45 protein-coding genes and 2 riboswitches (1 of these 47 running past the window's edge) are annotated in these 44,060 nt (G+C 59.3%); of the genes, 12 read left to right on the plus strand and 33 right to left on the minus strand.

All coding sequences use genetic code 11. The features are described 5' to 3' along the window. Window positions 1–846: the 3' portion of a tartrate dehydrogenase gene (locus KU43P_RS26715; protein WP_317660455.1), read on the plus strand. Its footprint begins 219 nt before the window's first position; the window shows 846 of its 1,065 coding nt (coding positions 220–1,065); its start codon lies beyond the left edge, outside the window; its stop codon occupies window positions 844–846. A 63-nt stretch (window positions 847–909) separates the two neighbouring features. Here the strand turns inward: KU43P_RS26715 and KU43P_RS26720 are convergent, their stop codons facing one another. The 6 genes from KU43P_RS26720 to nikR form a co-directional block, all read right to left on the minus strand. Then, window positions 910–1,617, minus strand: a complete 708-nt coding sequence (locus tag KU43P_RS26720) for a PAS domain-containing protein (protein ID WP_317660456.1) — start codon at window positions 1,615–1,617, stop codon at window positions 910–912. A 144-nt stretch (window positions 1,618–1,761) separates the two neighbouring features. Continuing rightward, entirely contained in the window at window positions 1,762–2,721 is a 960-nt protein-coding gene (locus KU43P_RS26725) for a PDR/VanB family oxidoreductase (protein WP_317660457.1), read from the minus strand. 123 nt (window positions 2,722–2,844) lie between these two features. Continuing rightward, a complete protein-coding gene (locus KU43P_RS26730; protein ID WP_317660458.1) occupies window positions 2,845–3,963 on the minus strand; it encodes an aromatic ring-hydroxylating oxygenase subunit alpha in 1,119 nt (372 codons plus the stop codon). A 130-nt stretch (window positions 3,964–4,093) separates the two neighbouring features. After that, window positions 4,094–5,713, minus strand: a complete 1,620-nt coding sequence (locus tag KU43P_RS26735; protein ID WP_317660459.1) for a BCCT family transporter — start codon at window positions 5,711–5,713, stop codon at window positions 4,094–4,096. Window positions 5,714–6,005: 292 nt separating this feature from the next. Beyond that, window positions 6,006–6,575 (minus strand): TetR/AcrR family transcriptional regulator, encoded by a 570-nt coding sequence (locus KU43P_RS26740; RefSeq protein ID WP_317660460.1) that lies wholly within the window; start codon window positions 6,573–6,575, stop codon window positions 6,006–6,008. A 726-nt stretch (window positions 6,576–7,301) separates the two neighbouring features. Next, complete coding sequence (gene nikR, locus KU43P_RS26745; RefSeq protein WP_317660461.1) at window positions 7,302–7,727, minus strand: nickel-responsive transcriptional regulator NikR; 426 nt, start codon at window positions 7,725–7,727, stop codon at window positions 7,302–7,304. Window positions 7,728–7,814: 87 nt separating this feature from the next. On the opposite strand from nikR, the gene nikA reads away from it, so the two are divergent. From nikA to KU43P_RS26785, 8 genes are all read left to right on the plus strand, one after another. After that, window positions 7,815–9,389 carry a nickel ABC transporter substrate-binding protein gene (gene nikA, locus KU43P_RS26750; protein ID WP_317660462.1) on the plus strand — a complete coding sequence of 525 codons (1,575 nt, stop codon included), beginning with the start codon at window positions 7,815–7,817 and terminating at the stop codon, window positions 9,387–9,389. Window position 9,390: 1 nt separating this feature from the next. Continuing rightward, the gene (gene nikB / locus KU43P_RS26755) at window positions 9,391–10,332 is read left to right on the plus strand and encodes a nickel ABC transporter permease subunit NikB (protein ID WP_317660463.1); all 942 of its coding nucleotides are present in this window, start codon (window positions 9,391–9,393) and stop codon (window positions 10,330–10,332) included. Beyond that, window positions 10,329–11,174, plus strand: a complete 846-nt coding sequence (nikC, locus tag KU43P_RS26760; RefSeq protein WP_317660464.1) for a nickel ABC transporter permease subunit NikC — start codon at window positions 10,329–10,331, stop codon at window positions 11,172–11,174. The genes nikB and nikC overlap by 4 nt, the downstream gene beginning before the upstream one ends. Continuing rightward, entirely contained in the window at window positions 11,175–11,945 is a 771-nt protein-coding gene (nikD, locus tag KU43P_RS26765) for a nickel import ATP-binding protein NikD (RefSeq protein WP_317660465.1), read from the plus strand. Then, window positions 11,942–12,757, plus strand: coding sequence for a nickel import ATP-binding protein NikE (gene nikE / locus KU43P_RS26770; protein ID WP_317660466.1), 816 nt, complete (start codon window positions 11,942–11,944; stop codon window positions 12,755–12,757). The genes nikD and nikE overlap by 4 nt, the downstream gene beginning before the upstream one ends. Window positions 12,758–12,832: 75 nt before the next feature. Further along, window positions 12,833–13,029, plus strand: a riboswitch (cobalamin riboswitch). 119 nt (window positions 13,030–13,148) lie between these two features. Next, entirely contained in the window at window positions 13,149–14,159 is a 1,011-nt protein-coding gene (locus KU43P_RS26775) for an ABC transporter substrate-binding protein (RefSeq protein ID WP_317660467.1), read from the plus strand. A gap of 125 nt (window positions 14,160–14,284) precedes the next feature. Continuing rightward, window positions 14,285–14,725 (plus strand): pseudoazurin, encoded by a 441-nt coding sequence (locus tag KU43P_RS26780; RefSeq protein WP_317660468.1) that lies wholly within the window; start codon window positions 14,285–14,287, stop codon window positions 14,723–14,725. After that, window positions 14,722–16,068, plus strand: a complete 1,347-nt coding sequence (locus tag KU43P_RS26785; RefSeq protein WP_317660469.1) for an OprD family porin — start codon at window positions 14,722–14,724, stop codon at window positions 16,066–16,068. The genes KU43P_RS26780 and KU43P_RS26785 overlap by 4 nt, the downstream gene beginning before the upstream one ends. Window positions 16,069–16,119: 51 nt before the next feature. Here the strand turns inward: KU43P_RS26785 and KU43P_RS26790 are convergent, their stop codons facing one another. Then, entirely contained in the window at window positions 16,120–16,668 is a 549-nt protein-coding gene (locus KU43P_RS26790) for a histidine phosphatase family protein (RefSeq protein WP_317660470.1), read from the minus strand. Window positions 16,669–16,679: 11 nt separating this feature from the next. Further along, window positions 16,680–16,807: riboswitch (cobalamin riboswitch) on the plus strand. 35 nt (window positions 16,808–16,842) lie between these two features. On the opposite strand from KU43P_RS26790, the gene KU43P_RS26795 reads away from it, so the two are divergent. Both KU43P_RS26795 and KU43P_RS26800 read left to right on the plus strand, forming a co-directional pair. Next, window positions 16,843–17,061, plus strand: a complete 219-nt coding sequence (locus KU43P_RS26795; RefSeq protein WP_317660471.1) for a CbtB domain-containing protein — start codon at window positions 16,843–16,845, stop codon at window positions 17,059–17,061. Between the two features lie 14 nt (window positions 17,062–17,075). Further along, entirely contained in the window at window positions 17,076–17,837 is a 762-nt protein-coding gene (locus tag KU43P_RS26800) for a CbtA family protein (RefSeq protein WP_317660472.1), read from the plus strand. A 73-nt stretch (window positions 17,838–17,910) separates the two neighbouring features. Here KU43P_RS26800 and KU43P_RS26805 read toward each other — a convergent pair whose 3' ends face one another. The 4 genes from KU43P_RS26805 to KU43P_RS26820 form a co-directional block, all read right to left on the minus strand. Further along, window positions 17,911–18,420 (minus strand): flavin reductase family protein, encoded by a 510-nt coding sequence (locus tag KU43P_RS26805; RefSeq protein WP_317660473.1) that lies wholly within the window; start codon window positions 18,418–18,420, stop codon window positions 17,911–17,913. 91 nt (window positions 18,421–18,511) lie between these two features. After that, window positions 18,512–19,540: a methionine synthase gene (locus KU43P_RS26810; protein WP_317660474.1), complete on the minus strand. Its 1,029-nt coding sequence runs from the start codon at window positions 19,538–19,540 to the stop codon at window positions 18,512–18,514. A 27-nt stretch (window positions 19,541–19,567) separates the two neighbouring features. Then, window positions 19,568–20,551: a DUF1852 domain-containing protein gene (locus KU43P_RS26815; protein ID WP_317660475.1), complete on the minus strand. Its 984-nt coding sequence runs from the start codon at window positions 20,549–20,551 to the stop codon at window positions 19,568–19,570. 575 nt (window positions 20,552–21,126) lie between these two features. Beyond that, the gene (locus KU43P_RS26820; RefSeq protein ID WP_317660476.1) at window positions 21,127–21,798 is read right to left on the minus strand and encodes an epoxyqueuosine reductase QueH; all 672 of its coding nucleotides are present in this window, start codon (window positions 21,796–21,798) and stop codon (window positions 21,127–21,129) included. 167 nt (window positions 21,799–21,965) lie between these two features. Here KU43P_RS26820 and KU43P_RS26825 point away from each other — a divergent pair, with 167 nt between their 5' ends. After that, window positions 21,966–22,880 (plus strand): LysR family transcriptional regulator, encoded by a 915-nt coding sequence (locus KU43P_RS26825; protein WP_317660477.1) that lies wholly within the window; start codon window positions 21,966–21,968, stop codon window positions 22,878–22,880. Between the two features lie 59 nt (window positions 22,881–22,939). Here KU43P_RS26825 and KU43P_RS26830 read toward each other — a convergent pair whose 3' ends face one another. From KU43P_RS26830 to rpmH, 22 genes are all read right to left on the minus strand, one after another. Further along, window positions 22,940–23,188, minus strand: a complete 249-nt coding sequence (locus KU43P_RS26830) for a hypothetical protein (protein ID WP_317660478.1) — start codon at window positions 23,186–23,188, stop codon at window positions 22,940–22,942. A gap of 151 nt (window positions 23,189–23,339) precedes the next feature. Beyond that, window positions 23,340–25,175, minus strand: coding sequence for a glutamine--fructose-6-phosphate transaminase (isomerizing) (glmS, locus tag KU43P_RS26835; RefSeq protein WP_317660479.1), 1,836 nt, complete (start codon window positions 25,173–25,175; stop codon window positions 23,340–23,342). Window positions 25,176–25,177: 2 nt separating this feature from the next. Next, window positions 25,178–25,954: a DeoR/GlpR family DNA-binding transcription regulator gene (locus KU43P_RS26840; protein ID WP_317660480.1), complete on the minus strand. Its 777-nt coding sequence runs from the start codon at window positions 25,952–25,954 to the stop codon at window positions 25,178–25,180. Between the two features lie 265 nt (window positions 25,955–26,219). Then, entirely contained in the window at window positions 26,220–27,587 is a 1,368-nt protein-coding gene (gene glmU, locus KU43P_RS26845; protein WP_317660481.1) for a bifunctional UDP-N-acetylglucosamine diphosphorylase/glucosamine-1-phosphate N-acetyltransferase GlmU, read from the minus strand. Window positions 27,588–27,709: 122 nt separating this feature from the next. Further along, complete coding sequence (locus KU43P_RS26850; RefSeq protein WP_003260039.1) at window positions 27,710–28,129, minus strand: F0F1 ATP synthase subunit epsilon; 420 nt, start codon at window positions 28,127–28,129, stop codon at window positions 27,710–27,712. Window positions 28,130–28,172: 43 nt separating this feature from the next. After that, window positions 28,173–29,549 (minus strand): F0F1 ATP synthase subunit beta, encoded by a 1,377-nt coding sequence (gene atpD / locus KU43P_RS26855; protein ID WP_008092236.1) that lies wholly within the window; start codon window positions 29,547–29,549, stop codon window positions 28,173–28,175. Window positions 29,550–29,576: 27 nt separating this feature from the next. Then, window positions 29,577–30,437, minus strand: a complete 861-nt coding sequence (atpG, locus tag KU43P_RS26860) for a F0F1 ATP synthase subunit gamma (RefSeq protein ID WP_317660482.1) — start codon at window positions 30,435–30,437, stop codon at window positions 29,577–29,579. A 48-nt stretch (window positions 30,438–30,485) separates the two neighbouring features. After that, window positions 30,486–32,030, minus strand: coding sequence for a F0F1 ATP synthase subunit alpha (gene atpA / locus KU43P_RS26865; RefSeq protein WP_012274911.1), 1,545 nt, complete (start codon window positions 32,028–32,030; stop codon window positions 30,486–30,488). A gap of 21 nt (window positions 32,031–32,051) precedes the next feature. Further along, entirely contained in the window at window positions 32,052–32,588 is a 537-nt protein-coding gene (locus tag KU43P_RS26870; protein ID WP_003253191.1) for a F0F1 ATP synthase subunit delta, read from the minus strand. Window positions 32,589–32,600: 12 nt separating this feature from the next. Beyond that, a complete protein-coding gene (locus tag KU43P_RS26875) occupies window positions 32,601–33,071 on the minus strand; it encodes a F0F1 ATP synthase subunit B (RefSeq protein WP_008092228.1) in 471 nt (156 codons plus the stop codon). A gap of 56 nt (window positions 33,072–33,127) precedes the next feature. Continuing rightward, window positions 33,128–33,385, minus strand: a complete 258-nt coding sequence (atpE, locus tag KU43P_RS26880) for a F0F1 ATP synthase subunit C (RefSeq protein ID WP_003097235.1) — start codon at window positions 33,383–33,385, stop codon at window positions 33,128–33,130. Between the two features lie 143 nt (window positions 33,386–33,528). Then, window positions 33,529–34,398, minus strand: coding sequence for a F0F1 ATP synthase subunit A (atpB, locus tag KU43P_RS26885; RefSeq protein WP_016394319.1), 870 nt, complete (start codon window positions 34,396–34,398; stop codon window positions 33,529–33,531). A gap of 16 nt (window positions 34,399–34,414) precedes the next feature. After that, the gene (locus tag KU43P_RS26890; RefSeq protein WP_317660483.1) at window positions 34,415–34,822 is read right to left on the minus strand and encodes a F0F1 ATP synthase subunit I; all 408 of its coding nucleotides are present in this window, start codon (window positions 34,820–34,822) and stop codon (window positions 34,415–34,417) included. A gap of 149 nt (window positions 34,823–34,971) precedes the next feature. Next, window positions 34,972–35,844, minus strand: a complete 873-nt coding sequence (locus tag KU43P_RS26895; RefSeq protein ID WP_317660484.1) for a ParB/RepB/Spo0J family partition protein — start codon at window positions 35,842–35,844, stop codon at window positions 34,972–34,974. A gap of 9 nt (window positions 35,845–35,853) precedes the next feature. Then, window positions 35,854–36,645 carry a ParA family protein gene (locus KU43P_RS26900; protein ID WP_016394317.1) on the minus strand — a complete coding sequence of 264 codons (792 nt, stop codon included), beginning with the start codon at window positions 36,643–36,645 and terminating at the stop codon, window positions 35,854–35,856. Window positions 36,646–36,663: 18 nt separating this feature from the next. Next, the gene (gene rsmG / locus KU43P_RS26905; protein ID WP_317660485.1) at window positions 36,664–37,314 is read right to left on the minus strand and encodes a 16S rRNA (guanine(527)-N(7))-methyltransferase RsmG; all 651 of its coding nucleotides are present in this window, start codon (window positions 37,312–37,314) and stop codon (window positions 36,664–36,666) included. After that, a complete protein-coding gene (mnmG, locus tag KU43P_RS26910; RefSeq protein ID WP_317660486.1) occupies window positions 37,311–39,203 on the minus strand; it encodes a tRNA uridine-5-carboxymethylaminomethyl(34) synthesis enzyme MnmG in 1,893 nt (630 codons plus the stop codon). The genes rsmG and mnmG overlap by 4 nt, the downstream gene beginning before the upstream one ends. A gap of 440 nt (window positions 39,204–39,643) precedes the next feature. Then, the gene (gene mnmE / locus KU43P_RS26915) at window positions 39,644–41,014 is read right to left on the minus strand and encodes a tRNA uridine-5-carboxymethylaminomethyl(34) synthesis GTPase MnmE (protein WP_317660487.1); all 1,371 of its coding nucleotides are present in this window, start codon (window positions 41,012–41,014) and stop codon (window positions 39,644–39,646) included. Window positions 41,015–41,100: 86 nt separating this feature from the next. Next, window positions 41,101–42,783: a membrane protein insertase YidC gene (gene yidC, locus KU43P_RS26920; RefSeq protein ID WP_317660488.1), complete on the minus strand. Its 1,683-nt coding sequence runs from the start codon at window positions 42,781–42,783 to the stop codon at window positions 41,101–41,103. 2 nt (window positions 42,784–42,785) lie between these two features. Then, the gene (gene yidD, locus KU43P_RS26925; RefSeq protein ID WP_078477749.1) at window positions 42,786–43,031 is read right to left on the minus strand and encodes a membrane protein insertion efficiency factor YidD; all 246 of its coding nucleotides are present in this window, start codon (window positions 43,029–43,031) and stop codon (window positions 42,786–42,788) included. After that, a complete protein-coding gene (gene rnpA, locus KU43P_RS26930; RefSeq protein ID WP_176511810.1) occupies window positions 43,024–43,428 on the minus strand; it encodes a ribonuclease P protein component in 405 nt (134 codons plus the stop codon). The genes yidD and rnpA overlap by 8 nt, the downstream gene beginning before the upstream one ends. A gap of 13 nt (window positions 43,429–43,441) precedes the next feature. Further along, window positions 43,442–43,576 carry a 50S ribosomal protein L34 gene (rpmH, locus tag KU43P_RS26935; protein ID WP_003253163.1) on the minus strand — a complete coding sequence of 45 codons (135 nt, stop codon included), beginning with the start codon at window positions 43,574–43,576 and terminating at the stop codon, window positions 43,442–43,444. Window positions 43,577–44,060 lie beyond the last annotated feature (484 nt).

Raw genomic sequence — 44,060 nt, forward strand, 5'->3', positions numbered from 1 at the left:
TTCGGCGCGGTCGGCTGGCCCGATACCGTACCCGACCACATCTCGCTGTGGGGGTCGTTGCTCAAATTCCGACGTGAGTTCGATCAGTACATCAACCTTCGTCCGGTTCGGCTGTTCGAAGGCGTGCCTTGCCCGTTGGCCAATCGCAAACCCGGCGACATCGACTACTACGTCGTGCGTGAGAACACCGAGGGGGAGTACACATCGCTTGGCGGCATCATGTACGAAAACACCGAACGCGAGATTGTCATCCAGGAGTCGGTCTATTCGCGTCACGGCGCCAATCGGCTGTTGAAGTACGCGTTCGACCTGGCACAAAGCCGCCCACGCAAGCATGTAACGCTGGCGACCAAGAGCAATGGCGTGGCGATCAGCATGCCGTGGTGGGATGCTCGTGCCGATGACGTGGCCAAGGATTACCCCGAGATCACCCTGGACAAGCAGCACATCGATATCCTGGCTGCCCGTTTCGTCCTGCAGCCCGGCCGGTTCGACGTGGTCGCTGCCACTAATCTATTTGGCGACATCCTGTCCGACCTGGGGCCTGCAACGACCGGCACCATTGGTATCGCACCGTCCGCGAACCTCAACCCCGAGCGCGTCTTCCCGAGCCTTTTCGAACCCGTGCACGGCTCCGCGCCGGACATCTACGGGCAAAACATTGCCAACCCCATCGCGATGATCTGGTCGGGCGCTCTGATGCTGGACTTCCTGGGGCAGCGTGAAGCGCACGATGCCATTCTGCGGGCAATCGAACAGGTGCTCAAAGAGGGCCCACGCACGCGGGATCTGGGGGGTGTTGCATCGACGACGGAAGTCGGTGAGGCTGTCGCCGCGCTGGTCTGATCGTACTGAAAGCCCCGCAACGCGGGGCTTTCCCATCCATGAGGGGCGCCGCAGCCCTGTTTGCTAGGCGTCGCTAGCCGCAGTCAGCTTCGCTTCCAGCTCTCTGATCCTCAGCAGCAGTGCCTGCTGTTCGACCTTTGCGGCGGTGTTATCCATGCTGATACCGACAACCTTGATGGGGCGATCGGCAGCGTCGTGTATCACGGTCGAGCGAGACGAGATCCACCGCACACTGTCATCGGGCTGGTACATCCGGTACTCGTAATCGCAGTGCTCACCACTGCTGATCATCCGCTCGTACATTGCCTGCATCGCCTGAACGTCCTCGGCGGGCAAATGGCTCCAGAAGTCCTCGTTCGAACTGATGGTCCAGCCGTACACGTCCTTGACGTTCGAGGAATAGGTCACCTCGTCACTGATCAGATTCCATTCCCAAGTCACGATACGAGCGCCTTCCTGGGCGAGCTTCATCCGCGCTTCGCTTTCCATGATTTCGGCCGCGTAGCGCCGGCGCAGGTCGGTCATCGGCAGCTCGACAGGCTCTGCTTGCTGGACGCTGCTCAGTGCCTCCTGACCATAACGTAGCCAGAGCCAGTTCACCCGAAGAAAGTCGGCAAGCTTGCGCAGGTTGTCGTAGTCGATCTCACCGCCCTTGGTCCATTTGTGGACAGCGGTGCGGGATATGCCAAGTGCGGTACCGACCGCCTGGAGGGTCAACTTGTTGTGTTCAAGCAGTTCCTTGAGGCGGAAGGCGAAGCTGTTTTCCTGCATAGGGGAACGGTCCGAGAAGGGCTTGGCTGCCAGTATACACATCTGTAAACCCATGGATTACAGACGAGAGCGGCAAGCCCTTGGCAAGGCTCGGAGAACGGCGGCGCGCATCATGGATGCGCTAACGCTTGAAGCGACGGGCGTTCAGAGGTCGATGACCAACCTTGAGCCACGTGCGCGGGAGACGCAGATCATCATGGTTTGCTGGGAGGCTTTTTCTTCATCGGAAAGGTATTGGTCAACGTGCTCGGCTTCGCCTTCGAGGATGCGAGTCTCACAGGTACCGCAAACGCCTTCACGGCAAAGGCATTCCACCTGGGCGGCTTTGACGTTCTCAATGGCCTGGATGATAGTCATGCCCTCCTCGACCTGAAGCTCCCGACCGGACCTCCCGAGTACAAGGGTAAATGCACCGCCGGCAGCCGGAGCGGCGGCGAACTGCTCGAAATGCACCCGGGCGTCGGCGATGCCAGCAGCCTTGGCGCCTTCGACGACCGCGTCGATCAAGGGCTTCGGGCCGCACACATAAACGTGCGCATCATCGCTCAGCCCTGCATACAACGCCGGGAGGTCAAGGCGACGTCCAAGGCTGTCGACGTACAAGCTGATATTTCCGGCATGCGGGCCGTCGACCAATTGCCCTTGGAACGCACCATGATCGGGGCTGCGAAACGCATAATGAAGTTCGTAGGGAACATCACCCCCTTCCAACTCGTGAAGTTGCGACAGGAAAGGTGTGATCCCGATTCCGCCGGCGATCATCACATGCTTGCCGGCAGCGGTGTCGAGGCCGAACAGGTTGTTCGGCGTCGAGATGGTGAGCTCGGTGCCGACCTCGACCTTCTCATGCATGAAGGCAGAGCCACCCTTGGATTGCTCCTCCAAACGTACCCCGATCTGGTACCGGGACAGGTCCCTGGGATCACTCATCAAGGAATACGCGTTGCTGAGGCCTTCCGCCATCTTCACGATCACGTGGCTACCCCCCGTGAAGGCCGGCATGGGTTGACCATCGGCACGCGCAAGCGTGAAACGCTTGATTTGCGCAGTCGCCTGTTCAACTTCGGTCACTCGCACACTAAACATCTCGTAAGCACTGGCCATCTTGCACCTCAACTCCGCGCAGGGCGGCGGCCCCGCCGCCCTGGCACTACTTCTTCGGATCGTGGGGTCCGGAATAAACGACAGGAATGGATTGCCCCGGCTTTTACGGCCGGGGGCTCATGCTTAGTCCAAATGAGCAACCGCGATGAGATTGTGGAAGTGAGCGATACCGTGCTCACTGATGCCGGAGCGTTCCTTGTCGACCATGATGCGGCCTTGGCCACGGTAACCCCGCGACTTGAGCCCCTTCTGCACGCTCTCGACCAACCGCAGGTCTTCAGGGCGGAACACTTCGCGATACCAGTCGATCAGCACTTGCTGCTCCGGCGTGATTTCCTTGTTCAGGAAGTAGATGTCGTAGTGCTGCAGCGTGGTTTCTGCATCGACCGGGAATTCATAGATGACGGTCATGAAGTTGGCTCCCGGCGGCACGTTGAACATCGTGCACGGCCAGGCCCAGTAGCCTGCGAAGGACGGATCCTTGACTGACTCGTCGACCTTGAACGATTGCTCGGACGACTTGGCGATGCCGTACTGCAGGGTCCAGTTGCCATGCAGCGTGTGCCCGTACTGGCCGACGTCTACCGAATCGGCAAAGCTTGGGTGCGCTGGGCCGCAGTGGTAGCACTCCAGGTAGTTGTCGACGATCGACTTCCAGTTCGCAGGCGTATGGCTTACGAAACGCGCAGCCAATTGCAGGTCGTCGATGACGGTGCAAGCCTCGCGCATGCTCTTCTGCAGACCGGGCAGCTGGTCTTCCACCGGGCCTGCTTCATTGTCCATATTGATGAAGATGAAGCCTGCGTACTCTTCCACGCGTAGCTGGACGAGGCTGAAATCACCCTTGTCGAACGCTTCGACCTGGTCGCAGTTGCGCACATGGGTCAGGTCGCCATCGAGCTTGAAGGTCCAGGCATGGTACGGGCAGGCGATGACATTCTTGGCCTTACCGCTGCCCTCGAGCAGCTGGTGGCCACGATGCGGGCACACGTTGTAGAAGGCGCGCAGCACGCTGTCACGCCCACGGATGACGATGATGCTCTCGCCGATCACTTCACGGGTGATGTAGTCGTTGTTCTGGGCCACTTCGCTGCGATGGCCGACGCAGATCCAGCTCTTGGCGAAGATCTGCTCTTTCTCGTGCTCGAACACATCCCCGCTGGTGTAGAACGTGGCCGGAATGGTGAACGCCTTTTCGTGATCGCTGCAGAAATCAGCTGGCAGGCGTTGGAACTTGGTCATCTGTAATCTCCAGGCTGCGCATTGCGCATCTTGTAATCTTTAGTTAACAGTCACCCGACAGTTAACATTGCAGGCAAAAAAAACCTGCCGCGGCATCAACCGAGGGGTAGGCGACACCGCGCAGGCAAAATCACTGAGCCAATGCCGCCGCAGTTGCGGCTGGCTTGGCCACTTCGCCCAGGGTCGCAGGGCGCTCGTCCTGCGCCATGGCTGCAGCCTCTTCCTCGATGAGGTGGGCCGGCACCGAACCGTAATCCGCCAACATCCATTTGAAGAAGCCATACACCTTGATCAGCAGGATCACGGTGAACGGGATGGCCGTCAGCACCACTGCCGTCTTCATGGTCGACAGCGAGGCCTTGGCGAACAGCATGGCCAGTGGGACCAGGGTCAGGGTCACGCACCAGAACAGGCGGTGGGTGGGCGACGGGTCTTCGCCTTCCTGGAGGTTGCGGGTACTGGTTGCGGCCACGGCGTAGGCGGCAGCGTCCATGTGCGAAGCACAGAACACTGCCATGATGAACAGGTACACCGCCAGGAACACCTTGCCCCAGGGCAGGCCCAAGATCACCGCTTCAACAGCACTTTCGCCGCCGTGTTCGGTGAGGATCCGAGGCACGTCGATCGCGCCGGTGATGAACTGATGCATGCTGTAGCTTTCCAGCGCACCGAAGAAGAACCAGCAACCCACGCTGCCGCCCAGAATCAGCGCCAGCACCACTTCCTTGATCTGCCGGCCGCGCGACACGCGCGTCACGAACATCGCCACACCTGGTGCGTAGGAAATCCACCAGAGCCAATAGAACACCGTCCAGTTGCGGGTGAATTCGCCCTCGCCAGCGGGGTCAGTGAACAGGCTCATGTGCACGTAGTTCTGGATCATCAGGCCAATGCCATTGGCCGTGTTGTTGATGGTGAACTGGGTCGGGCCGACCAGCAGCACCACCGCGGCGAAGACTAGCGCACCGTAGCAGACGATCTTGCTGAGCTTCTGCAGGCCGCCATCGATGCCGATATAGGAGCTCAGCGAGAACAGCACTGCAATCACGCCGATCAGCATCACCTGGACGGTGAAGGTGTCGGGTGTACCAACCAGGCCCGACAGGCCACGGGTCAATGTCGAAGCGGTAAGCGCCAGGGAAACGGTGAGCGCGCCCATCATGGTCAACAGGAAGATCAAGTCCACGATCCGGCCCACAGGCCCGGTAGCCTTGAGCCCGGTGACGGCCTCGACAATCGACGCCAGATTCAGTCCACTCTTTTTACGCGCATGGAAGTGATAGGCCATGGCCAGCGACGCCAGGGCGTAGATCGACCAGGCGCTGATGCCCCAGTGGAAGAATGAATAGCCGACGCTGTACTCAAGTGCCTCGCGCGATTGCGGGGCAATGTTCAGGCCGGGGGTCTGGTAGTAGTAAGCCCACTCCATCACGCCCCAGTACAGGGTGGAAGACCCCATACCCGCGCAGATGAACATGAACACCCAGGTGGTGGTGGAGTATTCGGGCTTGCCCGAACCCAGGCGGATATTGCCGTACTTGCTGAAAGCCACCAGGAGCACCGCAAGGGTGCTGCCGAAGATGATCAGCTGCACGGCCGTGCCGAAGGATCGTGTGGCCCATTCAAAGAGTTGATTGGCAGCAACGCCGGCTTGCTCGGGGAAGGCGGCCAGGCCGACCACTGTCAGCAGCACGGCGACAAGGCTCATGGTGATGAGGAACACATCAACCTTTTTGTTGAGGTAGAACATCAGACGACTCCAGGACGTTTTTGTTTTTTTGTCACATCCAACGCAGGCTCGGGACGACGACGCTTTCCTTTACTTCGTAACCATTGGTTAACTGCAATCCCGTGGTTAACAGTCTGCTGACAATTTTGGGGTTTCGCAAGAGCCTTTCATCCTTGGTATGCCAAGGATGTGCGAGAAAGAGAGAGGAATAAGGTGGGGCTTGAGGGGTATGTTGCAGCTATCTGAATGCAAAAGCCGCGAAGTCACGCTGATATGGCCGGCAAACATCAATGTGCGCCGGCTGCTCCCGCCTTCACCCTGGCTGGGGCGCCATGGAAAACTCCAGCAGTCGGGTGCTGCATGCGACAGCTTCCTGCCTGTCGAACTCTTGATGTATCACGCCTTGTGCCAGCTCCTCCATTGCACCGTACATCGCTGCGAACATGAGCCGAGCGGGCATGCCCTGATCGTTCACATGGGCGGTGAATATCTCCAGGAATGCATCCACCATGAAATGCCGTATACGGATTTTGAGGTCGCTGTATTCCGGATAGGCGGCCAACGCCGCAATCACCCGCTCATAGACAGGGCCGCAATTGCAGGCACATTCGATGAATGCGTTTGCCACAACATGCGCGGTTTCGTGCAACGACAGTGCCTTTTCCCCAAGGCTGCCTCGCAGGCCGGCGACGAATCGCTTGTCGTACTGCTGGTAAAGCTCGACCAACAGCCCTTCACGCGTGGAAAAGTGCTCATACGTCACCGGCTTGCTCACGCCCGCCTGTTGGGCGAGCGTGATAAGCGTCAGGGCATCAGTGCCTTGATCCCTGACGATGCCCTCTGCGATCGCCAGTAACTGATCACGGCGATCAGCCTTGGACATCCGACTAGCCATTCACTCTCCTTGGTCAATCACTGCACCGACAGCGGCAGTCCGAATATGTGGTCAAACGCCCAGTTGTAGAGCACCTCAGCACGAAGGCATCGCACACAGAACGCCCCATAGGTCAGCCTGCGTTTCCAGCTTTGCATTTTCGTATTTTCCGTAATCGCTTGAAATCACTCTGTTGGGCAAAAGGCCCTGATCTGATTCAGGCGCACGAGGCGGACAGTACGTGCACATACCGGTACGCAGACGAAAAGGATTGAGGGACATGGCAATTGCGCATCTTGCTTCCTACGCGGGGAGGTAGAAATGACTTTTGATGGCCTACCATTGGTAGGAAACCTACCTCAACCCTCCGAACATGGAAAGCAAAACTGTCGCAGAACGGGTAGAGCCGGGGGGCTCCTCATTCTGCGACAGTCTTTGCCGACAGTTTTAAATCTTGAAAGTCGTGAAATTGGAATTAGAGAATTAAAGCTGTCGCAGAGCCTCCCGAATTTCGCGGTCTGCAGCCTAATGCGGAGGAAACGCAAAACTGTCGCGACTGCCTAAAACGCGGGCCCAGACGGAGATCCTATGGAATTAAAACTGTCGCAGCCAGAAATGACGGGGCTTCCAGGTACATTTGGTAGCTTGAACGGCTGGCGCCGCCAGTTGACCTGTGGTTATCAAACCTACGAGGGATGACTGTCGACCTGAAAACGCTTGGAAGCACTATTTCAATTATTCGTCGACGGCATGCCGGTGCTGCACTGGCGCCGGGATCACTTGCACCTGCCCATGCTCGACACCTCGCTCTACCATCAACTGACGAGACAGCTCACAGACGGGCCCACTTGGGCCCTGGAGCACCGAGACTTCTAGGCAATGACCCGCATCGAGATGCACGTGCAGCGTCGAGCGGGTTAGGTCATGGTGGGCATGTAAGGTCTGGTTCAGACGCTTGGGCAGCTCACGCGTGTTGTGGTCATACAGGTAGCTGACCACCGCCACGCACGGGGCATCTTCGGGCAAGGCCTCGGCCTCGCGTATGCCGCCGCGCAGCAAATCGCGAATTGCCTCCGAGCGCCCCTGATAGCCCTGCGTTTCCACCCGCCGATCGATGAGATCCAGCAGCTCTTCGTCCAGCGTGATGGTGATCCGTTGCATTTTGTAACTTCCAGTAAGATGATTTTACATAGACATCATACCCACCGCTCTTTAGCCTACGGCCTCCATTGAAGTGGGGGACGCAGTGTGAAGCAGCAGCCTGGCAAACGAAAGTCCGCCCTGTGGGGCATCCTTCTATTCGCGGCGAGCGCCTTCGCGCAGGCCGCTGACACCACGACGCCAGGGCCGACACTGGTGTATTCCTGGCCCGTTAACGCCGGTCCCCTCGACCCCCGCGGATATTCGCCGAATCAGATGTATGCGCAGGCCATGGTGTATGAGCCTCTAGTGCGCTACACCCATGCAGGCACCGTGGAGCCGTGGCTGGCTACAAGCTGGAAAGTCTCCGATGACGGCAGGACTTACACCTTCACCCTACGTGACGGGGTTCGCTTCAGCGACGGTACGCCGTTCGACGCCTCAGCGGCCAAAGCCAACCTGGATGCAGTCCTGGCCAACAGCCAACGCCACCGCTGGATGGAGCTGGTCACCACCCTCGACCATGTCGAGGCCCCCGATCGCCTTACCTTGCGCCTGGTGCTCAAACACCCTTATTACCCGACCCTCATGGAGCTGGCCCAAGTTCGCCCGCTGCGCTTCGGCGCCCCCGCTGCCAAGCCTGGTCAGCCCGTCGGTACCGGACCATGGATGCGCGCCGAGTCACGCCTGGGCGAATTCGACCGCTTCGTGCGCAACCCGCAATACTGGGGGCCGAAGCCAGCCTACGGCGAAGTCATGGTGAAGGTCATTCCCGATCCCAACAGCCGTGCTTTAGCCTTGCAGGCTGGAGAGGTCGAACTGATCCAGGGCGCCGCCGGGGAGATCACTGCCGGCACCTTCGTGCGCCTACGCGACCAAGGCTACGCCACTGCTCTGTCAGCACCACTGGCCACGCGCACCTTGGCCATGAACACCGGCCGTGGCGCCACCCGCGACCTGGCGGTGCGCCAGGCGATCAACGAGGCGGTGGACAAGCAGGCGATCATCGACAAGATACTCTACGGACTGGAACCACGGGCCGACACGCTGTTCGCCAGTAACATGCCATACGCCGACATCGGCCTGAAACCCTATCCGTATGATCCCGCTCAGGCAAAGCAAGCGCTGGAGTCCTCGGGCTGGACGCTCGCCCCCGGCGCCAGTGTGCGCAGCAAGGGCGGCGAGCCGCTGTCGATCGAACTGGTATTCCTCGGCACCAGTGCCCTGCAGAAAAGCCTGGCCGAAGTGCTCCAAGGCGAGCTGGCCAAGGTCGGCATCCACATCGAACTGCGCGCCGTAGAGGAAGGGGCCTTGGTGCGCCGGCAGCGCGACGGTGATTTCGGCATGATCTTCGCGGACACCTGGGGAGCGCCCTACGATCCCCACTCGTTCGTCAGCTCCATGCGCTATGCCGGCCACGCCGACTACATGGCCCAGCGCGGCCTTGCGATCAAGGATGAGCTCGATCAGCGAATAGGCCAGGTGCTGGCCAGCACCGATGAGCAGCAGCGAGCCGAACAGTACCGCTTTATCCTGACCACCTTGCACGAACAGGCGGTTTACCTGCCGATCTCGCACCTCACCGCCATCAGCGTGCGCCGTGATTCGGTAGGTCACGTCGAGTTCGGCAGCACGTTGTTCGATGTACCGTTCGAGGCCATGACGCCGAAGCAGGAACAATGACATGTTGCGCTACATTCTGCTGCGCCTGGTGTTGCTTGTTCCGGTGATGTTCGGCGTGTCGCTGCTGGTATTCGTGCTGCTGCACCTGGGCAGCACCGATCCTGCGCTGGATTACCTACGCCTATCGCACATCCCGCCGACCGATGCGGCCATCGCCGAAGTCCGCCACGCTCTTGGCCTGGATCGCCCCTTGTATGCGCAGTATCTGACCTGGCTGTGGAAGGCGCTGCACCTGGACTTCGGCATCTCGTATCTGACCGGTCGCCCGGTGCTGGACGACCTGCTGTATTACCTGCCGGCCACCTTGCAACTGGGCGGCCTGGCCCTGGCCTGCACGCTTTTGCTGTCGATCCCGCTTGGGCTCATGGCCGCCCGCTGGCAAGGCCGCTGGCCCGACCATGCCGTACGGGCAGTCACCTTTCTGGGCGTGTCGATGCCCAATTTCTGGCTGGCGTTCCTGCTGATCGCGCTGTTCTCGCTGTGGCTGGGCTGGCTGCCACCGCTGGGCCGAGGCACGGCCGGGCACCTGGTGATGCCGGTGCTGGCCATTGCGCTGATGTCGATGTCGATCAACGCCCGCCTGCTACGCGCCAGCCTGCTCGAAGCCAGCGGCCAACGCCATGTCACCTACGCTCGCGCCCGCGGCCTGCCCGAGCGCCAGGTGTGGCGTGACCACGTCCTGCGCAACGCCTGGCTGCCGTTCGTCACAGCCACCGGCATGCACGTGGGCGAACTGATCGGTGGTGCACTGGTGATCGAGACCATCTTCGCCTGGCCCGGCGTGGGGCGCTTTGCCGTCTCGGCGGTGCTCAACCGCGACTTCCCGGTGATGCAGTGTTTCACCCTGCTGCTCACCGGTCTGCTGATGGTCTGCAACCTGGTGGTGGACGTGTGCTACGCCTGGCTCGACCCGCGTAGCCGTCTGGAGGGAGCAAGCGCATGAGCGTTCTTTCAAATATTCGTCGACCGGCACTGGCCAGCTCCACCGGCATGGTCCTCGGTCTGGTCTTGGTTGGCCTGCTGGTTGTGCTGGCAGTTTTCGGCCAGTGGCTTGCACCGCACGACCCCGACTTGGTCGATCTCGGCCAGCGCCTACTGCCGCCCGACGCCAGCCACTGGCTGGGTACCGATCACTTAGGCCGCGACCTGCTGTCACGCCTGATCGTCGGCACCCGTCTGTCGCTGGGCAGCGTGATGCTGACCTTAGCGCTGGTACTCGCCCTCGGGCTGGCCGTGGGTGGCCTCGCGGGCTTCATCGGTGGACGTACCGACCTGCTGCTGATGCGCCTGTGCGACATGTTCATGACCTTCCCGACCTTGGTGTTGGCGTTCTTCTTCGTCACCCTGCTGGGCACTGGACTGACCAACGTGATCATCGCCATCGCCTTGTCTCATTGGGCCTGGTATGCACGTATGGTGCGCGGCATGGTGATTGCCCAGCGTGGTCGCGAATACGTGCTGGCCTCTCGCCTGGCCGGTGCCTCGCGCTGGGCTCGTCTACGTCAGCACGTGCTGCCGAACATCGCCGGCCCTCTGCTGGTGCTCGCAACCATGGATATAGGCCACATGATGCTGCACGTCTCGGGCCTGTCCTTCCTTGGCCTGGGGGTGACACCGCCGACCGCCGAATGGGGCGTGATGATCAACGATGCCAAGGAATTCATCTGGACCCATCCGCAACTGCTGCTGTTGCCGGGCCTGATGATCTTCTTCTCGGTGATGGCCTTCAACCTGCTGGGCGATGCCCTGCGCGATCGCCTCGACCCGACCCGGGAGCACCACTAGATGACCCCATCCACCTTGGAAGTCCGTGACCTGCACATCGAAACACAGGCTGGCACGCTGGTGCAGGGTGTCGACCTACAACTTCATCGCGGTGAAGTCTGCGCCCTGGTCGGAGCCAGTGGTTCGGGCAAGTCCCTGAGCTGCCTGGGCATGCTCGACCTGTTGCCGGCCGGCCTTGTTCGCACAAAGGGTCAGTTGCTCCTTGATGGCCAACCCTTGAGCGCTGCCCAGGTGCGGGGCCGCCTGGCCAGCTTGGTGCTGCAAAACCCACGCAGTGCGTTCAACCCGGTACGCAACATGGCCAGCCATGGGCTGGAGACTCTTCGCCAGCGCGGCACTACCGGTGCCGCCGCCCGTGAGCGGATGGTCCACTGCCTAGCCGCCGTGGGTCTCGCCGATCACACCCGCGTGTTGCAGTCGTTCGCCTTTCAGCTCAGCGGCGGCATGCTGCAGCGCATGATGATCGCCCTGGCGCTAATGGCCGAGACACCGTTTCTACTGGCGGACGAGCCCACTAGCGACCTCGACGCCGTGAGCCAGGCGCGCTTTCTCGACGTGCTGATGGATCTGGTCGAACGGCACGGACTCGGCGTGTTGCTGGTGACCCATGATATGGGCGTGGTGGCGCGCTGCGCCGATCAGGTAACGGTAATGGACGCTGGCCACATCGTCGAGCGTCAGCCCGTGCAAGCACTGTTTGCCAGCCCTGCCAGTGACACCGCGCGTACGCTGCTTGAAGCCCACCAAATCCTCTGCGGGAGCCAACCATGAGCCTGCTGCACGTCCACCAACTGAGCCACCGCTACCGCACGGGCGGACTGGTGCACAAACGTGGCTGGTTGCAAGTCCTCGACGGCATAAACCTAGAGCTACAAGCCGGCCAATCAATCGGCTTGCTGGGCAGCAGCGGCAGCGGCAAAAGCACCCTCGCTCGCCTGTTGCTCGGGCTGGAAACACCGAGCCAGGGGCAGGTCACCTTCGCAGGAGAAGCCGTCAGCCAACTGCGCGGCGAACCGGCGCGGGCCTTCCAGCGCAATGTGCAGCTGGTGTTCCAGGACGCGCCCGGCGCCTTCAACCCGCAGCGCAGCATCGGCTGGAGCATTGCCGAACCGTTGCGTCACCTGAGCGATCTGGATGAGGCGGCCCGCCGCACGCGGGCCGTTGAGTTGTTGGAGCAGATGGGACTGCGCGCCGAGCATGCCGAACGCCTGCCGCAGCAACTCAGCGGTGGCCAATTACAACGGGCCAACATCGCCCGGGCGCTGGCGATCTCACCAAAGCTGGTGGTACTCGATGAAGCGCTGTCGAACCTGGACCGAGTACTGCAACTACAGCTGCTCCAGCGCCTCGACGCACTGCGTCGCGACAAGGGCACTGCCTTCCTGCTGATCACCCATGACCTCAGCCTGGTGCGTTACTTCTGCCAGCGGGTTGTGGTGCTCGACGCAGGGCGCATCGTCGAGGACCGTGTAGTGGACGGTGACCTGTCATTCGACCACCCCATAGGCCAACAGCTGCAGGCCGCCGTGCTGCCTGAGCGCCCGATCAAGACCAACGCTCAGGTCAGCAGGTCACTCGCTTAGCGGGATCGAAGACTGAGACAACCTACGCGGCCAGGGCCTTGCACGCTAGCAACTTCCCCTACCTTAGTCTGATGGTCTACCATGCCGCCCGCCGGTTTCCACCTCGGAATTAATAGGGAATTCGTGGCTCACCCCTTGTGAGCCAAACGGAACTGCCCCCGCAACTGTAGGTGCCGAGCCTACTCCTGCACGCCACTGGACACGATCCGGGAAGGTTGGAGTTAGGCCATGACGCACCAGTCAGGAGACCTGCCGGCAAACAATAACCAACCGGCGGGGTGTCCGGGATGGACATCCTTACCCTGAATAGGGTGCTGTCTCGTGCATGCACGAGGCAAGGCGATGCCTGTCCGTGCGTCTATCCTGCGCACCGTTCGATAGGAGATCGCCCATGTTGCCCCGCTTCGCCGTCCTGTTCGCTGCATTGAGCCTGTCCGGGCTCGCCCAGGCTGCCGCTACTCACTACCCACTGACGATCGACAACTGTGGTGTGCCGCAGACCTTTGCACAGACTCCGGAGCGCGCCGTCACGATCGGTCAGGCCGGTACCGAAATGCTCTACGCCCTGGGTCTGGGCAGTAAGGTTGCGGGCACTTCGCTGTGGTTCAACAACGTGCTGCCCGAGTTCAAGGCACAGAACGACAAGGTCGAGCGTCTCGCCGACAACGATCCAAGTTTCGAGGCAGTGGTCAACAAGCGCCCGCAGCTGGTGACTGTGCAATTCGAGTGGATGGTAGGGCCCCAAGGCGTGGTGGGTACCCGTGAACAGTTCAATGAGTTGAAGATCCCGACTTATCTGCTGCCATCGGACTGTGAAGGCAAGGACAACTTGGTCGGTGCCGACGGCACCCGCATCCAGCCGTTCCGCATCGACACCATCTACAAGAGCGTGAGCCAGCTGGCTGAAATCTTTGACGCACAGGACCAAGGTGCTGCGCTGAATGCAGACCTCAAAGGTCGCCTGGATCGTTCCAAGCAGCAACTCGCTGGCAAGGACTTGTCGAAGACTTCCGCGCTGTTCTGGTTCTCCAGCGCCGACCTCGATATCGACCCCTACGTCGCCGGCCGCCAGGGTGTAGCTGACTTCATGCTACAGACCCTCGGTGTACGCAACGTCGTCGAGTCCAACGAGGAGTGGCCGACTGTAGGCTGGGAAACGCTGGCCAAGGCCAATCCGACTTGGATCATCATCGCCCGCATGGACCGACGTCGTTTCCCTGCCGATGATTACCAGAAGAAGCTGGAGTTCCTGCGCAACGACCCTGTGACCAAGCACATGGAAGCCGTGAAACAGGGGCGCATCATCATCCTCGATGCCGACGCCATGCAGGCGGGCATCCGACTGTTCCGTGGGCTTGAAACGCTTTCTACCGCTTTCGCGACCGGTAAAGCGCCTCAATAAAGTCCCCCCGATAGCCTGATCTACCCGTGCCTGATCGAGTCAACAACCTCGATCGGGCTTTCAGGCTGAACACGATGAGCCACGCACAGAGGTGTTGTGGCTGCACAGATTTCTGGAATATCTCCATGTTCATGCGTTCTCTTGCACTGCTGCTCGCCAGCGTTATTGCCGCACCGGCGGTATTCGCCGAAGTCCACGAAGTCAAGATGCTCAACCGTGGGGCCGATGGCGCCATGGTCTACGAGCCTGATCACCTGCGTATCGCCCCGGGCGATACCGTTCGCTTCGTGCCGACCCAGAGCAGCCACAACGCAGCCAGCATTCCCGCTCTGCTCCCCGCCAAAGCCGAGCCGTTCAAAAGCAAGCTCAGCCAACCGTTCGAGCAGACCTTCAGCGTACCCGGTCTCTACGGCATCCAGTGCATTCCCCACTTGGCGATGGGCATGGTCATGCTGATCCAGGTGGGTGATTCGGGTGCAGAAAAGCCGCTGCTGCCCGACAACCTCCCAGCCCGTGCAAAAGCACGTTTCACCGCGCAACTGGAAAAGCTTGAGGCCAGCCAATGAGCCGCGTTAATCACGCTGTCTGGGTGTTTCCGCTGCTCAGCGTAAGCCCTTTGGCCTTCGCAGATTCGGCCCAGTCACAGTCCAATGGCTTCATCGAGGACAGCAGCTGGAGCATCCTCAACCGAACCGTTTATGACCAGCGCGACTACAAGCACGGAGCACGCAATAGCGGTGCCCGTAACGCGTACAAACCGCGCAGTGAGCGTAACGGCCTGGCCGAAGAATGGGCCTACGGCTTGATGGGGACTTTCTCGTCGGGCTTCACTCAAGGCCTAATTGGTGTTGGTGTCGATGCCCACGCCTACCTCGGTGTGCAACTCGACAGCGGTGGTGGCCGTGCCGGCAAGGCCCGACTCCTGGGTGTCGACAACGAGGGGCATCCAAAGAATGAGTACAGCCGTGGCGGTGCCGCAATCAAGATGCGAGTGTCCAACACAGTACTGTCCTATGGCGAGCAGCGTGTGAAGACCCCGGTGTTCAGTTCTTCCGACAGCCGCCTGCTGCCCGAGACCGCCACCGGCTTCTTCCTCACCAGCAGCGAGATCGACACCCTCAAATTCGTAGCCGGTCACTTCAACGAAAGCACCGACCGCAATGCATCGAGCCACGACCAGGGCTTCGTGGTGAACTACTCCAATGGCCGACAAGGCAACACTTTCGATCTGGCCGGCATAGTCTGGAACCCTGGTGCCGCTTTCAGCGGCAGCCTGTACACCTCGCGCTATGAGGACAGTTGGAACCAGAGCTACCTGGGCAGCACCATCACCCATGCCCTCGACGACCGCCGCAGTCTGAGCCTGGACCTCAACCTCTACCGCACCACGGACACCGGCAAGGCGCTGTCCGGTCGTATCGACAATACCACCTGGAGCCTGGTGGGCCGCTATGCCCAAGGCCCCCACGCATTCAGCCTTGGATGGCAGCAGGTGGATGGCAATACACCCTTCGATTACGTGACCCGTGGTGCGATTTTCATCGCCAACGCCGTGCAGATGTCCGACTTCAACGCCCCCAACGAGAAGTCATGGCAGGCGCGCTATGACCTGAACATGGGTGCCTATGGGGTTCCCGGCCTGAACCTGACAGCGCTGTATGTACGCGGCTTCGATATCGACGGTACGCATGTCGACCCCAATGGTGGATACGCATACCTGGGCTACGGGAAGGACGGTAAGCACTGGGAACGTGATCTGGAGGCTCGCTACGTAGTGCAGAGCGGCAAGGCCAAGGGAACGACCTTCTCACTGCGACACAACGTCCACCGCGGCGATACCGCTCAAGCAGAGTTGGATGGCGACCAGATCCGCTTTGCAGTGGAGTATCCGTTGACGGGTGGCTTCTAACTTACCCAGCGGTCGCGAGGTGGGTGGCTCGCAATGCGAACCGCCCACCACTCACCCAGAGGCAGTCAGTTTGACTCGCCACATGCCGTAATGGCTCAGGTGCAACTGCGCCAGCGGTTGCACATCGATGCGATGAAACGCGGCCAAGGGACTCTGCAGCACGTGCATCATCGCCGCCCGGACAATCATCGGGTGGGTCACCGCAAGCCAATGCCCTGGCTCATTGAAGCCATCCAGCCAACCGGCCACCCGCCGGCAGACGTCGGCAACCGACTCGCCGCCGTGGGGGGCGGACTCAGGATCGCTCAACCAGGCCTGCAAAAGATCCGGTTCCTCTCGCTGCAGCACTTTCAACGAGAGGCCTTCCCAGCGGCCGACATCACAGTCGCGCAGTGCGGGCTCGACGGTCGCTTGCGACCCCAACAGGCTTGCCGTCTGAGTGGCGCGCAATTCTGGGCCCCTCAGAACGCTTGTGTCCTTGGCCAAGGCCAGGGGCTCAATTGCTGCCGCCAACACGCCATCAGCCTCGGCATGGAACCGACCCAACCGCTGCGCTTCGGTCGCTGCATGGCTGATCAGCGTGAGGGATATGGCCTTCATGGTCGAACCTTCATGAGCGGAAATCTCGACAAGGTGTATCATTTTGTTACGAATTGGGAAGCCGGTGAAAACCCGGTGCGGTCGCGCCACTGTAATCGACTTCGAGAGCCAGACCCCAATGTCGTCAACAATCACAACATCCTGACCGAACGCGTCATTCTCCAGGAGCTTCGCATGTCCACCACCGTTGCCACTTCCCCTGACAGCGACCTGTCGCTGCCTTCGCTCCCACTGAGCGAAATCCTCCCTTGGGCGATCTTCGCTGGCTTGCTTCTGCTGCTGGCCATCTACTTCGTCGGTGCTGAACAAGGTGCCACGGCGCTGATCTCGGGTGCCTATGTCCATGAGTTCGTGCATGACGGCCGCCACCTGCTGGGCTTCCCCTGCCACTGACCGAGGAATGTGACATGACAGGCAATCTCCTGCTGCGCGGCATGCTTGCCGGGCTGTTGGCGGGCATCCTCGCCTTTGGTTTCGCCAAAGTGTTCGGCGAGCCTTCTGTAGACCAGGCCATCGCTTTCGAGGAAACCCTGGCGCACAGCCATGACCACGGTGACGGCGCCGCTGACGAAGAAGAGGAACTGGTCAGCTGTGAAGTGCAGAGCACTGTCGGCCTGTTCACCGGCGTCGTGATCTACAGCGTGTCCATCGGCGGCATCTTTGCCTTGGTGTTCGCCTTCGCCATGGGGCGCATGGGCAGCCTGAAGGTCGGTCCCCGTGGCTTGGCTGCGATCCTCGCGGTGCTGGCATTCATCAGCGTCATCCTGGTGCCAGGACTCAAGTACCCGGCCAACCCGCCGTCCGTGGGTGATCCCGAGACCATCGGCCAACGTACCAAACTGTTCTTCCTGATGATGGTCGTATCGATCGCCGCGCTGGTGGTGGCAGTCAACCTGTTCCGTAAACTGCTGGCTCGGCACGGCGGCTGGGCCGCAGCGGTAGCGGCCATCGTGCTGTACGTGGTGATCATGGCGGTAGCCGGCAAGCTGTTCCCGGCCATCAACGAGGTACCAAAAGAGTTCTCCGCCTCGTTGCTGTGGAATTTCCGTATCGCCTCGCTCGGCATCCACGTGGTGCTGTGGGCAGTCCTGGGTCTCGTGTTCGGTTGGCTCGCCCAAGGGCCTGTCCTGGCGCCTCGCAACCGACATAACGCCAGATTGCAGTCCTGATGGGTAGCTCCTTGGGATAAACGAAAGACGCCTGGCGTAACCACCAGGCGTCTTTTTTATTCAGGGTCCAAACTCAAACCAAGCTATGTTCAGCAAGGTTGCAATATTGCCCTTTGAAGTACAGCAATGGCTGCGTTGCAGCAGCTTCTTGCAGGTTTAACGCCTTTACTTCGCCGATCACAATCAGGTGATCGCCCGCGACATGCTCAGCATGAATTTCGCAGTCAAACCAGTGCAGGCTCCCGGCGATGATCGGATTGCCCAGTGGCGACTCCTGCCATTCGACACCGTGCCACTTGTCCGTACCTCGCCGAGCGAACTGATTGGAAATCCCGACCTGCTCACCTGACAAGATGTTGACCGCGAACCGACCGGCCTGGCGTATCTTAGGATAGCTGGCCGAACTGGCCATTACGCTGAACGACACCAGCGGCGGGCTCATCGACACGCTGTAGAACGACTGGCAGGTAAAGCCAATCGGCTCGTCATCCGTGTGCGATGTGATCACCGTGATACCGGAGGCGTAGTGCCCGAGCGCTTGGCGAAAGCGCGACGGCTCGATAGCTGTACTGGGAACTGACATGGTAGGTCCTGAGTATTGGATGCCGGTCGGAAGTGTTGAGGAAGACCTGCGGTAACCATCCTGGCAAACCACTTCCGATTTCGGCTCAGTACTAGTTCGAGAGCTCTTTTCGTACGATTTCAGCACCGGCGCTCAGCGCCTGAAGCTTGCCCCGCGCCACTCGACGAGGCAAAGGCGCCATGCCGCAGTTGGTGCAAGGCAAAAGCTTGTCGGCGTCGACGAACTGAAGGGCCTTACGCAGGGTGTTGGCCACTTCTTCGGGCGTTTCAATGGCATGGTTGGCCACATCGATAGCACCCACCATCACTTTCTTGCCGCGGATGAGCTCGATCAGGTCCATCGGCACGTGTGAGTTGTGGCACTCCAGCGAGACGATGTCGATGCTGGACTTCTGCAGCTTGGGGAAAGCCTCTTCATATTGGCGCCATTCCGACCCCAGAGTCTTTTTCCAGTCGGTGTTGGCTTTGATGCCGTAGCCGTAGCAGATGTGCACGGCAGTTTCGCACTTGAGACCTTCGATGGCCCGCTCCAGGGTGGCGACACCCCACTCGTTCACTTCGTCGAAGAACACGTTGAACGCGGGTTCGTCGAACTGAATGATGTCTACACCGGCAGCCTCAAGCTCGCGAGCTTCCTCGTTGAGAATCTTGGCAAATTCCCAGGCCAGCTTTTCGCGGCTTTTGTAGTGCGCGTCATACAGCGTATCGATCATGGTCATGGGGCCTGGCAGCGCCCATTTAATGGGTTGCGAGGTTTGCTGACGCAGGAACTTTGCGTCTTCCACGAATACCGGCTGGCGGCGCGCAACGGCACCCACGACAGTAGGCACGCTGGCATCGTAGCGATCACGAATCCGGACGGTCTCGCGCTTCTCGAAATCGACGCCGTCGAGGTGTTCAATGAAGGTGGTCACGAAGTGCTGACGGGTTTGTTCACCATCACTGACGATATCAATGCCAGCCAGTTGCTGCTCATGCAGCGACAAGCGCAAAGCGTCTTGTTTGCCCTCAACCAGTTCATCACCTTCCAATTTCCAAGGTGACCAAAGCGTCTCAGGTTGTGCGAGCCAAGAAGGTTTAGGCAGGCTGCCAGCGGTTGAAGTGGGCAACAACTTTTTCATAATGGAAGACCTTGTACTTTAGATTATTCAGGCAGCGTAGCCGGCGGACCACTCTTCAAGCACTGCTTGATAGGGCTTGATGAACTGTTCTTCAGCAAACTTTCCTTGCTCAATAGCCAGCCGGCCACGTTCTTCCCGGTCGTAGACGATACGAGTCAGCGAATAATCCTGATGCTGCAAGCTGGGTTGGTAGGACTTTCCGGCTGCCGAGTTGGCATTGTAGATTTCAGGCCGGTAAATCTTCTGGAAGGTGTCCATGGTGCTGATCGTGCTGATCAACTCCAGGTTAGTGTAATCACCGAGCAGGTCGCCTGCGAAGTAGAACGCCAATGGCGCAACGCTGTTTGGCGGCATGAAGTAACGAACCTTCAAACCCATCTTCTGGAAATACTCATCGGTCAGTGAATACTCATCCTGCAGGTATTCAACGCCCAGAACCGGATGCTGATTCTCAGTCCGATGGTAGGTCTTGCTGCTGGAAACGCTCAGGCAGATCACGGGCGCCTTCTTGAAGTGCTGCTGATAGGCGCTGGAGCTCACGAAGGCCTTGAACAGCTTGCCATGCAGGACCCCGAAGTCATCCGGCGTGCTGAATTTTGGCTGATCCTTGTTGTGGCCCAGCAGCAACACGCTAAAGTCGTAATCTCGCACGTAAGACGAGAAATTATTACCCACCATGCCATCGATACGTTCGTTGGTCTGACGATCAACGACTGTCGTTTTCAGAATTTCAATCAATGGAAGAGCGTGCGAATTGCGCTCGCCATCGACATTCATCTCAACGGAAATGATTTCAAGCTCGACAGCGTATCGGTCGCCCTTTGGGTTATCCCAGTGCGCCAAAGCGTTGAAGCGATTATCGATCATCTTCAACGTATTGCGCAGGTTCTCTTGGCGACTGTTGCCCCGCGCCAGATTGGCGAAATTGGTAGTGATACGCGTATTGTCCGACGGCTGATAGTTCTCATCGAAACAAATGCTTTTGATGGCAAATGCAAACTCATTGCTCATATCGGCCTGACACCCTAAGTTCGTGATAAGTTTCAGTGCACCTAAGATTACTAGCTGACTGCTAATTAGCTTTGCACTATCTTTAATTGATAGGCATTTTAAAGGTGGTACTGAGCGGTGGCTAATGAATTGATCTCAAAAAAACTTTAGTCACATTCATGCTGTAGGCCACATCTGGCGAAAAAATCTGATAACCGCGAGGGGGACCGCTGAGGGATGACCACAAGTACGCAGACGAAACGTCTTTCGTTCAGCGCCTGCAAATCAGTGGGCATCGTTGCCACGGCCACTTGGCGCGTAGAGCAACGACAGCGATGAAAACCGATCGTCAAATGCTCAGATCAGCGAGGGGGAAGATCGCCAGCGCTCTGTTTGCGCTGGAGGTACACGTCCTGGCGCATCAGTGTGTCCGTGTTGCGCTCATACACGTAGGTATGACCCTCGATGGTCACTCGCCCATATCGCCGAGCAATGCTGTAGCGGGAGCTTTTAACCTGCTGAATGATTTCCGGCGGCTGATCGGGTGGCAAATCCATCTCGACTACTCAGAATATTCTTGACGGTACAACCTGGGCTCAGGCGTTGCTTTGTTCATCCTCTTCATCGCCGTAGTACTTCACGCCAATACGGATGATGTCTCTGCCTTGAGCCTTGCGGTGGTGGTTGGTATCTCGCAGCGAGTAGATACAACCACAGTACTCCTGCTGATAGAAGCGCTCACGCTTGCTGATCTCGACCATACGCGCCGCACCGCCTGCCTTGCGCCAGTTGTAGTCCCAATAGCTGATTCCGGGGTACTTGGCCGCAGAGCGATGACCACACCCGTTGATCTGCTGCATGTCCTTCCAGCGAGAGATACCCAGCGAGCTGCTGATCACTGAAAACCCATGCTCGTAGGCGTACAGGGCTGTGCGTTCGAAGCGCATGTCGAAGCACATCGTGCAGCGCTCACCACGCTCAGGCGCCTGTTCCATCCCTTTGGCGCGGGCGAACCAGTTGTCAGTGTCATAGTCAGCGTCGACGAAGGGGACGTTGTGCTGTTCGGCGAAGCGGATGTTCTCCTCCTTGCGCAGCAGGTACTCCCGCTCGGGATGGATGTTGGGGTTGTAGAAGAAAATGGTGTAGTCGATTCCAGAAGCCGTGATGGCTTCCATGACCTCGCCAGAACAAGGCGCGCAGCACGAATGCAGCAGGAGCCGATCGGCGCCATCAGGCAGATTCAGTTTTGGTCGATCGATGATGCTCACAGCCGCTCCTCGCCAATTCGGGCGTGACCGATGCACGAGTTTTCGAGGTTGAGTTTCAGTGCCAAGGTGCGCTGTCCCGTTACAGAAAATTCAGTAAGGGGGATTGTCACGGATCAGCAGGCCATGAGACAAACTCATTTTTTTTGCGACCAAATGTAGTTTTTCTCATGATCGATTTGAGGCACTTACGCACCATTCATGCCCTGCGCGAAACGGACAGCTTGCACGAAGCTGCCGAGCGCCTGTGCCTGACACAGTCGGCGTTGTCGCATCAGTTCCGAGAGCTGGAGGACCGCATCGGCATGCCGCTGTTTGTGCGTAAATCGAAGCCTGTGCGCTTCACCAGCGCCGGTCTTAAGTTGCTGCACCTGGCCGAGCAAGTGCTGCCGATGATTCGAACCACGGAGCGCGACCTGGGCAAACTCGCCAGTGGCAGCGCCGGTCGGCTGCACATCGCGATCGAATGCCACAGCTGCTACCAGTGGCTGATGCCGTCGGTGGACGAATTCCGCGGCGCTTGGCCGGAGGTTGAGCTGGACCTGGCGTCGGGGTTTGCATTCGCACCCTTGCCGGCGCTGGAGCGTGGGGACCTTGATCTGGTGGTGACCTCCGACCCTGTGAATCTGCCAGGAATCACCTACGTACCACTTTTCGGATACGAGGCAATGCTGGCCGTCGATAACCATCACGCCTTGTGCGAGAAACCGTATCTAGTACCTCAAGACATCGCTGGCGAGACCTTGATAACTTATCCGATCGAGCGAGATCGCCTTGATATCTTCACTAAGTTCCTTGATCCGGCCGAGATCGAACCTGCTCAGGTACGTACTTCCGAACTGACCGTAATGATGATGCAACTGGTGGCCAGCGGTCGTGGCGTATGCTGCCTGCCAAACTGGGCCGTGCATGAATACAGCTCGCGAGGCTACGTGACAGCCAAGCGGCTAGGGGAAAAAGGCCTTCAGGCCAAACTGTTCGCGGCGATTCGCAGCGATATGCTAGAAGCCCCGTATGTCACCGACTTCCTTCTCACAGCAAAGGATACTTCGTTTACTACCTTAGAGGGCGTCAATGCGGTTTAGGGGCTTATGTTTCAAGAAGACAGACGGCAATGAATTGGGCATGCTGTGGTTACACAGCATCATCCCCTGTCATTGAAGAAATCATCTTTCGTTATCAAGCCGAAATCTTCATCCGGCATACCACCGCTCTCGTCGAAAAGCCCTTGAATACGCCGCTCTTGCTTGAGGCCAGCAACAGCTTGGAAAAAGCAGCCCTCACACAGGTGTATCTCCCACCGCTCACCGTCATGGGGTGATCGAGGAACCAGGTAAAAGTGCCTTTCGATGAAGGAGCGGAGAGACTCGTGCGGTTGGATGGTGATCAGCAAGGTGAGCACCCAAGATTTTCAAGGCGCCAGTGAGGCAGGAGAGAAGGACCGTCGCTTGGAACCCTCAGGGGCTCCAAGCGAGACCGACTTTAATATTCAGAGACCGACTTTAATATCTACGACCACAGAAATCGCGCACCAATGACTGGACTTACTCCACAGTCACCGACTTGGCCAGGTTACGTGGCTGGTCGACGTCAGTTCCTTTGAGCACGGCGACGTAGTACGACAGCAGCTGCAGCGGAATGGTGTAGAGAATCGGAGCCAGGGCATCGGAGATATGCGGCACCTTGACCACGTGGGTGCCTTCGCCGTTGCTCATGCCGGCCTGCTCGTCGGCAAACACCACCAGCTGACCGCCGCGTGCGCGCACTTCCTGCAGGTTCGACTTGAGCTTCTCCAGCAGCTCGTTATTCGGCGCCACGGTGACCACCGGCATGTCGTTATCCACCAGCGCCAACGGGCCGTGCTTGAGCTCACCGGCCGGGTAGGCTTCGGCGTGGATATACGAGATTTCCTTGAGCTTGAGCGCACCTTCCATCGCCACCGGGTACTGGGCACCACGGCCGAGGAACAGGGTGTGGTGCTTGTCGGCGAACAGCTCGGCGATCTTCTCGACGGTGGCGTCCATCGCCAGCGCCTCACCCAAGCGAGCCGGCAGGCGACGCAGTTCATCGACCAGCTCTGCTTCCACACCTGCTTCGAGGGTGCCACGCACTTGGCCCAGGGCCAGGGTCAGCAGCATCAGCGAGACCAGCTGGGTGGTGAACGCCTTGGTCGAGGCCACGCCGATCTCTGGGCCGGCCAGGGTCAGCAGGGTGAGGTCGGATTCCCGGACCAGCGAGCTGATGCCGACGTTGCAGATCGCCAGGCTGCCGAGAAAGCCCAGTTCCTTGGCATTGCGCAGGGCGGCCAGGGTGTCGGCGGTTTCGCCGGACTGGGAGATCGACACGAACAGGGTATCAGGCTGTACCACCACCTTGCGGTAGCGGAATTCGCTGGCCACTTCGACCTGGCAAGGAATGCCCGCCAGGCTTTCCAGCCAGTAACGGGCGACCATGCCGGCGTGGTAGCTGGTGCCGCAGGCGACGATCTGCACGTTGCGTACCTTGGCGAACAGCTCGGCAGCCTGTGGACCGAAGGCCTGGACCAGCACGTGGTCATTGCCCAGGCGACCTTCCAAGGTGCGCTGGACAACAGCAGGCTGCTCATGGATTTCCTTGAGCATGAAGTGGCGATAGGCGCCCTTGTCGGCGGCTTCGGCGCCTTCGTGGTACTGCACTGTTTCGCGCTGGACGGCATTGCCGGCCTGGTCCCAGATCGTCACCTGGTCGCGGCGAATCTCGGCGATATCGCCCTCCTCCAGGTACATGAAGCGGTCAGTGACCTGGCGCAGGGCCAACTGGTCGGATGCCAGGAAGTTCTCGCCATGACCCAGACCAATCACCAGCGGGCTGCCACTGCGCGCAGCAACCAGGCGATCAGGTTGTTTCACGCTGATCAGCGCCAGGCCATAAGCGCCGTGCAGGCGCTTGATCGCGGCCTTGAGCGCGTCGGCCAGGTCCGGGATGGTCTTGAGGGTGTGGTGGATCAGGTGAACGATGACCTCGGTGTCGGTTTGCGAAGCGAACACGTAACCCAGGCCCTTGAGCTCCTCACGCAGCTCTTCGTGGTTTTCGATGATGCCGTTATGCACCACCGCCACTTCGTTGCCGGAGAAATGCGGGTGGGCATTGCCTTCGGTTGGTGCTCCATGGGTGGCCCAACGGGTGTGGGCGATGCCCAGCTGACCGATCAGAGGCTGAGCGGAATTGGCAGCTTCAAGCTCCGCAACCTTGCCGATGCGGCGCAGACGCTGCAGCTCGCCTTGCTGGGTATAGACAGCCAGGCCTGCGCTGTCATAGCCACGGTATTCAAGACGCTTGAGGCCTTCGATGAGGATGGCGGTGATATTGCGCTCGGCTACCGCACCAACGATTCCACACATGGTTATTTCTCCTGGCTGATCGCGGCGCAAATCAGATTGATGCCGCGGGCTTGAATGTGTTCGCGTGCCGCTGCGGGCAGGCGTTCGTCTGTAATAAGGGTGTGCACGCTGCCCCAGGGCAGCTCGAGGTTGGGGATCTTGCGCCCAACCTTATCGGACTCGACCATCACGATCACCTCACGGGCCACCTCGGCCATGACCCGGCTCAGGCCGAGCAGTTCATTGAAGGTGGTCGTGCCGCGGCTGAGGTCGATGCCATCGGCGCCGATGAACAGCTGGTCGAAATCGTAGGAGCGTAGTACCTGCTCAGCCACCTGGCCCTGGAATGACTCGGAGTGCGGATCCCAGGTGCCGCCGGTCATCAGCAGCACGGGCTCGTGTTCCAGTTCGCTGATGGCGCGGGCTACGTTCAGCGAGTTGGTCATCACCACCAGGCCCGGCTGGCGGCCCAGTTCAGGGATCATGGCAGCAGTCGTGCTGCCGCTGTCGATGATGATCCGCGCGTGCTCGCGGATGCGCCCGACGGCAGCCCGGGCAATGGCCTTCTTGTAGGCAGACACGGGCTGGGCCGACTCACCGAGCATCTCTTGCGGTACGGGTACCGCGCCGCCGTAGCGGCGCAGTAGCAGGCCGTTGGCTTCGAGTGCCGCCAGATCCTTGCGAATAGTGACTTCCGACGTTTCGAAGCGCTTGGCCAAGGCATCCACACTTACCTCGCCTTGCTCGCTCAGCAGGGCCAGGATGTTGTGGCGGCGTTGGGGAGTGTTGCGTTTCGACATGGGCGCTTAAGTTTCGTTTCGAAAGATAATGGTTGCAATCAAAACCTAAGATGGAGGTTTCGTCAAGTTGGCAATGACCTGTGGATAATGTTTGCCTGCTCTGGCCCTATCGCCGGCAAGCCAGCTCCTACAGGGATTTGTACAGGCCTGGAAGACAGAGAGGATTTCTGTGGGAGCCGGCTTGCCGGCGATAGGGCCAGCGCACGCAATAAAAAAGCCGACTTATTCACATAAGCCGGCTTCGCCAGAAACAGCTGTGTATAACTCAGCTCTTCTTGATTTTCTCAGGTCGTTTCCACCCCGAGATATTGCGCTGGCGCGCACGCGCCACCGCCAGATCACCCGCTTCCACGGTTTGGGTAATGGTCGACCCGGCCGCCGTCGTCGCACCCGCCTTGATATCCACAGGCGCCACCAGCGAATTGTTGGAACCGATGAACACGTCTTCGCCCATCACGGTCTTGAACTTGTTGGCACCGTCGTAATTGCATGTGATGGTGCCAGCACCGATGTTGGTGCGTGCACCGACCTCGGCATCGCCCAGGTAGGTCAGGTGCCCGGCCTTGGCGCCCTCGCCCAGATGCGCGTTCTTCAGTTCAACGAAGTTACCCACATGAGCCTTGGCATCGAGCACGCTGCCCGGACGCAAGCGAGCGAATGGTCCGGCATCGCTGCCCTCCCCCATTACCGCACCTTCGAGGTGGCTGTTGGCTTTCACCACCACACCTTTGCGCAGCGTGCTGTTCTTGATCACGCAATTGGGGCCGATCTGTACGTCGTCCTCGATCACCACCTTACCTTCGAGGATCACGTTGATATCGATGAGCACATCACGACCAACGGTCACCTCCCCACGCACGTCGAAGCGCGCCGGGTCACGCAGGGTGACACCCTGAGCCATCAGGCGGCGACCTTCCCGCAGCTGGTAATGGCGTTCGAGTTCAGACAATTGGCGTCGGTCGTTGGCCCCCTGCACTTCCATCGGGTCGTGTGGTTGTTCGGTGGCAACCACCAGGCCATCGTTGACCGCCATGGCAATGACGTCGGTCAGGTAGTACTCGCCCTGGGCATTGTTGTTCGACAGTCGCCCCATCCAGTCAGCCAGGCGCGCGGCAGGCATGGCGAGGATGCCGGTGTTGCCTTCCTTGATCGCCTTCTGTGCTTCGCTGGCATCCTTGTGCTCGACGATCGCGGTGACCTTGCCGTTGCCGTCGCGCACGATGCGGCCGTAGCCAGTCGGGTCCTGCAGGGTGACAGTGAGCAACCCTAGTTGGGTGTCACTGACCTTGGCCAGCAGCCGCTGCAAGGTTTCCACTTCGATCAACGGCACATCGCCATACAGCACCAGTACCGTGTCGGCAGTGATGGCCGGCAGTGCCTGGGCGACTGCATGGCCTGTGCCCAGCTGCTTGTCCTGCATGACGAAGTTGAGGTCATCGGCAGCCAGGCGCTCGCGTACCTGCTCGGCACCGTGGCCAATCACCACATGGATACCCTGCGGCTGAAGCTGACGTGCGCTGTGGATAACATGGCCGAGCATGGAGCTGCCAGCCACCGGGTGCAGCACCTTGGGCAGCGCCGAACGCATACGGGTACCTTGGCCGGCGGCGAGAATAACGATATCGAGTGACATTGACTGGCTACCAATCCTGGGTGGTCAGTGAAATGACCGGGAGGGGAAAACGGAAAAAGAAAAAGGGTAGCCGAGGCTACCCTTTTACTCAATCGCTACAGAAGTGATCAGCCAGGGGCCGATTACTTGCCTCTGCGCATTTGCTGGACGGTACGCAGCTGGGCTGCGGCCTCGGCCAGACGTGCGGCGGCGGCGCCGTAGTCGAAGTCCGCGCCTTTCAGATTCAGGGCGTTCTCGGCAGCCTTGAGGGCTTCCTGAGCCTGAGCTTCATCCAGGTCTGCAGCACGTTGCACGGTATCGGCAAGCACCTTGACCATGTTCGGCTGAACCTCGAGGAAACCACCAGAGATGTAGAACACCTCCTGGGCGCCACCCTGCTTGGTCAGCGTGATCGGACCAGGCTTCAGATTGGTGATCAGCGGCGCGTGGCCTGGAGCGATACCAAGATCACCCAGGTTACCGTGCGCAACCACCATCTCGACCAGGCCGGAGAAGATCTCTCCTTCCGCGCTGACGATATCGCAATGGACTGTCATAGCCATCTGCTTGCCTCAACCTGATAGCGCCCCTTGCGGGGCGCAGGAATTACAGTTTCTTGGCTTTCTCGATCGCTTCGTCGATGCTGCCGACCATGTAGAACGCTTGTTCTGGCAGGTGGTCGTAGTCACCTTTGAGGATGCCGCTGAAGCCAGCGATGGTGTCTTTCAGGGACACGTACTTGCCTGGCGAGCCGGTGAAGACTTCGGCCACGAAGAACGGCTGCGACAGGAAGCGCTGGATCTTACGAGCACGGGCTACCAGTTGCTTGTCGCTTTCGGACAGTTCGTCCATACCCAGAATCGCGATGATGTCCTTCAGCTCTTTATAGCGCTGCAGAACATACTGAACGCCACGAGCGGTGTCGTAGTGTTCGTTGCCGATCACGTTCGGGTCCAGCTGACGGGAAGTCGAGTCCAGTGGGTCGACCGCTGGGTAGATACCCAGGGAGGCGATGTCACGGGACAGAACGACGGTGGCGTCCAAGTGGGCGAAGGTGGTCGCTGGCGACGGGTCGGTCAAGTCGTCCGCAGGTACGTATACGGCCTGAACGGAGGTAATCGAACCTTCCTTGGTGGAGGTGATGCGCTCTTGCAGAACGCCCATCTCTTCAGCCAGGGTCGGCTGGTAACCTACTGCCGAAGGCATACGGCCCAGCAGTGCGGATACTTCGGTACCGGCCAGGGTGTAACGATAGATGTTGTCGACGAACAGCAGAACGTCGTTACCTTCGTCACGGAACTTCTCGGCCATGGTCAGGCCGGTCAGCGCTACGCGCAGACGGTTTCCTGGTGGCTCGTTCATCTGACCGTAGACCAGCGCTACCTTGTCGAGAACGTTGGAGTCCTTCATCTCGTGGTAGAAGTCGTTACCCTCACGAGTACGCTCACCCACACCAGCGAACACGGAGTAACCGCTGTGTTCCATGGCGATGTTACGGATCAGTTCCATCATGTTTACGGTCTTGCCAACACCGGCACCACCGAACAGACCAACCTTACCACCCTTGGCGAACGGGCAAACCAGGTCGATAACCTTGATGCCGGTTTCCAGCAGGTCGTTGCCGCCTGCCTGGTCAGCGAACGAAGGCGCTGGCTGGTGGATACCGCGACGCTCTTCTTCGCCGATCGGGCCGGCTTCGTCGATTGGGTTGCCGAGAACGTCCATGATACGGCCCAGAGTGGCCTTACCAACAGGAACGGAAATGGCAGCGCCGGTGTCGACGACATCCAGACCGCGCTTGAGGCCTTCGGTGGAGCCCATCGCAATGGTACGAACCACGCCGTCGCCCAGCTGCTGCTGAACTTCGAGGGTGGTTTCCGCGCCTTGTACTTTCAGCGCGTTGTAAACACTCGGCACGACGTCACGTGGGAATTCCACGTCGATGACGGCGCCGATGATTTGAACGATACGTCCGCTACTCATAGCTGGATCCTCTGAATATGTGAACCGTTAAACCGCGGCAGCGCCGCCGACGATTTCCGAGATCTCCTGGGTGATCGCAGCCTGACGCGCCTTGTTGTAGATCAGCTGAAGCTCTTTGATCAAATCACCGGCGTTGTCTGTGGCGTTTTTCATGGCGATCATCCGGGCCGCTTGTTCAGCAGCGTTGTTCTCGACCACCGCCTGGTAAACCTGCGACTCCACGTAACGCACCATCAAGCCGTCCAGCAGCTCTTTTGCGTCGGGTTCGTACAGGTAATCCCAGTGATGCTTGAGATCCTGATCCGGGGTTGCCACCAACGGTACCAACTGCTCGACCGTCGGAGTTTGGGTCATGGTATTGACGAACTTGTTCGAAACCACCGAGAGGCGATCGATACGGCCGTCGAGGTAGGCGTCCAGCATCACTTTGACGGAGCCGATCAGATCGTTGATCGATGGCTCTTCGCCGAGGTGGCTGATCGCGGCTACGACGTTGCCGCCAAAGATGCGGAAGAAAGTCGCACCCTTGCTGCCGATCACGCACAGGTCGATTTCCACGCCCTGTTCGCGGTTTACGTTCATGTCCTTGACCAGGGCCTTGAACAGGTTGGTGTTCAAGCCACCGCACAGACCACGGTCACTGCTCACCACGATATAACCGACGCGCTTTACAGGGCGCTCGATCATGAACGGGTGGCGGTATTCCGGGTTGGCGTTGGCCAGATGACCGATCACCTGGCGGATACGCTCCGCGTAAGGACGGCTAGCAGCCATGCGCATTTGTGCCTTGCGCATCTTGCTGACCGCCACTTTCTCCATGGCGCTGGTAATTTTTTGCGTGCTTTTGATGCTCGCAATCTTACTGCGAATCTCTTTTGCGCCTGCCATGTATCACCTATCAGGTTAGCAAGCGGGGGCCTGAGCCCCCGCTGCGGCTTACCAGGTCTGGGTGGCCTTGAACTTCTCGATACCGGCTTTCAGGCCTGCGTCGATTTCGTCGTTGAAGTCACCCTTCACGTTGATCTTCGCCATCAGTTCGGCGTGATCACGGTTGAAGAAGGCGATCAGTGCTTGCTCGAAGCTGCCGATCTTGGAGACTTCTACGTCAGTCAGGAAACCACGCTCAGCGGCGTACAGCGACAGGGCCATGTCCGCGATGGACATCGGCGCGTACTGCTTCTGCTTCATCAGCTCGGTTACGCGCTGACCATGCTCCAGCTGCTTGCGGGTCGCTTCGTCCAGATCGGAAGCGAACTGGGCGAATGCAGCCAGTTCACGGTACTGAGCCAGAGCGGTACGAATACCACCGGACAGCTTCTTGATGATCTTGGTCTGAGCGGCACCACCTACGCGGGATACCGAAACACCGGCGTTCACTGCAGGGCGGATGCCCGAGTTGAACATGGCCGATTCCAGGAAGATCTGACCGTCGGTGATGGAAATCACGTTGGTCGGAACGAACGCGGAAACGTCGCCAGCCTGGGTTTCGATGATCGGCAGGGCGGTCAGGGAACCGGTCTTGCCAGTGACTGCGCCATTGGTGAACTTCTCGACGTACTCTTCCGAAACGCGCGATGCACGCTCCAGCAGACGGGAGTGGAGATAGAACACGTCACCTGGGTAAGCTTCACGTCCTGGTGGACGGCGCAGCAGCAGGGAGATCTGACGGTAGGCAACGGCCTGCTTGGACAGGTCATCGTAAACGATCAGGGCGTCTTCACCGCGGTCACGGAAGAACTCGCCCATGGTGCAGCCGGCGTAAGGAGCCAGGAACTGCAGCGCGGCGGATTCCGAAGCGCTGGCAACGACCACGATGGTGTTGGCCAGGGCGCCGTTTTCTTCCAGCTTGCGAACGATGTTGGCAACGGTGGAGCGCTTCTGGCCGACAGCAACATACACACAGAAAATACCGGAGTCTTTCTGGTTGATGATGGCGTCGATGGCCATGGCGGTCTTGCCGATCTGACGGTCACCGATGATCAGCTCGCGCTGGCCACGGCCGACAGGGATCATGGCGTCGACCGACTTGTAGCCAGTCTGTACAGGCTGGTCTACCGACTTACGCCAGATCACGCCTGGAGCTACTTTCTCGACCGCGTCGGTCTGGGTGTTGCCCAGAGGACCTTTGCCGTCGATCGGGTTGCCCAGTGCGTCGACGACGCGACCCAGCAGTTCCTTACCAACCGGAACTTCCAGGATGCGGCCGGTGCACTTGGCGCTCATGCCTTCGGCGAGGGTGTCATAGGCACCCAGGATCACTGCACCTACGGAGTCTTGCTCCAGGTTCAGGGCCATGCCGTAGACGCCGCCAGGGAACTCGATCATTTCGCCGTACATGACGTCGGCCAGACCGTGGATCCGCACGATACCGTCGGATACCGAAACAACGGTACCTTCGTTACGGGCTTGGGAGCTCACATCGAGGTTGTCGATGCGGCCCTTGATGATTTCACTAATTTCGGAAGGATTGAGTTGCTGCATTGCTCTGCTGCCCCTTCAAACTCAAGATTTCAATGCTTCGGCCAGTTTCGCGATCTTGCCGCGAACAGAGCCATCGATTACCAGGTCACCAGCGCGGATGACGACGCCGCCAATCAGGCTGGCATCCTCCGACGCGTGCAGGCGCACTTCCTGGCCTAACCGTGCACTGAGAACCTTGGCGAGTTTGTCTTGCTGTTCTTGGTTCAACGCGAAGGCACTGGTGACTTCCACGTCCACGGATTTCTCTTGCTCGGCCTTGTACAGGTCGAACAGGGCGGCAATCTCCGGCAGAAGCAGGAGACGGTCGTTTTCCGCGGCAACATGAATGAAATTCTGTGCCTGTGCATTGAACTTGTCACCGCACACGTCAATGAACGTGGCGGCCTTTTCTGCGCTCGTCAGTCGCGGGGCCTTGAGCAGGCGCTGCATGGTGTCGTCTTGCGACACCGCAGCAGCCAGGCCGAGCATGGCTGACCAATTGGCCAGTTGCTGATGGGCCTGGGCATGCTCAAAGGCAGCCTTAGCGTAAGGTCGGGCCAACGTGGTCAGTTCTGCCATGATCGCCCTCGCTTAAATTTCAGCGGCCAGTTTGTTAACCAGCTCCGCATGCGCGTTTTGATCGATTGTGGCGCCAAGGATCTTTTCAGCACCGCCAACGGCCAGGGCACCCACTTGGGCACGCAGGGCGTCTTTAGCGCTGTTCAGTTCCTGTTCGATCTCGGCCAGAGCCTGAGCCTTCACACGGTCAGCTTCGACGCGGGCCTGATCACGGGCTTCCTCGACAAGCTGAGCAGCGCGTTTCTTGCTTTGCTCAATGATTTCGGCTGCTTGTGCTTTAGCTTCACGCAGTTGCTGACCCACTTTCTCTTGGGCCAGCTCCAGGTCGCGAGCTGCGCGGTTGGCAGCGTCCAAGCCGTCGGCAATCTTCTTTTGACGCTCGTGCAGAGCAGTGATGACCGGAGGCCATACGTACTTCATGCAGAAGAGTACAAAAATCAGAAAAGCAACGGATTGGCCAATCAGGGTTGCATTAATGTTCACGCCAACACCTCGCTCGGTCTTAATTCATACAGCCATCAACTCGTGGATACGAGTGATTAGCCGGCGATCTGACCAACGAACGGATTCGCGAAGGTGAAGAACAGAGCGATACCAACACCGATCATGGTTACGGCGTCGAGCAGACCGGCAACGATGAACATTTTGACCTGCAGCATCGGAACCATTTCAGGCTGACGAGCAGCGCCTTCCAGGAACTTGCCGCCCAGCAGGCCGAAACCAATGGCGGTACCCAGAGCACCCAGGCCGATCAGCAGAGCAACAGCGATAGCGGTCAGACCAACTACAGTTTCCATCTTTCCTCCCGACTTTTACGTCGTATTGGTTAGGTTTTTAGTTTGAAGCGGTAAAACAAATCGTTTGGTACAGCTGCCCTTGCGGACTTTTTAAGCCCTCCCCCCAAACGAGCGGGGAAGGCTATCAGACACGCCAGGCGGTCTTAATGGTTATCTTCGTGAGCCATCGACAGGTAGACGATGGTAAGCATCATGAAGATGAAAGCTTGCAGCGTGATGATCAGGATGTGGAACACAGCCCACGCCCACTGCAGGACGACACCCAGGCCGCTGAGCCAGAGGATGCCGGCGCCGAACATCACCGCGATCAGGATGAACACCAGCTCGCCGGCGTACATGTTGCCGAACAGACGCAGTGCCAGCGAGATCGGCTTGGCGATCAGGGTGACGAATTCCAGCAGGAAGTTGACTGGAATGAGCAGGATCTGCAGGAAGATGTTCTTGCTGCCGAACGGGTGCAGGGTCAGCTCACCGATGAAGCCGCCCAGGCCCTTGACCTTGATGCTGTAGAAGATGATCAGGGCGAACACGCAGAAGGCCATGGCCAGGGTCGCGTTCGGGTCGGTGGTCGACACGGCACGGAACGGAATGTGCGGATCACCGGAGATCAGGATGGCCAGCTGAGGAATCCAGTCGACCGGTACCAGGTCGATGGCGTTCATCAGGAACACCCAGACGAAGATGGTCAGCGCCAGCGGAGCAATCACCGGGCTACGGCCGTGGAAGGAATCCTTCACGCTGCCGTGTACGAAGTCCACCATCACTTCCACGAAGTTCTGCAGACCGCCAGGCTGGCCGGAAGTCGCCTTCTTGGCCGCCATGCGGAAAATGAACAGGAAGATCAGACCCAGCGCGACGGACCAACCCAGGGTGTCCAGGTGGAACGCCCAGAAGCCCATTGCCTTGGCTTCTGCAGCCGAATGGGCGAAGCCCCAGCTGCCGTCTGGTAGTTGACCGTAGGTCAGGTTCTGCAAGTGGTGCTGGATATAGCCCGAAGCGGTTTCTGCTGCCATGGTTGCCTCAAACGCCCTAAGGTCTCGAAAGTCTTTTATTCATCAGCAGGGGCGCGAACCAGCTGACCAAAAGGGTCAACACGAAGACGCCGAATACTGCTAACGGCGCCAATGGCTTCACTCCTGCGAAGGTCAGTGCGAACAGCACTGCCGTCAAAATCATCTTGCCTGCCTCGCCTGCGTAGAACGACTTGACGATGGCCTGCGCCGCCCGGGCTCCGCTATAGCGAAAAGCCTTCCAGGCGAAATACAAGTTGGGCAGCCAGGCAATCAAACCTCCGCAAAGGCCTGAATATCCACTGACTACCCCTTTCCACTGCCACAACACCAGCGTTGCCAACAGCAGTACTACAAATTGAGCCAGCAGTACCGGGAAAACCGCCCAGCGATGGAAAGGCAGGCGGTTTGGCGTGCGGATTTCCATCAAAACTGCTCCTCGAAAGTCGACCGTCAAGTCAGCAACGACTTGGCATAATTTGTGCCGACAAAATGCGCGCAGAGTATAGGGGTGGATTAACCCCTATTCAACTCTTCGGTAGTGATTTCCGACTGCGCGCTACAACGGGAATTGTTTCAGCGGATGTGAGCAAGGACGCCCTGCAACTCGTCAAGCGAGTTATAACGAATAACCAACTGGCCTTTTCCCTTGTTCCCGTGACGTATCTGTACGGGGGAGCCCAGGCGCTCTGCGAGCCGCTGTTCAAGGCGCTCGATATCCGGATCAGGTTTGCTCGGTTCGACCGGATCAGGTTTGCCACTCAGCCACTGACGCACGAGTGCCTCAGTTTGGCGCACGGTGAGGCCACGTGCGACAACATGTCGCGCCCCTTCTTCCTGGCGATCTTCTTCCAGGCCGAGCAATGCACGTGCATGACCCATTTCCAGGTCGCCGTGGGCAAGCATGGTCTTGATCGCTTCAGGCAGGGAGATCAGGCGCAGCAGGTTGGCCACGGTGACCCGCGACTTGCCCACGGCATCCGCCACCTGTTGCTGGGTCAGTTCGAACTCCTGCTGCAGGCGCTGAAGGGCCAGGGCTTCTTCCAGCGGGTTGAGGTCCTCGCGCTGGATGTTCTCGATCAAGGCCATGGCGATGGCCGCTTCATCCGGCACTTCGCGGACCATGGCCGGGATGCTGTCCAGGCCGGCCTGCTGGGTGGCGCGCCAGCGGCGCTCACCGGCGATGATTTCATAACGGTTGCCATCGATCGGGCGGACCACGATCGGCTGCATCACGCCATGGGTGCGAATCGAGTGCGCGAGTTCTTCCAGCGCCACCGGATCCATGTCGCGGCGCGGCTGGTACTTGCCGCGCTGGATCAGCTCGACTGGCAGGTGTTGCAGTTCTTTCTGGTCGATCTTCACAGCCTGCTCTTCGAGCGCGCTGACGGAAGGACCACTGAGCAGTGCATCCAACCCACGTCCGAGACCCCGTTTCTTAACGGCCATGCGGATTCCTTAAGTTGTTTGTGCAGTGCGTGATTGACGGCGTTGACGGCGCACCAGTTCCCCGGCCAGGGCCAGGTAGGCAAGCGCGCCACGCGATTGCTTGTCGTAGGCCAGTGCCGGCATACCGAAGCTCGGCGCCTCCGCCAGGCGGATGTTGCGCGGAATGACCGTGTCGTACAGCTGCTCGCCGAAGTGTTCCTTGAGCTGCGCCGAAACATCGTTGTTCAGGCTCAAGCGCGGGTCGTACATGGTCCGCAGCAGACCTTCGATCTTCAGTTGCGGGTTCAGCCGCGCAGCGATGCGCTTGATGTTATCCACAAGGTCGCTCAAACCTTCCAGTGCGTAGTACTCGCACTGCATCGGGATGATCACGCCATCGGAAGCCACCAAGGCGTTCAGCGTCAGCATCGACAGCGACGGCGGGCAGTCGATGAGGATGTAGTCGTAGTTCTCGCGGATCGGCGCCAGGGCATTGCGCAGGCGGCTCTCCTTGACTTGCATCTCCAGCAGCACCACTTCCGCGGCAGTCAGGTCGCGGTTGGCCGGCAGCAGTTGGAAGCCGCCGTGCTCGGAGTAGTGCATGGCCTGGGCAAGGTCGCATTCGCCGATCAGCAGGTCGTAGACCGAATGCTCGAGTTCGTGTTTGTCCACACCGCTGCCCATGGTGGCGTTGCCCTGCGGATCGAGGTCGATCAGCAGCACACGACGCTTGGTCGCGGCCAGCGATGCAGCAAGATTGATACAGGTGGTGGTTTTGCCCACTCCACCTTTCTGGTTCGCGATTGCGAATACCTTAGCCATTGTTGCGTGTGTTCCCAGTCATGCCTTGCGGCGCAGTATCAGCAGATGGCGCTGGCCCTGGCAACCTGGAACGGTCAGGGCCTGCTCGCTTTCCACTGTGAAGTCTGCGGGCAATGCTACCAGTTCATCGGCAGGATGCAGCCCCTTCATTGCAAGCCATTGCGTCCCGGTGTCGCCCAAGTGGCGGGTCCAGTTGGTGAAGTTCTCCATGCTGCTGAAGGCGCGGGAGATGATGCCGCTGAACGGCTGCGCGGGCTGGAAGGCCTCAACACGGCTGTGGATAACCGTGAGGTTGTCCAGTTTCAACTCCATTTTTACCTGGGTCAGAAAACGCGTCTTCTTGCCGTTGGCGTCCAGCACGGTCACCTGTTTGTGCGGATGCAGGATAGCCAATGGAATGCCCGGCATGCCACCGCCGCTGCCCACATCCAGCCAGCTGTCGCGATCGCTGTGGATAAACGGCATGACGCTGAGGCTGTCGAGCAGATGGCGGGAAACCATCTCGTCCGGATCGCGCACGGCGGTCAGGTTGTAGGCTTTGTTCCATTTGATCAACAGGGCCAGGTAGCCCAGCAGCGCTTCATGCTGCTGCGCGCTCACCTCGATACCGAGCTGGCGCGCGCCTGTGGACAACTCTTCTGCGTGCTGCGGGGTGACCAGGGAACTCAAGCGCTTTGCTCCAATTCGCGGCCAGCGCCGCGTTTTTTCAGATGAATCAGCAACAGGGAAATCGCCGCCGGGGTGACGCCTGGGATACGCGAAGCTTGGCCCAGGGTCTCTGGACGGGTCTGCCCGAGCTTGCCCTGGATCTCCTTGGACAGGCCGGAAATCGTGGAGTAGTCGATATCCACAGGGAGGCGGGTGTCTTCACTCGCCCGCAGCCGTGCGATTTCATCCTGCTGTCGGTCGATGTAGCCAGCGTACTTGGTCTTGATCTCCACCTGCTCGGCAACCTGTGGATCGATGACCTCTCCGCCGGTCGCTTCTATCAGCCCGGCGTAGTCGATTTCCGGACGGGCCAGCAGGTTCAGCAGGCTGTACTCGTGGCTCAGCGGAGTACCGAACTTATCCACAACGGCCTGGCCTTGCGGGGTGTTCGGGCGTACCCAGGTCGACTTCAGGCGTTGTTCCTCACGTTCGATGCCATCGCGCTTGGCGCAGAAGGCGGCCCAGCGCTCATCATCGATCAGGCCCAGTTCGCGGCCTTTTTCGGTCAGGCGCAGGTCGGCGTTGTCTTCGCGCAGGATCAGCCGGTATTCGGCGCGCGAGGTGAACATGCGGTAGGGCTCCTGGGTTCCCAGGGTAATCAGGTCATCCACCAGTACGCCAATGTAGGCTTCGTCACGGCGTGGGCACCAGCTTTCGCGGCCTTGCGCACGCAGCGCGGCGTTGGTCCCGGCGAGCAGGCCCTGTGCGCCGGCCTCTTCATAACCGGTGGTGCCGTTGATCTGGCCCGCGAAATACAGGCCACCGATGACCTTGGTCTCGAGGCTGTACTTGAGGTCACGTGGGTCGAAGTAGTCGTACTCGATGGCATAACCCGGGCGCACGATATGGGCGTTTTCCATGCCACGGATCGAACGCACCAGTTCCAGCTGCACGTCGAACGGCAGCGAGGTGGAAATGCCGTTCGGGTAAAGCTCGTGGGTGGTCAGGCCTTCCGGTTCGATGAACACCTGATGGCTTTCCTTGTCGGCAAAGCGATGAATCTTGTCTTCGATCGATGGGCAGTAGCGCGGGCCCACGCCTTCGATTACCCCGGAGTACATCGGCGAACGGTCGAGGTTCGAGGCAATGATCTCGTGGGTGCGTGCGTTGGTGTGGGTAATCCAGCAGCTGACCTGGCGTGGGTGCATCTGCGCATTGCCCATGAACGACATCACCGGGATCGGAGTGTCGCCTGGCTGTTCGGTCATCACCGAGAAATCCACCGAGCGCCCGTCGATACGCGGCGGGGTACCGGTTTTCAGGCGACCGACGCGCAGTGGCAGTTCACGCATGCGATGGGCCAGGGCGATCGACGGTGGATCACCGGCGCGGCCACCGGAATGGTTCTGCAAACCGATGTGGATAAGGCCACCTAGGAAGGTTCCGGTGGTCAGTACCACCTGTTCGGCAAAGAAGCGCAAGCCCATCTGGGTTACCACACCTTTGACCTGGTCCTGTTCGACGATCAAGTCATCGCAGGACTGCTGGAATATCCACAGGTTCGGCTGGTTTTCCAGGATCTCGCGCACCACGGCTTTGTAGATGGCGCGGTCTGCCTGTGCACGGGTGGCGCGTACGGCCGGCCCCTTGCGGTTGTTCAGGATGCGGAACTGGATGCCGCTCTTGTCGGTTGCCAACGCCATGGCGCCGCCGAGCGCATCGATCTCTTTGACCAGATGGCTTTTGCCAATACCGCCGATGGCGGGGTTGCAGCTCATGTGACCGAGGGTTTCCACGTTATGGGTCAACAGCAGGGTTTTCACACCCATGCGTGCAGACGCAAGCGCAGCCTCGGTACCGGCATGGCCGCCGCCGATGACGATCACTTCAAAACGGGAAGGGAAATCCACCACGCACCTCGTGCCTGTTTTTGCGAATAGAGAAGGTAAGCCGACAAGTATAGGGACTTCACCCTCTCTAAAGAAACCTTTTGCGCAAATTTTGACCAGGCTGTGGATGAGTGGCAGACAACAGAAATCAAAGAAGAGAAATTTAAAAAAGCTTTGTTTTTATGTTTATTCTTATGCACACCATGATCTGTGGATAAAGCTCTGTATCCAACGTTTTACAAGGTGTAGAGAGAAATTAAACCCTGTGTCTGGATGGCCAGGAGGGCTCTGGATAACGTCCTTTAGCCTGTGGATTAAATGGCCACTTACCCACAGGAGGGTTTGTCCTCAGAAAAAAGGCCTGCTTATCAACGGAGCTGAAGGTGAGTTACCCACAGGGCTCCTGCGGGCAAAAAAAAGCCGCTCCAGTAGGAGCGGCCTTGGTAAATGCAGGTTGTGACTTACTTGCCGATGCAGAAACTTGAGAAAATCCGGCCCAACAGGTCGTCCGAACTGAAGGCACCGGTGATTTCACCTAGAGCCTGCTGTGCCTGGCGCAGATCTTCCGCCAACAGCTCCCCAGCCCCAGCCAGGGTCAATTGGGCGCGGCCATGCTCAAGGTGTGCACTGGCCTGACGCAAGGCATCCAGGTGGCGGCGACGCGCGCTGAAACCGCTCTCTGCGGTCTGTTCGTAACCCATGCAGGCCTTGAGATGGTCACGCAGCAGCTGCAGGCCCTGATCGTCGCCCTTGGCGCTCAAGGTGATCGTCACGTGCCCGTCGTCGCATTGTTCCAGCCCTACCCGCTCGCCACTGAGGTCAGCCTTATTGCGAATCAGCGTGACCTTGGCCGGGTCGGGTCGCTGATCCAGGAACTCCGGCCACAATGCGAACGGGTCGCTGGCTTCGGGTGCGGTGGAGTCGACCACAAGCAAGACACGGTCAGCTTCGCCAATGGCCTTGAGAGCCCGTTCCACGCCGATCTTTTCCACATGGTCATCGGTGTCGCGCAGGCCGGCCGTGTCGACCACGTGCAGCGGCATGCCGTCGATGTGGATATGTTCACGGAGGATGTCCCGGGTGGTGCCGGCGATATCGGTAACGATCGCCGCTTCACGGCCAGCCAGGGTATTGAGCAGGCTCGACTTGCCGGCATTGGGCCTTCCGGCGATCACCACGGTCATGCCGTCACGCAGCAAGGCGCCCTGCCCAGCTTCGCGCTGCACTGTGGACAACTCTGCGCGTACGGCATCAAGCATCGACAGCACGTGGCCATCGGCAAGGAAGTCGATTTCCTCTTCCGGGAAGTCGATGGCCGCTTCGACATAGATCCGCAACGCAATCAGCGCCTCGGTCAGGCTATGCACACGTTTGGAGAATTCACCCTGCAGCGAGCGCAACGCATTGCGCGCCGCCTGGCTGGAGCTGGCCTCGATGAGGTCGGCAATGGCCTCGGCCTGGGCCAGGTCGAGCTTGTCGTTGAGAAATGCGCGTTCGCTGAACTCACCTGGGCGGGCCAACCGGCATCCGACCTGCACGCAACGCTGCAGCAGCATATCCAGTACCACCGGGCCGCCATGCCCCTGCAGCTCGAGCACATCCTCGCCGGTGAACGAGTTCGGCCCCGGGAAGAACAACGCGATACCTTCATCCAGCACCAGGCCCTCTTCATCCCGGAACGGGCCGTAATGGGCATGGCGCGGGGTCAAGGTGCGCCCGGTGATCAGTTGGCCAGCCTTGGCCGCCAGTGGCCCGGACAGGCGGACGATACCCACACCGCCGCGGCCTTGTGCGGTGGCGATGGCGGCGATGGTTTCACGCACAATGTTCATGCTCGAAAGCCTCTACGACAAATACGACAGATAGCAAAAACGCCCCCGAGGGGGCGTTTTTATTCACAGGCTAGCTGAGTAGCCCGTCAAGCAGCAGCTTTTTTCGTCGCTGCTTCGATACGGCGGGTGATGTACCACTGCTGGGTGATCGACAAGCAGTTGTTCACAACCCAGTACAGCACCAGACCAGCCGGGAACCACAGGAAGAAGAAGGTGAAGATGATCGGCATCATTTTCATTACCTTGGCCTGCATCGGATCCGGCGGCGTCGGGTTCAGGCGCTGCTGGATGAACATGGTGGCACCCATGATGATCGGCAGGATGAAGAACGGATCCTTGATCGACAGGTCGGTAATCCACAGCATCCATGGGGCCTGGCGCATCTCGACGCTTTCCAGCAGTACCCAGTACAGGGCCAGGAACACCGGCATCTGAACCAGGATCGGCAGGCAGCCACCCAGCGGGTTGATCTTCTCTTTCTTGTACAGCTCCATCATCGCCTGGGACATCTTCTGGCGATCATCACCGAAGCGTTCCTTCAGCGCAGCGAGCTTCGGCGCCACGGCACGCATGCGCGCCATTGAACGGTAGCTGGCAGCCGACAAGGGGAAGAACAGGCCCTTGATGAGCATGGTCAGGACGATGATCGACCAGCCCCAGTTACCCAGCAGGCTGTGGATATGTTGCAGCAGCCAGAAGATTGGCTGGGCGATGAACCACAGGAAGCCGTAGTCGACGGTCAGTTCCAGGCCTGGGGACAACTCCTTGAGTTTGGACTGGATCTTCGGACCGGCGTACAGCATGGCGCTGGTTTCGACCTTGCCGCCAGCAGGTACGCTGATGGCCGGGCCGGTGTAGCCGATGATGTAGTTGCCCTGGCTGTCTTTGCGGGTCTGGACGACGTTGTTGTCCGACTTGGCAGGGATCCAGGCAGTCACGAAGTAGTGTTGCAGCCAGGCAACCCAGCCGCCGGACACATTTTCTTTCAAACTACCTTTATCAATGTCCTTCATCGACACTTTCTTGTACGGCTCGCCAGCTGTCCACAGGGCTGCGCCCAAGTAGGTAGCGGTGCCGGTAGCAGTGCTCGAGGACGGATCGCCACTGGCGTCACGCTTGAGCTGGGCAAACATGTTGCCGCTCCAGGCCTGGCCGCTCTGGTTGTCGATCAAGTAGCTGACGGTCAGGTCGTACTCGCCGCGCTTGAAGCTGAAGCGCTTGATGTAGTTCACGCCGTTGTCGCTGAACTTCAGGTCGACCACCAGTTGTTCCTGGCCATCGGCCATCTGGTAGGACTTCTGCTCAGTGGCATAAAGCGGACGGCCAGTGGAGCGGGCATCCGGGCCGTTGGCGCCGGTCAGGCCGCTCTGGGCCAGGTACACGCGCTCACTACCGTTGTCGAACAGCTGGAACGGAATGTCCGGATGGTCCTGACGGCGTGGGTACTTCGGCAGGTTCAGCTGGACGATGTCACCACCGACTGGATCGATAGCCAGTTCCAGGACATCGGTCTTGACCCGGATCAGATCCTTGCTGAGTGCAACGGGTGCCAGTTCGGCAGCGCTCGACTCGCCGTTGGCGCTCGGTACATCGGCGCTGGCGCCATTGCTGGCGGCGGGCACACCATCGGGCAAGCCCGGAGCGACAGTGCTGGCAGCAGTATTCTGAGTCGGCAAGGCAGCCTGACCGTAGTCATCGTTCCACTTCAGGACCATGACGTAGGACACGATTGCCAGGGCGGCGATCAGGATCGTGCGTTTAATATCCATGATTACTCGGCTATCGAAGAAGTTCGGGAGGAAGGAGCGGGAGGAACGGGATCGAAACCGCCGTCGTTCCACGGATGACAACGCCCCAGGCGACGAACGGCTAGCCACCCGCCACGCCAGAGACCATGGTTTTCAATGGCTTCGTAAGCGTAACAGGAGCAACTGGGGTAGAAACGACAGTGACTGGCCATCAGAGGACTAATGGCGTAACGGTAAAACTGGATCGGAACGAGTGCCAGTTTACGCATCTTGGCTGTCTACCCCTGCGGAATCGGCGTTTGCCGCTGGACTAGGCCGGCTGCGGGCCAGGCGTTTCCAGAGCTTGCCAAAGTGTTGGTGCAATTCCGGGTTTTCTATCTCACCCAATCCCTTGCGCGCGACGATCACTATGTCCAGGCCAGCGAGCATTTGCTGGTTCAGACGGAAGGAATCGCGCATCAAGCGCTTGAGGCGATTGCGTTGAACGGCGAGCTTGACGCTCTTCTTGCCGATCACCAGGCCAAGGCGTGGATGATCGAGACCGTTCTCGCGAGCAAGGATCAGCAGGTTTTTCCCTGGAACCTTGCCGGTTGGGGAGTCGAAGACCGCTTTGAAATGCCGGGGTGTAAGCAGTCGCTTTTCCCGACTGAAGTCCTGACTCACCACCTGTGCCGAAAAATCAAATGGCCAGACGCTTACGGCCTTTGGCGCGACGACGCGACAGAACAGCACGGCCGTTCTTGGTAGCCATACGGGCACGGAAGCCGTGGGTGCGAGCGCGCTTGATGGTGCTTGGTTGGAAAGTACGTTTCATGGCGTGTTACCTGGGTTTGTCGACAACGGGCCGGGATGGCCCCCTTTTTAAGAGATCGGCGATTCTAGAGAAAGCAAGCCAATAGGTCAATTTCCAACCAGTCATTCCTTATGGATGGTGATAGCTGGCAATGGTCCAGGCGACGCTTGCTCGTGCAGACAAACGGACGACAAAATGAAAAAAAAGAAGAGACATATAAAAAGCTTTTCTGAAGAACTTATAACTCTTAAGTGGATAAGTATCTGTGGATAACCATGCGCAGGCCTTTATCCATGGGGTGTACAGGATTTCAAAACCTTGTCCACAACGGGTGCTGCGCCTGTGCTGCATATGAGTAAAACCTGTGGATCAAAATGGCGATTATCCACAGGGGAGTTATCAACAGGCTTGAACCCAGGGTTGTGCATAGCCCTCATGCGTGGTTATCCACAGAGCTTATCCACGGGGGTGAAAAGGTGTTTTGGTCGCTAAATGGCTGATTTGT

The sequence above is a fragment of the Pseudomonas sp. KU43P genome, from assembly GCF_033095865.1.
Classification (GTDB): domain Bacteria; phylum Pseudomonadota; class Gammaproteobacteria; order Pseudomonadales; family Pseudomonadaceae; genus Aquipseudomonas.

Bases quoted from the DNA above. Each gene is read 5' to 3' on its own strand.
- KU43P_RS26730 (WP_317660458.1), bottom strand. From the start codon at position 3,963: ATGACCAAGTTCCAACGCCTGCCAGCTGATTTCTGCAGCGATCACGAA.
- atpE (WP_003097235.1), bottom strand. From the start codon at position 33,385: ATGGAAACTGTAGTTGGTCTGACCGCTATCGCTGTTGCTCTGCTGATC.
- atpD (WP_008092236.1), bottom strand. From the start codon at position 29,549: ATGAGTAGCGGACGTATCGTTCAAATCATCGGCGCCGTCATCGACGTG.
- KU43P_RS26795 (WP_317660471.1), top strand. From the start codon at position 16,843: ATGTCCACCACCGTTGCCACTTCCCCTGACAGCGACCTGTCGCTGCCT.
- KU43P_RS26785 (WP_317660469.1), top strand. From the start codon at position 14,722: ATGAGCCGCGTTAATCACGCTGTCTGGGTGTTTCCGCTGCTCAGCGTA.
- yidD (WP_078477749.1), bottom strand. From the start codon at position 43,031: ATGCGTAAACTGGCACTCGTTCCGATCCAGTTTTACCGTTACGCCATT.
- KU43P_RS26840 (WP_317660480.1), bottom strand. From the start codon at position 25,954: ATGTCGAAACGCAACACTCCCCAACGCCGCCACAACATCCTGGCCCTG.
- KU43P_RS26780 (WP_317660468.1), top strand. From the start codon at position 14,285: ATGTTCATGCGTTCTCTTGCACTGCTGCTCGCCAGCGTTATTGCCGCA.
- KU43P_RS26870 (WP_003253191.1), bottom strand. From the start codon at position 32,588: ATGGCAGAACTGACCACGTTGGCCCGACCTTACGCTAAGGCTGCCTTT.
- nikC (WP_317660464.1), top strand. From the start codon at position 10,329: ATGAGCGTTCTTTCAAATATTCGTCGACCGGCACTGGCCAGCTCCACC.
- yidC (WP_317660488.1), bottom strand. From the start codon at position 42,783: ATGGATATTAAACGCACGATCCTGATCGCCGCCCTGGCAATCGTGTCC.
- KU43P_RS26790 (WP_317660470.1), bottom strand. From the start codon at position 16,668: ATGAAGGCCATATCCCTCACGCTGATCAGCCATGCAGCGACCGAAGCG.
- KU43P_RS26825 (WP_317660477.1), top strand. From the start codon at position 21,966: ATGATCGATTTGAGGCACTTACGCACCATTCATGCCCTGCGCGAAACG.
- KU43P_RS26895 (WP_317660484.1), bottom strand. From the start codon at position 35,844: ATGGCCGTTAAGAAACGGGGTCTCGGACGTGGGTTGGATGCACTGCTC.
- nikE (WP_317660466.1), top strand. From the start codon at position 11,942: ATGAGCCTGCTGCACGTCCACCAACTGAGCCACCGCTACCGCACGGGC.
- rpmH (WP_003253163.1), bottom strand. From the start codon at position 43,576: ATGAAACGTACTTTCCAACCAAGCACCATCAAGCGCGCTCGCACCCAC.
- KU43P_RS26890 (WP_317660483.1), bottom strand. From the start codon at position 34,822: ATGGAAATCCGCACGCCAAACCGCCTGCCTTTCCATCGCTGGGCGGTT.
- glmS (WP_317660479.1), bottom strand. From the start codon at position 25,175: ATGTGTGGAATCGTTGGTGCGGTAGCCGAGCGCAATATCACCGCCATC.
- glmU (WP_317660481.1), bottom strand. From the start codon at position 27,587: ATGTCACTCGATATCGTTATTCTCGCCGCCGGCCAAGGTACCCGTATG.
- nikR (WP_317660461.1), bottom strand. From the start codon at position 7,727: ATGCAACGGATCACCATCACGCTGGACGAAGAGCTGCTGGATCTCATC.
- KU43P_RS26810 (WP_317660474.1), bottom strand. From the start codon at position 19,540: ATGAAAAAGTTGTTGCCCACTTCAACCGCTGGCAGCCTGCCTAAACCT.
- KU43P_RS26805 (WP_317660473.1), bottom strand. From the start codon at position 18,420: ATGTCAGTTCCCAGTACAGCTATCGAGCCGTCGCGCTTTCGCCAAGCG.
- atpA (WP_012274911.1), bottom strand. From the start codon at position 32,030: ATGCAGCAACTCAATCCTTCCGAAATTAGTGAAATCATCAAGGGCCGC.
- nikB (WP_317660463.1), top strand. From the start codon at position 9,391: ATGTTGCGCTACATTCTGCTGCGCCTGGTGTTGCTTGTTCCGGTGATG.
- nikD (WP_317660465.1), top strand. From the start codon at position 11,175: ATGACCCCATCCACCTTGGAAGTCCGTGACCTGCACATCGAAACACAG.
- atpG (WP_317660482.1), bottom strand. From the start codon at position 30,437: ATGGCAGGCGCAAAAGAGATTCGCAGTAAGATTGCGAGCATCAAAAGC.
- KU43P_RS26735 (WP_317660459.1), bottom strand. From the start codon at position 5,713: ATGTTCTACCTCAACAAAAAGGTTGATGTGTTCCTCATCACCATGAGC.
- atpB (WP_016394319.1), bottom strand. From the start codon at position 34,398: ATGGCAGCAGAAACCGCTTCGGGCTATATCCAGCACCACTTGCAGAAC.
- KU43P_RS26900 (WP_016394317.1), bottom strand. From the start codon at position 36,645: ATGGCTAAGGTATTCGCAATCGCGAACCAGAAAGGTGGAGTGGGCAAA.
- KU43P_RS26815 (WP_317660475.1), bottom strand. From the start codon at position 20,551: ATGAGCAATGAGTTTGCATTTGCCATCAAAAGCATTTGTTTCGATGAG.
- KU43P_RS26775 (WP_317660467.1), top strand. From the start codon at position 13,149: ATGTTGCCCCGCTTCGCCGTCCTGTTCGCTGCATTGAGCCTGTCCGGG.
- mnmE (WP_317660487.1), bottom strand. From the start codon at position 41,014: ATGAACATTGTGCGTGAAACCATCGCCGCCATCGCCACCGCACAAGGC.
- KU43P_RS26725 (WP_317660457.1), bottom strand. From the start codon at position 2,721: ATGGCCAGTGCTTACGAGATGTTTAGTGTGCGAGTGACCGAAGTTGAA.
- KU43P_RS26800 (WP_317660472.1), top strand. From the start codon at position 17,076: ATGACAGGCAATCTCCTGCTGCGCGGCATGCTTGCCGGGCTGTTGGCG.
- KU43P_RS26720 (WP_317660456.1), bottom strand. From the start codon at position 1,617: ATGCAGGAAAACAGCTTCGCCTTCCGCCTCAAGGAACTGCTTGAACAC.
- KU43P_RS26740 (WP_317660460.1), bottom strand. From the start codon at position 6,575: ATGTCCAAGGCTGATCGCCGTGATCAGTTACTGGCGATCGCAGAGGGC.
- KU43P_RS26850 (WP_003260039.1), bottom strand. From the start codon at position 28,129: ATGGCTATGACAGTCCATTGCGATATCGTCAGCGCGGAAGGAGAGATC.